61 protein-coding genes and 1 pseudogene (1 of these 62 running past the window's edge) are annotated in these 55,003 nt (G+C 68.7%); 33 read left to right on the forward strand and 29 right to left on the reverse strand.

Going from position 1 to position 55,003, the window contains the following annotated elements:
- Positions 1 to 54 precede the first annotated feature (54 nt).
- Positions 55 to 1,296: an acyl-CoA dehydrogenase family protein gene (locus MT347_RS02430; protein WP_243497766.1), complete on the reverse strand. Its 1,242-nt coding sequence runs from the start codon at positions 1,294 to 1,296 to the stop codon at positions 55 to 57.
- Between the two features lie 293 nt (positions 1,297 to 1,589).
- Here MT347_RS02430 and MT347_RS02435 point away from each other — a divergent pair, with 293 nt between their 5' ends.
- The gene (locus tag MT347_RS02435; protein WP_243497768.1) at positions 1,590 to 2,132 is read left to right on the forward strand and encodes a YbaK/EbsC family protein; all 543 of its coding nucleotides are present in this window, start codon (positions 1,590 to 1,592) and stop codon (positions 2,130 to 2,132) included.
- 292 nt (positions 2,133 to 2,424) lie between these two features.
- On the opposite strand, the gene MT347_RS02440 is transcribed toward MT347_RS02435, so the two are convergent.
- Positions 2,425 to 3,105: a TetR/AcrR family transcriptional regulator gene (locus MT347_RS02440; protein ID WP_243497770.1), complete on the reverse strand. Its 681-nt coding sequence runs from the start codon at positions 3,103 to 3,105 to the stop codon at positions 2,425 to 2,427.
- A gap of 361 nt (positions 3,106 to 3,466) precedes the next feature.
- On the opposite strand from MT347_RS02440, the gene MT347_RS02445 reads away from it, so the two are divergent.
- Positions 3,467 to 4,942: an FAD-dependent oxidoreductase gene (locus MT347_RS02445; protein WP_243497772.1), complete on the forward strand. Its 1,476-nt coding sequence runs from the start codon at positions 3,467 to 3,469 to the stop codon at positions 4,940 to 4,942.
- A gap of 386 nt (positions 4,943 to 5,328) precedes the next feature.
- Here the strand turns inward: MT347_RS02445 and MT347_RS02450 are convergent, their stop codons facing one another.
- The 8 genes from MT347_RS02450 to MT347_RS02485 form a co-directional block, all read right to left on the reverse strand.
- Positions 5,329 to 5,961 (reverse strand): LysE family translocator, encoded by a 633-nt coding sequence (locus MT347_RS02450; RefSeq protein WP_243497780.1) that lies wholly within the window; start codon positions 5,959 to 5,961, stop codon positions 5,329 to 5,331.
- Between the two features lie 195 nt (positions 5,962 to 6,156).
- On the reverse strand, positions 6,157 to 7,737 hold the full coding sequence (locus MT347_RS02455; protein ID WP_243497782.1) for an FAD-dependent oxidoreductase: 1,581 nt from the start codon (positions 7,735 to 7,737) through the stop codon (positions 6,157 to 6,159).
- Complete coding sequence (locus tag MT347_RS02460; protein WP_374206484.1) at positions 7,730 to 9,964, reverse strand: molybdopterin oxidoreductase family protein; 2,235 nt, start codon at positions 9,962 to 9,964, stop codon at positions 7,730 to 7,732. The genes MT347_RS02455 and MT347_RS02460 overlap by 8 nt, the downstream gene beginning before the upstream one ends.
- Positions 9,965 to 9,969: 5 nt before the next feature.
- Entirely contained in the window at positions 9,970 to 11,370 is a 1,401-nt protein-coding gene (locus tag MT347_RS02465) for an MFS transporter (RefSeq protein WP_243497786.1), read from the reverse strand.
- 167 nt (positions 11,371 to 11,537) lie between these two features.
- Complete coding sequence (locus tag MT347_RS02470; RefSeq protein WP_243497788.1) at positions 11,538 to 12,530, reverse strand: 5'-nucleotidase; 993 nt, start codon at positions 12,528 to 12,530, stop codon at positions 11,538 to 11,540.
- A gap of 145 nt (positions 12,531 to 12,675) precedes the next feature.
- Positions 12,676 to 14,676: a hypothetical protein gene (locus MT347_RS02475; RefSeq protein WP_243497790.1), complete on the reverse strand. Its 2,001-nt coding sequence runs from the start codon at positions 14,674 to 14,676 to the stop codon at positions 12,676 to 12,678.
- Entirely contained in the window at positions 14,673 to 15,257 is a 585-nt protein-coding gene (locus MT347_RS02480; RefSeq protein WP_243497792.1) for a hypothetical protein, read from the reverse strand. Before MT347_RS02480 ends, MT347_RS02475 begins: the two co-directional genes overlap by 4 nt.
- A 280-nt stretch (positions 15,258 to 15,537) precedes the next feature.
- The gene (locus MT347_RS02485) at positions 15,538 to 16,359 is read right to left on the reverse strand and encodes a hypothetical protein (protein WP_243497793.1); all 822 of its coding nucleotides are present in this window, start codon (positions 16,357 to 16,359) and stop codon (positions 15,538 to 15,540) included.
- A gap of 660 nt (positions 16,360 to 17,019) precedes the next feature.
- Between MT347_RS02485 and MT347_RS02490 the strand changes: the two genes are divergently transcribed.
- The 4 genes from MT347_RS02490 to MT347_RS18060 all read left to right on the forward strand — a co-directional run bounded on the left by MT347_RS02490 (position 17,020) and on the right by MT347_RS18060 (position 18,688).
- On the forward strand, positions 17,020 to 17,577 hold the full coding sequence (locus MT347_RS02490) for a helix-turn-helix domain-containing protein (protein WP_243497795.1): 558 nt from the start codon (positions 17,020 to 17,022) through the stop codon (positions 17,575 to 17,577).
- A gap of 3 nt (positions 17,578 to 17,580) precedes the next feature.
- Positions 17,581 to 18,186 (forward strand): PIN domain-containing protein, encoded by a 606-nt coding sequence (locus MT347_RS02495; RefSeq protein ID WP_243497797.1) that lies wholly within the window; start codon positions 17,581 to 17,583, stop codon positions 18,184 to 18,186.
- 103 nt (positions 18,187 to 18,289) lie between these two features.
- Positions 18,290 to 18,547: a nuclease gene (locus MT347_RS02500; protein ID WP_243497799.1), complete on the forward strand. Its 258-nt coding sequence runs from the start codon at positions 18,290 to 18,292 to the stop codon at positions 18,545 to 18,547.
- A gap of 18 nt (positions 18,548 to 18,565) precedes the next feature.
- The gene (locus tag MT347_RS18060) at positions 18,566 to 18,688 is read left to right on the forward strand and encodes a hypothetical protein (RefSeq protein ID WP_279390911.1); all 123 of its coding nucleotides are present in this window, start codon (positions 18,566 to 18,568) and stop codon (positions 18,686 to 18,688) included.
- Position 18,689: 1 nt separating this feature from the next.
- Here MT347_RS18060 and MT347_RS02505 read toward each other — a convergent pair whose 3' ends face one another.
- From MT347_RS02505 to MT347_RS02515, 3 genes are all read right to left on the reverse strand, one after another.
- Positions 18,690 to 19,091 carry an aldehyde dehydrogenase gene (locus tag MT347_RS02505; RefSeq protein WP_243497800.1) on the reverse strand — a complete coding sequence of 134 codons (402 nt, stop codon included), beginning with the start codon at positions 19,089 to 19,091 and terminating at the stop codon, positions 18,690 to 18,692.
- Positions 19,092 to 19,244: 153 nt separating this feature from the next.
- Complete coding sequence (locus MT347_RS02510; RefSeq protein ID WP_243497801.1) at positions 19,245 to 19,955, reverse strand: GAF and ANTAR domain-containing protein; 711 nt, start codon at positions 19,953 to 19,955, stop codon at positions 19,245 to 19,247.
- Between the two features lie 29 nt (positions 19,956 to 19,984).
- Entirely contained in the window at positions 19,985 to 20,566 is a 582-nt protein-coding gene (locus MT347_RS02515; RefSeq protein WP_243497803.1) for an ANTAR domain-containing protein, read from the reverse strand.
- Positions 20,567 to 20,831: 265 nt separating this feature from the next.
- Here MT347_RS02515 and MT347_RS02520 point away from each other — a divergent pair, with 265 nt between their 5' ends.
- From MT347_RS02520 to MT347_RS02535, 4 genes are all read left to right on the forward strand, one after another.
- Positions 20,832 to 21,170 carry a hypothetical protein gene (locus tag MT347_RS02520; protein ID WP_374206474.1) on the forward strand — a complete coding sequence of 113 codons (339 nt, stop codon included), beginning with the start codon at positions 20,832 to 20,834 and terminating at the stop codon, positions 21,168 to 21,170.
- A 41-nt stretch (positions 21,171 to 21,211) separates the two neighbouring features.
- Positions 21,212 to 21,499: a hypothetical protein gene (locus MT347_RS02525; protein ID WP_243497807.1), complete on the forward strand. Its 288-nt coding sequence runs from the start codon at positions 21,212 to 21,214 to the stop codon at positions 21,497 to 21,499.
- Between the two features lie 255 nt (positions 21,500 to 21,754).
- Positions 21,755 to 22,867 carry an acyl-CoA desaturase gene (locus MT347_RS02530; RefSeq protein WP_243497808.1) on the forward strand — a complete coding sequence of 371 codons (1,113 nt, stop codon included), beginning with the start codon at positions 21,755 to 21,757 and terminating at the stop codon, positions 22,865 to 22,867.
- 291 nt (positions 22,868 to 23,158) lie between these two features.
- Positions 23,159 to 23,362 carry a hypothetical protein gene (locus MT347_RS02535; protein ID WP_243497810.1) on the forward strand — a complete coding sequence of 68 codons (204 nt, stop codon included), beginning with the start codon at positions 23,159 to 23,161 and terminating at the stop codon, positions 23,360 to 23,362.
- A 104-nt stretch (positions 23,363 to 23,466) separates the two neighbouring features.
- On the opposite strand, the gene MT347_RS02540 is transcribed toward MT347_RS02535, so the two are convergent.
- Entirely contained in the window at positions 23,467 to 23,676 is a 210-nt protein-coding gene (locus tag MT347_RS02540; protein ID WP_243497811.1) for a DUF1653 domain-containing protein, read from the reverse strand.
- Positions 23,677 to 23,826: 150 nt separating this feature from the next.
- Between MT347_RS02540 and MT347_RS02545 the strand changes: the two genes are divergently transcribed.
- A complete protein-coding gene (locus MT347_RS02545; RefSeq protein WP_243497812.1) occupies positions 23,827 to 24,279 on the forward strand; it encodes an AAA family ATPase in 453 nt (150 codons plus the stop codon).
- 248 nt (positions 24,280 to 24,527) lie between these two features.
- On the opposite strand, the gene MT347_RS02550 is transcribed toward MT347_RS02545, so the two are convergent.
- Positions 24,528 to 25,082 carry an ABATE domain-containing protein gene (locus MT347_RS02550; protein ID WP_243497814.1) on the reverse strand — a complete coding sequence of 185 codons (555 nt, stop codon included), beginning with the start codon at positions 25,080 to 25,082 and terminating at the stop codon, positions 24,528 to 24,530.
- An 83-nt stretch (positions 25,083 to 25,165) separates the two neighbouring features.
- Here MT347_RS02550 and MT347_RS02555 point away from each other — a divergent pair, with 83 nt between their 5' ends.
- Positions 25,166 to 26,332: an epoxide hydrolase family protein gene (locus tag MT347_RS02555; protein WP_243497816.1), complete on the forward strand. Its 1,167-nt coding sequence runs from the start codon at positions 25,166 to 25,168 to the stop codon at positions 26,330 to 26,332.
- A 55-nt stretch (positions 26,333 to 26,387) separates the two neighbouring features.
- Entirely contained in the window at positions 26,388 to 26,861 is a 474-nt protein-coding gene (locus tag MT347_RS02560) for a nucleoside deaminase (protein WP_243497817.1), read from the forward strand.
- A gap of 13 nt (positions 26,862 to 26,874) precedes the next feature.
- On the opposite strand, the gene MT347_RS02565 is transcribed toward MT347_RS02560, so the two are convergent.
- A complete protein-coding gene (locus tag MT347_RS02565) occupies positions 26,875 to 27,477 on the reverse strand; it encodes a hypothetical protein (RefSeq protein WP_243497818.1) in 603 nt (200 codons plus the stop codon).
- Positions 27,478 to 27,610: 133 nt separating this feature from the next.
- Here MT347_RS02565 and MT347_RS18330 point away from each other — a divergent pair, with 133 nt between their 5' ends.
- Both MT347_RS18330 and MT347_RS02575 read left to right on the forward strand, forming a co-directional pair.
- Positions 27,611 to 28,153, forward strand: a complete 543-nt coding sequence (locus MT347_RS18330) for an RNA polymerase sigma factor (protein WP_243497820.1) — start codon at positions 27,611 to 27,613, stop codon at positions 28,151 to 28,153.
- Complete coding sequence (locus tag MT347_RS02575; protein WP_243497821.1) at positions 28,150 to 28,740, forward strand: hypothetical protein; 591 nt, start codon at positions 28,150 to 28,152, stop codon at positions 28,738 to 28,740. Before MT347_RS18330 ends, MT347_RS02575 begins: the two co-directional genes overlap by 4 nt.
- 43 nt (positions 28,741 to 28,783) lie before the next feature.
- Here MT347_RS02575 and MT347_RS02580 read toward each other — a convergent pair whose 3' ends face one another.
- The 7 genes from MT347_RS02580 to MT347_RS02610 all read right to left on the reverse strand — a co-directional run bounded on the left by MT347_RS02580 (position 28,784) and on the right by MT347_RS02610 (position 35,453).
- On the reverse strand, positions 28,784 to 29,365 hold the full coding sequence (locus MT347_RS02580; RefSeq protein WP_243497822.1) for a hypothetical protein: 582 nt from the start codon (positions 29,363 to 29,365) through the stop codon (positions 28,784 to 28,786).
- A 30-nt stretch (positions 29,366 to 29,395) separates the two neighbouring features.
- Positions 29,396 to 29,977, reverse strand: a complete 582-nt coding sequence (locus MT347_RS02585) for a helix-turn-helix transcriptional regulator (protein ID WP_279390913.1) — start codon at positions 29,975 to 29,977, stop codon at positions 29,396 to 29,398.
- A gap of 106 nt (positions 29,978 to 30,083) precedes the next feature.
- Positions 30,084 to 31,673, reverse strand: coding sequence for a carbohydrate-binding domain-containing protein (locus MT347_RS02590; protein WP_243497826.1), 1,590 nt, complete (start codon positions 31,671 to 31,673; stop codon positions 30,084 to 30,086).
- Positions 31,661 to 32,482, reverse strand: a complete 822-nt coding sequence (locus MT347_RS02595; RefSeq protein WP_243497828.1) for a polyphosphate polymerase domain-containing protein — start codon at positions 32,480 to 32,482, stop codon at positions 31,661 to 31,663. The genes MT347_RS02590 and MT347_RS02595 overlap by 13 nt, the downstream gene beginning before the upstream one ends.
- Positions 32,479 to 33,138, reverse strand: a complete 660-nt coding sequence (locus MT347_RS02600) for a DUF4956 domain-containing protein (protein WP_243497830.1) — start codon at positions 33,136 to 33,138, stop codon at positions 32,479 to 32,481. Before MT347_RS02600 ends, MT347_RS02595 begins: the two co-directional genes overlap by 4 nt.
- Entirely contained in the window at positions 33,135 to 34,397 is a 1,263-nt protein-coding gene (locus MT347_RS02605; RefSeq protein WP_308194196.1) for a bifunctional glycosyltransferase family 2/GtrA family protein, read from the reverse strand. Before MT347_RS02605 ends, MT347_RS02600 begins: the two co-directional genes overlap by 4 nt.
- Positions 34,398 to 34,406: 9 nt before the next feature.
- A complete protein-coding gene (locus MT347_RS02610) occupies positions 34,407 to 35,453 on the reverse strand; it encodes a phosphodiester glycosidase family protein (protein WP_243497832.1) in 1,047 nt (348 codons plus the stop codon).
- Between the two features lie 167 nt (positions 35,454 to 35,620).
- On the opposite strand from MT347_RS02610, the gene MT347_RS02615 reads away from it, so the two are divergent.
- Positions 35,621 to 35,848, forward strand: coding sequence for a hypothetical protein (locus MT347_RS02615; protein WP_243497834.1), 228 nt, complete (start codon positions 35,621 to 35,623; stop codon positions 35,846 to 35,848).
- 48 nt (positions 35,849 to 35,896) lie between these two features.
- On the opposite strand, the gene MT347_RS02620 is transcribed toward MT347_RS02615, so the two are convergent.
- Positions 35,897 to 36,397 (reverse strand): small multidrug efflux protein, encoded by a 501-nt coding sequence (locus MT347_RS02620; RefSeq protein ID WP_243497835.1) that lies wholly within the window; start codon positions 36,395 to 36,397, stop codon positions 35,897 to 35,899.
- A 326-nt stretch (positions 36,398 to 36,723) separates the two neighbouring features.
- On the opposite strand from MT347_RS02620, the gene MT347_RS02625 reads away from it, so the two are divergent.
- Genes MT347_RS02625 through MT347_RS02655 form a run of 7 tightly spaced genes read left to right on the forward strand, consistent with a single transcriptional unit; the run spans position 36,724 to position 41,517 of the window.
- A complete protein-coding gene (locus MT347_RS02625; RefSeq protein WP_243497837.1) occupies positions 36,724 to 37,023 on the forward strand; it encodes a hypothetical protein in 300 nt (99 codons plus the stop codon).
- A 25-nt stretch (positions 37,024 to 37,048) separates the two neighbouring features.
- Positions 37,049 to 37,624, forward strand: coding sequence for a GNAT family N-acetyltransferase (locus MT347_RS02630; protein ID WP_243497839.1), 576 nt, complete (start codon positions 37,049 to 37,051; stop codon positions 37,622 to 37,624).
- 28 nt (positions 37,625 to 37,652) lie between these two features.
- Positions 37,653 to 38,816: a sensor histidine kinase gene (locus MT347_RS18335; RefSeq protein WP_243497841.1), complete on the forward strand. Its 1,164-nt coding sequence runs from the start codon at positions 37,653 to 37,655 to the stop codon at positions 38,814 to 38,816.
- Positions 38,813 to 39,415, forward strand: a complete 603-nt coding sequence (locus tag MT347_RS02640) for a DNA-binding response regulator (RefSeq protein ID WP_243497843.1) — start codon at positions 38,813 to 38,815, stop codon at positions 39,413 to 39,415. Before MT347_RS18335 ends, MT347_RS02640 begins: the two co-directional genes overlap by 4 nt.
- A complete protein-coding gene (locus tag MT347_RS02645; protein WP_243497844.1) occupies positions 39,415 to 39,822 on the forward strand; it encodes an ASCH domain-containing protein in 408 nt (135 codons plus the stop codon). Before MT347_RS02640 ends, MT347_RS02645 begins: the two co-directional genes overlap by 1 nt.
- 22 nt (positions 39,823 to 39,844) lie before the next feature.
- A complete protein-coding gene (locus tag MT347_RS18340) occupies positions 39,845 to 40,642 on the forward strand; it encodes an ATP-binding cassette domain-containing protein (protein WP_308194197.1) in 798 nt (265 codons plus the stop codon).
- A complete protein-coding gene (locus tag MT347_RS02655; protein ID WP_243497849.1) occupies positions 40,639 to 41,517 on the forward strand; it encodes an ABC transporter permease in 879 nt (292 codons plus the stop codon). The genes MT347_RS18340 and MT347_RS02655 overlap by 4 nt, the downstream gene beginning before the upstream one ends.
- 23 nt (positions 41,518 to 41,540) lie before the next feature.
- Here MT347_RS02655 and MT347_RS02660 read toward each other — a convergent pair whose 3' ends face one another.
- On the reverse strand, positions 41,541 to 41,951 hold the full coding sequence (locus MT347_RS02660; RefSeq protein WP_243497850.1) for a RidA family protein: 411 nt from the start codon (positions 41,949 to 41,951) through the stop codon (positions 41,541 to 41,543).
- A gap of 108 nt (positions 41,952 to 42,059) precedes the next feature.
- Here MT347_RS02660 and MT347_RS02665 point away from each other — a divergent pair, with 108 nt between their 5' ends.
- Positions 42,060 to 42,269: a hypothetical protein gene (locus MT347_RS02665; protein WP_243497851.1), complete on the forward strand. Its 210-nt coding sequence runs from the start codon at positions 42,060 to 42,062 to the stop codon at positions 42,267 to 42,269.
- A 240-nt stretch (positions 42,270 to 42,509) separates the two neighbouring features.
- Here MT347_RS02665 and MT347_RS18530 read toward each other — a convergent pair.
- Positions 42,510 to 42,719, reverse strand: a pseudogene (locus MT347_RS18530) (alcohol dehydrogenase catalytic domain-containing protein); the annotation flags it as partial.
- A 240-nt stretch (positions 42,720 to 42,959) separates the two neighbouring features.
- Between MT347_RS18530 and MT347_RS02670 the strand changes: the two are divergent.
- Genes MT347_RS02670 through MT347_RS02680 form a run of 3 tightly spaced genes read left to right on the forward strand, consistent with a single transcriptional unit; the run spans position 42,960 to position 44,405 of the window.
- A complete protein-coding gene (locus MT347_RS02670) occupies positions 42,960 to 43,931 on the forward strand; it encodes a hypothetical protein (RefSeq protein ID WP_243497852.1) in 972 nt (323 codons plus the stop codon).
- 15 nt (positions 43,932 to 43,946) lie between these two features.
- On the forward strand, positions 43,947 to 44,141 hold the full coding sequence (locus MT347_RS02675) for a hypothetical protein (protein ID WP_243497853.1): 195 nt from the start codon (positions 43,947 to 43,949) through the stop codon (positions 44,139 to 44,141).
- 45 nt (positions 44,142 to 44,186) lie between these two features.
- Positions 44,187 to 44,405, forward strand: a complete 219-nt coding sequence (locus MT347_RS02680; protein WP_243497854.1) for a hypothetical protein — start codon at positions 44,187 to 44,189, stop codon at positions 44,403 to 44,405.
- Here MT347_RS02680 and MT347_RS02685 read toward each other — a convergent pair.
- A complete protein-coding gene (locus MT347_RS02685) occupies positions 44,371 to 45,399 on the reverse strand; it encodes an alcohol dehydrogenase catalytic domain-containing protein (RefSeq protein WP_243497856.1) in 1,029 nt (342 codons plus the stop codon). The two genes, MT347_RS02680 and MT347_RS02685, sit on opposite strands and share 35 nt — an antisense overlap.
- A gap of 208 nt (positions 45,400 to 45,607) precedes the next feature.
- Here MT347_RS02685 and sucC point away from each other — a divergent pair, with 208 nt between their 5' ends.
- Both sucC and sucD read left to right on the forward strand, forming a co-directional pair.
- Complete coding sequence (gene sucC / locus MT347_RS02690) at positions 45,608 to 46,771, forward strand: ADP-forming succinate--CoA ligase subunit beta (protein WP_243497862.1); 1,164 nt, start codon at positions 45,608 to 45,610, stop codon at positions 46,769 to 46,771.
- A gap of 19 nt (positions 46,772 to 46,790) precedes the next feature.
- On the forward strand, positions 46,791 to 47,693 hold the full coding sequence (gene sucD / locus MT347_RS02695; RefSeq protein ID WP_243497864.1) for a succinate--CoA ligase subunit alpha: 903 nt from the start codon (positions 46,791 to 46,793) through the stop codon (positions 47,691 to 47,693).
- A gap of 401 nt (positions 47,694 to 48,094) precedes the next feature.
- On the opposite strand, the gene MT347_RS02700 is transcribed toward sucD, so the two are convergent.
- Both MT347_RS02700 and MT347_RS02705 read right to left on the reverse strand, forming a co-directional pair.
- Complete coding sequence (locus MT347_RS02700) at positions 48,095 to 48,694, reverse strand: hypothetical protein (protein ID WP_243497865.1); 600 nt, start codon at positions 48,692 to 48,694, stop codon at positions 48,095 to 48,097.
- Positions 48,695 to 49,106: 412 nt separating this feature from the next.
- Entirely contained in the window at positions 49,107 to 50,558 is a 1,452-nt protein-coding gene (locus MT347_RS02705; protein WP_243497866.1) for an NCS2 family permease, read from the reverse strand.
- Positions 50,559 to 50,624: 66 nt separating this feature from the next.
- On the opposite strand from MT347_RS02705, the gene MT347_RS02710 reads away from it, so the two are divergent.
- The 4 genes from MT347_RS02710 to cobA form a co-directional block, all read left to right on the forward strand.
- Positions 50,625 to 51,062 (forward strand): nitroreductase family deazaflavin-dependent oxidoreductase, encoded by a 438-nt coding sequence (locus tag MT347_RS02710; protein WP_243497867.1) that lies wholly within the window; start codon positions 50,625 to 50,627, stop codon positions 51,060 to 51,062.
- A 250-nt stretch (positions 51,063 to 51,312) separates the two neighbouring features.
- Positions 51,313 to 53,970: a nitrite reductase large subunit NirB gene (gene nirB, locus MT347_RS02715; protein WP_279390917.1), complete on the forward strand. Its 2,658-nt coding sequence runs from the start codon at positions 51,313 to 51,315 to the stop codon at positions 53,968 to 53,970.
- A complete protein-coding gene (gene nirD, locus MT347_RS02720) occupies positions 53,967 to 54,482 on the forward strand; it encodes a nitrite reductase small subunit NirD (protein WP_374206476.1) in 516 nt (171 codons plus the stop codon). Before nirB ends, nirD begins: the two co-directional genes overlap by 4 nt.
- Positions 54,479 to 55,003, forward strand: partial view of a uroporphyrinogen-III C-methyltransferase gene (gene cobA, locus MT347_RS02725; RefSeq protein ID WP_243497869.1) — the start only. The gene runs 708 nt beyond the window's last position; the window shows 525 of its 1,233 coding nt (coding positions 1-525); it begins with the start codon at positions 54,479 to 54,481; the stop codon falls past the right edge of the window. The genes nirD and cobA overlap by 4 nt, the downstream gene beginning before the upstream one ends.

Here is a 55,003-nt window from a genome sequence, read left to right on the forward strand (position 1 = left end):
CAGCTGCGTGCTCAGCGAGGGTTCCCGCCGGCATACGGCGCACGGCATCCGGGGTCAGACGAACGCACTCATCCCGGTGATGTCGCGGCCCAGGAGGAGCGCCTGGACGCTTTCGGTGCCCTCGTAGGTGTGGATGGCCTCGATGTCGGCCATGTGCTGCATGACGCCGTTCTCGAGCAGGATGCCGTTGCCGCCGAGCAGATCGCGGGCGATCGCCGCCACGCGTCGCGCGGCACGGGTGTTGTGGTACTTCGCGAGTGATGCCTGCGTGGGCCGGAGCCCGCCGCTGGTCTCGAGGTCCGCCAAGCGCCGGCAGTACAGCTGCATGGCGGTGAGCTCGTCGAGCATCTGAGCCAGTCGCTCCTGCACCATCTGGAACGCAGCGAGCGGCTTCCCGAACTGCATGCGCTCGGTGGCATACGTCCGCGCGATCTCATAGCAGGCGGTCGCGTGCCCGAGCGCCGACCACGCGACACCCGACCGCGTGGCGTACAGCACCCGCGAGGCATCCTTGAAGGTGTGCGATCCGGGCAGCACGGCATCCGCGGGAAGACGCAGGTCGTCCAAGGCGATGTGCGCTTGATGGATGCCGCGCAGCGACACCTTTCCAGTGATGACGGTGCCGACGTAGCCCGGGGTGTCCTGTTCGACGAGGAAGCAGCGGACCTTGCCGTGGTCGTCGCCGCCCTCGTTCTCGACGCGGGCCCAGACGAAGGTGATGCCGCCGGACGCGCCGTTGCCGATCCACTTCTTCGTGCCGCTGAGTGACCAGCCCGCGTCGGTGCGGGTCGCGGTCGTCTCGAGCGACACGGAGTCGGAGCCGTGGTCAGGCTCGGTGAGGGCGAAGGCGCCGAGCACCGTGCCGTCGGCCAGGGACCGCAGCCAGCGCTGCTGCTGCTCGGGGGAGCCGAACAGAGCGAGGGTGCGCAGGGCGAGGCCGCCCTGCACGGCGAGGGCAGTCGCGAGCGAGCCGTCGTGCCGCGACACCTCCATGTTGACGAGACCGGCCGCCAGCGGCGACGTGTGCGGGAGGTCGGGATGCTCGATGCCGTCGGTGAAGAGCTCGAGCTCGCCCATGCGTTCGACCAGCTCGACGGGGTAGGTCGCGGCATCCCATTCGCCCTGCATCCGCGTGCCGACCTCATCGACGAATGCCTTGGCGCGGTCCCAGACGGTGCGATCGGCGTCGGGGATGTCGGCGAACACCGCGTAGTAGTCGGTGTCGCGGCGGCCCAGCAGGTCGTAGTGGGCGACGCGCTCTCCGGGGAGCGTGCGGGCATCGGCGTCGATGGTCATGGTCCCCAGTATCGCGCATATTGGGACTGAGTGTCACTGGTGCGGCGAGTTCGGTGGGAGCCGTCGTCGTCGGGTCGGGTGTCCAGGACGCCCGGACGTCGTTGTGGGGTGGCGCGCGGCGTTGGGTGTCCGGGACGCCCGGAGGTTTTCGCGAGGTGGCGCGCGGCGTTGGGTGTCCAGGACACCCGGACGTCTTCGTGGGGCGTCCGGATGTTGTGGACGCTGGCGCAGGGAACGTGAACGGGGTCCGGGGCCGAGGACGACCCGGATGCCGGGCGGGTAGGGTCACGGGCGTGAGCGCGCTGACCTTCCTCCCCGCCGTCGACCATCCCGAGCTCCTCGCCGCGCCCGTCGCCGCCGCGATCGATCGCCTGCCTTCGGACATCGCCGCGCGCATAGAGGTCGCCGAGGTCGACCCAGCCCTGGCCGATACCGCGGCATTCTGCGCGGCCTACGGTCAGAGCCTCGACATCTCGGCCAACTGCCTCGTGGTGCAGGGCACGCGCGGCGCCGACGTCCGCACCGCCGCCTGCCTCGCCCTCGCCACGACCCGCCTCGACGTGAACGGAGCGGTGCGGAAGCTGCTCGACGCGCGGAAAGCCACGTTCGCGCCGATGGACGACGCCGTGTCGCAGACAGGCATGGAGTACGGCGGCATCACACCCTTCGGCATCCCGGACGACTGGCGACTGCTGCTGGACGCCCGCGTTGCTGCTCTGCCGCGGGTCATCGTGGGCGCCGGAATCCGCGGCGCGAAGCTCTTCCTCCCGGGCGAGGTGCTGGCATCCCTTCCCGGGGCCGAGATCGTGGAGGGTTTGGCCAAGCCCGCGGCGTGAGCAGCGCCGAGTGTCCACGACACCCGGACGATATTTCACAACGTCCGGGTGTTACGGACACTCAGCTGGCGAGGGTGACACCGACCGCGCCGGGGCTGCATCGGGCACGTGCCGGCCCGCGTCAGCCGTAGAGGTCCCGCGCGGCCGCGCCGCCGCGGCACGCGTCTGCCGCGCGCCAGTGCCGCCGCCGCACGCGTCAGCCGCGCGCCAGTGCCGCCGCATGCGTCCGCCGCGCGCCGATGCCGCCGCACGCGTCCGCCGCAGAGGTCCCGCGCTGCAGCGGCAGCCCGCGTCAGTCGGGCAGGCTCGCGCGCAGGCGCCGGGTGACTTCGGCCGCGGGCATGCGGCGCGGGAAGGCCGCGACGATCAGGTCGTCGCCCGCGGCGTCGTCGCCGTCGGGGTGCACGCCGTAGCGGCGGAGGGCGTCGTCGAGGGCGCGACGCAGGACGGATGCCGGCACCCGCGCTCCGCGCATCAGCCGGCGCAGCACGTGGTTGTGCACCGCGGTGACGAGGGCGGCGAAGCCGACGGCATCCAGTGGGTCGAGACCGGGGAGTGCGTCGCGCAGGTACTGGTCGAAGAGGCGTTCGTAACGGAAGACCGTGACGATCTCGCGGTCGCGCAGGCCGGGGATCTCGCGCACGATCTTGTATCGGCGTCGTGCGAGCTCAGGGTCGGCGGCGAAGTGGCGGAACACGCGCACCGATGCCTCGCACACGGCCACCCAGGGATCGTCGTGCGGCTGCGAGAGGTAGGCGCGGGTCTCGGCGAGCAGCACCTCGTGGTCGGCGAAGACGACGTCTTCCTTACCGCCGAACTGACGGAAGAACGTCGAGCGCGACACCCCCGCGGCCTGGGCGATCTGCTCCACGGAGGTCTGGTCGTAGCCGTGCGCGACGAAGAGGTCGATCGCCGCGGCCACCACAGCCGTGCGACTCGAGGGGGCGGCGCTGTCGGTCACGATGCCGAGCATATCCGCGGCCCGCGCACGGGGGCCGTGCGGGCGCGCGGTCCGGGTTCCGCGGTCGGGTGGGAGGGACCGGTGGGACGGAGGCGCGGTCGCCCGTCGACGTGGGCGTGGAGGCGGCGCGGCGGCTCGGCGGTGTCCCAGAAACGCTATTCGTGCGCATGAACGCGTTGCCGCGGCGTTTATCGCCACGAACGGCGTTTATCGGCGAGCACATGGCGGCCGGGGCACGACGCGAGGCACGACGCGGGGCGACCGTCCGTGGGTGAACCGCGCGCATCGACCTGCGCGAGACCCCCCGCTAGACGATCCCCCCGGAGGAGGCAACCGGATGCCGCGTCGCCGTCGCCCGCGGTGGGATGGACGCATGACCTCCCCCCTGTGGCACCGAGACCGGACCTCCGTCGCGACCCCGTTCGAGGCGGATGCGCGGCACGATGTCGTCATCGTCGGAGCGGGGATCACCGGCTTGTCGACCGCGGTGATGCTCGCCGAAGCGGGCGTCGATGTCGCCGTCGTCGACGCGGGCGACGTTGGCCAGGGGGCGACCGCGGCGTCGGTGGGAATGGCATCCCTTTTGCAGGGGACGACGCTGGCGGCACTGCGGCGGCATCATCCGGCGGGACTCGTCCGCGCGTACGTCGACGCGAATCGCGCCGGCCAGGAGTGGCTCGCCGCGCGGGCGGGCGGGGCGGCCGACCGCCGCACGGCGTTCACCTTCGGGCGGGGGCTCGCCACTGACGTCGCGCTCGACGCGGTGCGCGACGCGGCCCGTGAGGCCGGTCTGCCCGTTCGCGAAGACGCGCCCGGCGACCTCGGCGGGCACACCCCCGTGCGTGCCCTCGCCCTCGACGACCAGCTCGCACTCGATCCCGTGCTGCTCGCGACCACGCTCGCGCGCGCGGCGGTCGACGCCGGCGCAAAGATCCACACGGGCGTTCGCGTAAGGGATGTGCGGGCGCTGCCGAGCGGTCGCATCGACACCGACCACGGCACCCTCTTCGGCGACACCGTCGTGCTCGCCACCGGCACCCCCCTCACGCGACGCGGTCTCTACGACCTGAAGACGCGCGCCCTGCGCTCGTGGGCGATCGCCTTCGAGATGGAGGGGGATGCCGAGACCCCGGGCGGTATGTGGAGCGAGGTCGGCGCCGGCGGACGCAGCGTCGTGGCGGCGCCGTCGTCGTTCGGGCGTTCCGTGCTCATCGTCACGGGGGCGCGGCATCCGGTGGGCTCGGCTCGGTCGGAGGTCGCGCTCGCCGAGGAGTTGGCCGCGTGGGCGCGGCGGACGCTCCCCGTCGGCGCCGAGATCGCGCGGTGGTCTGGCCAGGACTATCAGTCGCACAACCTGGTGCCGTTCGTCGGAGGGATGCCGCGCGGCCTCGGCCGTCTGCGCTTCGCCACGGGATACGCGGGGTGGGGTCTGGCCAACGGCCCGGCGGCCGCGATGCGCCTCACGGACGAGATCCGCGGCGTTTCGCGCGGTGCTCGGCCGCGGTGGATGCGCACGATCGGAACGCGCATGACCGTGCCCGCCGACCTCGGCCGGGGGATCGGGGAAGCGAGCCGACGGGTCGGAGTGGCGGCGGGGGCGCTGTCCGCGGCCGTTCCGGCGCCGGCGAAGCGTCCGGCGGAGGGCGCGGGCGTCGTGGCTCGGCAGGGGCTGCGCACCGCCGCCGTGTCGACCATCGACGGCCGGACCCGCGTCGTCGTCGCCCCGGCTCCGCTCACCTGGAATGACGCCGAACGCTCCTGGGACAGCCCGGTCGACGGCTCGCGCTACGCACCCGACGGCTTGCGGCTCGAGGGCGCGGCCTCGGCGGATCTCCCGTCGGCGGGCTGAGGGACGGGATGCCGCGGCGTGCTGTGCAGCCGACGGAAGCATCGGGCTGAGGCACGGGATATCGCGGCGCGGTGCGGTGGCGTCGGCGGTGGCGGGTCGAGGGACGGTATGCCGCGGCGTGCTGCGGCGGCGTCGGTGGTGGCGGGTGGAGGGACGGGATCCGCGGCGTGTTGTCGGTCGTCGGAAGCGGCGGGCTGGATCGGTATGCCGCGGCGTGCTGCGTCGGATGGCTGAGGGTCGGGATGCCGCGGCGCGCTTGTGGCATCGTCGAGGGTGGCGGGCGCAGGCCGCGAGACGGCGTCTGACGAGACTGCTGCAGCCGGCAGCTGAAATGTCACCGAGACGCAGTCTCGGCCGGGTCCGCCGTCGGAGCGCCGCCGCCCGCCTCAGCTCTTCGCGCCGGTGAACGCGAGCGCGCCGCCGAGACCGATCATCATGACGCCGCCCGTCGCGGAGAGCGTCGAGATGCGCTTCGGCGAGCGGGCGAACCACGTGCGGGCCGTGCCCGCGGCGAGTGCCCACACGCTGTCGCAGGTCAGCGCGAGCACCTGGAAGATGAGGCCCAGCACGAGCAGCTGCATCCACACCGCCCCCGCGCGCGGGTCGACGAACTGCGGCAGCACGGCGACGAAGAAGGCGATGGTCTTGGGGTTCGTGACGCCCACGATGAAGCCCTGGCGAAGGAGCGTCCACGACGACGCGGGGGCGGTCGCGGCCCCGGCGACGTGCGCGTGGCGATGGCGGATCGCCTGGATGCCGAGCCACACGAGGTAGATCGCGCCGACGATCTTCAGCACGGTGAAGGCGACGACGGAGGATGCCACGATCGCGCCGACCCCGAACGCGACGGCGAGGACCGCGGGCACGGTGCCGAGGGCGTTGCCGACGACGCTGAGCACACCCGCGCGGCGGCCGAGGGCGATCGACCGACCGATGACGAACAGCACGCTGGGACCCGGGATGACGATGATGACGACCGACGCGGCGACGAAGGCTGCGAGGTGCTCGATCGGAGGCATGCGTGCAGCGTACTGCCCTCGCGTTTCACGAAGTTCCCGCGCCTCGAGCCCGCCCGCGCGGTGCGCTCCGGCGCGTACTCCGCGTGAGGGGTCAAAAATTGTCGCCTAGCGGCCTCGCTGAGCGACAAGAATTGACCTCTCACGCGCCTGCTCGACCCCCACGCGCATGGCTGACCTCGCGCGCCTGCCCGACCCTCAGGCCGGCACGGCCTCCCGCGCGAGCAGCTCGCTGATTCGCCCGACGCAGCCGCCGCAGCCGGTGCCGGCGCGGGTCGACGCCTTCACGCACGCCACGGTGGGTTCCCCGGCGGCGACAGCCTCGCGGATCGCGCCCGCGCTCACGCCGTTGCACCAGCACACCGTGGCATCCGCGGCGAACGGGTCGGCCACGACGGCCATCCCGGTGTCGGGGGCGTCGAGCCGCAGCAACGACGAGCGGTCGGCGGGCAGCTCGGAGCCCCGCTCGAACAGAAGGGTCAGCTCCGCGCCGGTGCGCGGCATCCCGACCGCGACGAAGCCGGTCAGCACCCCGTCGACCGTGACGAGCTTGACGTATGCCCCGCGGGCAGGGTCGGCCCAGAGCGTGACCTGGGGGCCGTGGCATCCGGGGGCGTGGGAGAAGGGGTCGGCGTCGACCGCGCCTCCGGCGACGACGTCGATGCCCTCGGCCTTCAGCATCACGACCCCGGGGCGTTCGACGGGCGCCGGCACGGCTGCCCCGGCAGAGGACACCCCCGACGACAGCAGCGCCGCCAGCCGGTCGGCCTGCCGCCAGCCCGGGCCGATGAGCCCGCTCGGGCCTCCCGGCACACGGCCGTCGGCGCCGGCGTCGGCCGGATCGGCGACGTGGGCGCAGTCGCCGATGGCGAAGACGTGCGGGTCGGTCCACGAGCGCGATGCCCCGTCGACCAGCACACCGCTCGAGATGGCGAGACCGGCGAGGGATGCCACCTCGGTGCGTGCCGCGACCCCGCACGACAGTACGAGCAGGTCGCCCGCGAGCACCTTGCCGTCGGCGCAGACGAGGCCGTCGAACCACGCCTGACCGTGGTCGTCGTAGCGCTGCACGATGCTCTCCGCGCGGGCGTGGTGCATCATCTCGACGCCGACGGTCGTGGCGGCGGCGGCGAGCACGCGTCCGCCGTTCTCGTCGAGCGTGCGGTTCATCGGGGCGGCGGAGTGGTACGCCACCATCACCTCGGCGCCGGCTTCGGCGGCGGCCAGCGCCAGCTCCATGCCGAGCACCCCCGCGCCGAGCACGACGATGCGCTGACCGGCCGACACCGCTGCGCGCACGTGCTCCGCGTCGGCGAGATCTCGGAGCGCCACGACCCCGCGGGGGAGCGGCGCCGAACCGTGGTCGAGCTGGTCGGGAACCCCCGGCCGCGCCGCGCGGTGCCGCTGCGCCCGCTCGAGACCGGCGAGGGTGGGAACGTTCGCGCGCGCCCCGGTCGCGAGTACGAGCCGGTCATAGGGGATCCGGATGCCGTCGTGCAGCCGCACGACCCGACGGTCGCGGTCGACGCCGACCACCGTCATCCCGAGCACGAACCGCACGCCGGCTTCTTCGGCGACGAGACGGTCGCCCATGTCGAGGCCGTCGCGGTCGGCCCGGCCGACGGCGTACTCGGCGAGCAGCACGCGGTTGTAGACGTCGTGCGTCTCGGCGCCGATGACCGTCAGGTCGATGCGCCCATCGCGCACCGCGGGCAGGAGTCCCTCGATCAGCCGTGCCCCGACGGGGCCGTAACCCACCAGCACCACACGCTCAGACATGGATCTCCTCTTCGGCGGTGCTCGGCTGGTCGAACGTTTCACTCGCTCGGACGGAACCTGCGGACGTGGATGCCGCGGGCGAGGCCCCCGGGAGCCCCGACGCGACGACGGGCCCGACCCCCGGATGCTCCGACACCACCACGGGCCCGTGTTCCGTGGCTGCGACGGCGGGCACAGCGGCATCCGGAGCCACCCGCACCCGCGTGCGCTTGAACTCCGGCATGGCCGACGTCGGGTCGACGATCGCCTCGGTGAGGCGGTTGGCGCACTCGTCGCCGGCGTAGTGGAACGGCAGGAACACGGTGTCGTGGCGGATGTCGGTCGTCACGCTCGCCCGCGCCCGCACGGTGCCGCGCTCGTTCGACACGGCGACGAGCGCACCTTCGCGGATGCCGAGGCGAGAGGCCGTCGCCGGGTGGATCTCGAGCCGCGCCTCGGGGCGGGCGCTGTTCAGCTCAGCGACGCGGCGGGTCTGGGTGCCCGACTGGTACTGCTGCAGATAGCGGCCGGTGACGAGGGTGAGGTCGCCGCCGCGGTCGGTGGGCGCCGGGGGAGTGGCATCGACCGGTACGAGCTTGGCGCGCCCATCGGCGTGGGCGAAACGTCGGGTGAACGGACGCGGGGTGCTTTCTGAGCGGTACGGCCAGTACGCCTCGATGCCGGTGTCGAGCAGGGCGTGCGACAGGCCAGAGTAATCGGCGATGCCGCCCTCCGACGCGCGGGCGAGCTCGTCGAACACTTCTGAAGGATCGATCGACCAGGTGGATGCCGCGCCCAGGCGCCGCGCGATCTCGGCCATGATCCACAGCTCGCTGCGGGTGCCGTCGGGCCCGGGCAGAGCCTGGCGGCGGCGGATGACCCGGCCCTCGAGCGAGGTCATGGTGCCCTCCTCCTCGGCCCACTGCAGCACGGGCAGCACGATGTCGGCCAGAGCGGCGGTCTCGGAGAGGAAGAAGTCGCAGACGATGAGGGTGTCGAGCGCCGCGAGGTTCGCGCGCACGGCTTCGACGTCCGGCGCCGAAACGACGACGTTGGAGCCGGCGACCAGCAGGGTCTTCACCGGGCCGCCGAGTTCTGCGAGGAGCGCGGTGGCCGGGATGCCGGCATCCGGAAGCTCGTCCGGGTTGACGCCCCAGACGCCCGCGACGTGCCGACGCGCCTCGGGGTCGCGGATCGAGCGGTAACCGGGCAGCTGGTCGGCCTTCTGGCCGTGCTCGCGTCCGCCCTGGCCGTTGCCCTGTCCGGTGAGGGTGCCGTAGCCCGAGCCCTCGCGGCCGACGAGGCCGAGCACGAGGGCGAGGTTGATCGCGGCGGTCGCGGTCGCGGTGCCGTCGACGTGTTGTTCGACGCCGCGTCCGGTGAGGATGTACGCGCGGCCCGCGGCGAGGCGGCGGGCGGTGGCCTTGAGGTCGGCAACCGGGACGCCGGTCGTCGCGGAGGTCCGCTCCGGCCACCACTGCGCGACGCTGCGCCGTAGGGCATCGAAGCCGTTCGTCCGGTCCTCTATATAGGCGCGGTCCGCGAGGCCTTCGGAGAGGGCGATGTGCGTGAGGCCGAGCAGCAGCGGAAGATCGGTGCCGGGGGCCGCCTGCAGGTGGGTGCCGGCGCTGTCTTCGGTGAGGCGCGCGGTGGCCGAGCGACGCGGGTCGACGACGATCAGGCCGCCGGCGGCGCGGGCTCCGGCGAGGTGCGCGAGGAACGGCGGCATGGTCGCGGCGACGTTCGAGCCGAGCAGCAGGATGGTCTCGGCGTCATCGAGGTCGGTGACGGGGAAGGGCAGGCCTCGGTCCATGCCGAACGCCCGATTGGATGCCGCGGCCGCCGACGACATGCAGAACCGGCCGTTGTAGTCGATGCGCGAGGTGCCGAGGGCGACGCGGGCGAACTTGCCGAGCTGGTAGGCCTTCTCGTTGGTGAGTCCGCCGCCGCCGAAGATGGCGTTGGCGTCGGGTCCGTGCGCGGCCTTCGTGTTGCGGAACGCCGCGGCGACGGCATCCAGAGCGTCGTTCCAGGTGGTCTCGGCGAGGGTGCCGTCGGAGCGCCGCATCAGCGGCATCCGGAGTCGGTGGGGGGATGCCAGGAGCTCCGCCGACGTCCAGCCCTTGGCACAGAGCCCTCCCCGGTTGGTGGGGAAGTCGCGGCCGGCGACCGTGGTCTCACCCTCGTGGGTGACGGTCATGGCGCACTGCAGCGCGCAGTAGGGGCAGTGGGTGTCGGCGGAGCTCATGGTCATCAGATCCGGGTGCCGGTCTTCTTCGCCATCCGCAGGTAGACGCCGGCGGTGAGGGCGAGGAAGGCGACGTAGGCCAGGGCGAACCAGCCGAGGGCCGGGGTGTACGAGCCGAACGTCGTCTTCGAGAAGCCGAGCAGCTGCGGGATGAAGAACCCGCCGTACGCTCCGATCGCCGAGACGAGGCCGAGGGCGGCGGCGGCCTTGCGCTGCGCGCCGATGCCGTTGTTGGAGCGGAGGGCGAAGATCGTCGGAATCATGCGGTACGTCGCACCGTTGCCCATGCCGGCGGCGGCGAACAGCACCAGGAAGCAGAGCAGGAAGACCGCGAAGTTCTGCATCGGCAGGGTCAGGATGACGCCCAGGATGCCGAGACCCATCACCGTGAACGCGCCCATCGTGATGACGGTACCGCCGAAGCGGTCGGCGAGCTTGCCGCCGTAGGGGCGGGCGAGCGACCCGACGAGGGCACCCAGGAAGGCGAGGGTGACGGTGGCGGTGCCGATCGCGATCCCCTTGAAGTCGGGGAACGTGTCGGCGAGCAGCTTCGGGAAGACGCCGGCGAAGCCGATGAACGAGCCGAAGGTGCCGATGTAGAGGACGGCCATGATCCACAGGTGCGGCTCTTTCAGAGCGGCGAGGGATGCCGTGATGTCGGCCTTCGCGCTGGAGAGGTTGTCCATGCGGAAGTACGCGCCGACCATGGCGACGATGATGAGCGGCACCCAGATGAGACCCGCGAGCGGCAGGTTGAGGGTGGCGGCGGCGCCGACGGTGATGACGATCGGCACGACGAACTGCGCGACCGAGGCGCCGAGGTTGCCGCCGGCGGCGTTGAGTCCGAGCGCGTACCCCTTCTGGGCCGCGGGGTAGAAGAACGTGATGTTCGCCATCGAGCTGGCGAAGTTGCCGCCACCGAAGCCGGCGAACGCGGCGATCAGGAGCAGGATGCCGAACGGAGTTGCGGGGTTCGATACCGCGATGGCGAGGCCGATGCTCGGGATGAGCAGGAGTCCTGCGGAGACGATCGTCCAGTTGCGGCCGCCGAAGCGCGGAACCATGAACGTATAGGGAATGCGCAGCGTCGCGCCGACGAGGCTCGGCATCGAGATCAGCCAGAAGATCTCACCGGTCGAGAGCTGGAAGCCCGCCGCGGGCAGCGACACGACGACGACCGACCACAGCTGCCAGACGACGAACCCGAGGAACTCGGCGAAGATCGACCACCGCAGGTTGCGGGAGGCGATGGCCTTGCCCTCTTTCGCCCACTGAGTGGCGTTCTCGGGGTTCCAGTTGTCGATCCAACGGCCGGGGCGGTGGACGAGCTCGGCGCTCTGTGTGCCTGCAGTCGTTGCGGCGGGCGGCGCCGCTGCGGCTTCGGGGCGCGGGTCGGTGACGGTCACGGGTTCCTCCGGAAGGCGATGTGGGGAGGTGCAGCGCCCCGCATGGGTGGGGCGTGGTCGCCAGCGTAGGGAGGAGGGGTTTCCCGGGACCGCGTGCCCGGGGGCGGGGAGGTAACGGTTGTTTCACCCGCGGCGGGGGAGGGGGAGAGGGGGAGTTTACGTGGGCGTTACATGTCGTGGTTCGGGGCTACGTCCTCCGCATCATTCTCATCTGGGGAAGCTACCGACTGATTCAGCAGGCCAAAGGGGACGTGAACGCTTGGTACATCGTTCTGGGCAGCGTCCAGATGAGTGCGCTGATCCTCGAAGAAAATGTGCGGGCGTAGCACACGGAGAACTTTGGCCTTCTCGATGCCTCCAAGGAAGAACGCATCATTCACGCGTAGCCCGTGCGCTCGCAGCGACCGGATCACTCGCTCGTGAGAAGGCGCGTTTCGGGCTGTGACGATCGCGACGTGCACGCGCCTGTTGTAGGTGCGATCGGCGATTACAAGTGACTCCTCAATATCTTGAATTCGGTTGATGTCCCGAAGAAGCTTTGCGAGGCGGCCCTCTCCGATCGGGACCTCGACGTTATCCACCTCGTGGGAATGGAAGGCGGCCAACCCTAACGCCTGCATCACCTGCTCTGATGAATCGTCCGCGATGACGCCGTCGAAGTCGAAGGCGATGCGAAGGTCGCCAGACCCCGTCGCACCGGCTGTCGCACTCGCCGCAGGGGTCCCGATCACCTGGCCAGCGGCGAACCCCAATTCGAGCGCCTCGCGCACGTCTTGCTCATTCGCCGACAGGAACAAGGACATGTCGAGTGCTTCCATGAACCTGTGCGGAGAGCGGCCCTGCATGAATATAGCTCGCGTGATCGGGAGCCGATGCGCTTCTATCGACTTCATCACCCTAAGGCCAGTCTCCGGGTCGTTCCTTGACAGAACGATGACTTCAACAAGCGGCTTCTCTGCATCCAGATCATTTAACGATAAAAGTCGCTGGATGAACGGAAACGCTACACCCGGCCGAAGTGTGTCGTTCAGATGTTCTTCTTGGTACTCTCTGTACCCATCCTCGCCGAGGTCCACGAACACGGCGTGCGACTCTTCGAGGTTGAATAGCGCACTGGAAGCGACGCCGATGACCAGCATCTTCTTGAGGTCGTATGGCACGGCGGATCCTCTCAGATCAATCATATTTGCGAAGCTTGCCGGAGCAGCCTCGATCTGCATACTAGATCACAACGAGAATCGGGTCACCCAAGCGGTGAGGACGGATCCCCTGCTGCCAGCAAGACGGGCCTGCTGAATGGCTTTGCTAATCGTTCTGCAGCAAGCCAGATGCGGTCTGTGGCTCGAAGGAGGGAGAATCTCCGGCAGTAGTGCCCGAGTTGCGTCGACGACGATTGGGATAACCCGCCCACATCTTGGCAAATTCGCCGGCAAAGCGACGGGTAAACCTCAACACCTCATTCGGGTCACCGAAGCTGGCGGAGGTCATAAGGTGCTGCGGATGCTTCAGTCCGGGCAGTCCCATCCAGTCCAAAGTTGTCGGGCGGGTGAACGTGTGTTCGTAGCTCCTGGGTCCGACGAAGTCATGGCGAGACTGACCCCACTCGTCCCTACGAACCGCGGAGGGGATGTACAGCAGCCTGGCGAACCCAAGATTCTCGATTCGAGTCACGCTGGAACGAGTAGCTTCGAGTGCCTTCTCAACCCGCGAGATGTCGCGAGCTGTGCGTCGATAGTGCGCGTAATCGTTTCGCACCGCATGAACTTCGGCATTAGACATCGCGGACGAGATTGCGCGCAATCCGTCGATAATCCGGTCTTGGCTAGGACGCGATAGGTCTAGGAATGGGAGAGTCGACCTCAGAGCGAATCTCTTGAGTTCGGTCTTCCCGTCGTACAGGGGCATCTCAGATTGTTTGCGGGAATAGGGCGTTGGATCCTGCCTACATTCGTCGAGTCGACGTGCGAGGGCATTGAATCCGTCAATAAGGTTTCGGAGCTCAACCTTCTCGCTTGGGAAATCGGGAGCGAATGACGATGCCGCCGGCCCTTTCGCGTAGGCGCTCTGCAAGAGGGTTAGCCCGTCTCTGCGATCGTCCTCGTCGTCGTAGGGGAAAGGAAACGAACTTTGTACATGGTCTGACAAAAGCGCCCACGATGTGAAGGCTAAAGAGTTGATGAGTATCCCCTCCAGCTCTGCGAAGTATGGTGCGGCAGCCTCAATGAATCGCTCCGAGCTGCCGAATGCAGAGGATTGTGTCAGAGCCCACAGTCTCTCGTGTCTTCTCCAGAAATCTGCGTGCGGATCGTCATCCGGGTGAGGCGGGAAGCCAAGCTTCCACAAGAGGGCATCAACTAGCTGGGCGTCCGTGAGGTCATCCCCGCTCTCTACCCCGACTTCATGACAGGCCGTGATCATGTTGGTCTTGCGAGCTAGGACGAGACGCTCCAACGATTCTTTTGGTGACCTCGTATGAAAGAAGTGCTCGAGACGCTCGTCCAGATCGTCGATGTCAATGCCCCGAAGTTGCCACTCCAGCTCCTGAACGTCGGCGCCGGCTTCTCGAACATAAAGCTGATTAAGCAGGCGCCGTTGACGCAGCAACGCCAACCCGAGGTCGTCGGCAACGAAACGCACCCCGTAGTGCCCGAGTTCCGCTCGCAGTGAAAAGGCTCCCGACCTGCTGTTGGCTACAACTGTCTTCCTGACGTCCCCCAGGGGCACCTTGATAACCCCGTGATGCACCAATCGGTCGATGGCGGCCGCCACGGCGTCCTCTTCTGCCAGAAGGGTCACCTGAAGTAGCTGCGCTCGGGAAAGTCCCGCGACCATGTCCCGTGCGGGACCAACGGCGACCAGTCCCGCAACGGCCGTGCGCAGCGTGCCCCTGGTGGTGTCCAACAGCTCGCAGACAAGATCGGCCAGCTCCGGGTCGGTAAGCACATCCCCAAGTAGGGGGAGTAGAACGCCTGCTCGTTTGTCTCCGTAGAAGGAAGCTGTGAGACCACTCAAGTCGTCCGCAAGCTCCCACCAATCGCTGACCTCCGAGCCAGAAGATTGCAAGACGGAGTGCAGCTTTCCGCGATCGCGGTTGATCGGTGCGTCCTGCGAGGTTTGGAGAACGACAGGATGGAGAGTCGGACAGCTGGCAACGGCGCAGTGGTACGCGGCCACTCTCTTCGAGGCAGTGATCTTGCGCGAGGTGTGGCTTTCTCGAAGGCCAAACGGGCCTACAGTATATCGCCCGTATTGAAACACCCCTGATGGGAGAGCGCTGAGGAGCTTTTGAGTTTCGTCGACGGTCAAGAAATCTTTTCACTGTCGTGCTGTGCAGCGAAAGCGTCGTAAAGCGAGCGACCCAAGATGAATGGAAATTTCAGCGCACCGTCGACTAGTTCGCCATTTATAGCTGCAGCTATTTCATTGAGATCCGTTGCATTGAGGTCGACGAGGAGGTCCGAGTGGCCGAGGGTCAGGGCGCACATGAGGCGTCCGTCCTTTGCGTTCACCTTCTCCTTGCGAGTCAACTTGTCCAGAACAACTTGACCCGCTTCGGAGAGTTTTATTGCGTCGTTCAGACGATCAGGAACGACGTAGCTGTCATCGATAATGCAGTCGCCGAGCAAATCCATAAGGTCGGCAAAGTCGACGAAAGTTCGCCTCCATTCAGTATCAACGTATTCGGTCTTTAGTTGTTCAACAGTGCGCGCGTTCATGGTTCCCCCCAGGGTGTTCGACCGCATGCTCATGGTAGTCATTCCCACCGCGAGCAGCACGCACATTATCCGCGGCAACTCCTGCTCGACCTTGCCCCCGTCGGGTGAGCGTGTCGGCGGCCGCGAGTGAAGCGTACTCGGGAAGACATCGAGGCCATCATTGGCTCGCACTTCATGACCATGTCGTCGTAGGCCATCGCGCAGTAGCGGCACATCTCGTCCGTGTCGATGTGCGCGCTGCGTTTGGCGGCGCGGGCCTTGCCTATGGTCACGCAGGCGGTCGCCACACCGCGCTTCGCGTCCTTGTTTATCCCGGCTGAACGCATTGTCAGTGCATTGTCGCCTGATCCTTCGACACCTTCATCGACATCAGAGCGTCGCCTGCCGCCATCTAGCTCCGTGCATCACGTCGTCGCTGGCGCACATCGCCGCTAGGGAACCGAACGATTGCTCATTGAGTCCGCGTAGATAGTGCCTGAACGTGTGTGGGAGCGAGGAACCACTCGGGGGAAAGCTCCGGTGCTCGTGCAGCTTGCACCGTGACCTGCGCTGCAGTGGGCGACCCCTTGATCTTCAACCACGCTGCGGCGATGTGCCCCTCCCGCTCCAGGTGCTGGATGGTCGGGAGGTAGTGGGGGCTCGTCGTGGCCGTGAGCGAACCTACGGAGCGGCCGTCGACGCGCACTTCCACCGTTTGCTTGACGACTCCCCGGGTGCTCGTCGTTTCGACACGATGAAGGGTCCCGATCGCAATGCTTTCGGAGCCGGGGTTGACGTGCGGGGCGATCGCCTCGAGGTGATTCTCTTCGCCCGTCACCTGCACGGCGTTCCCCCACGGGAGCAGAGAGTAGGAGATGGTCGGCGGCTCGTTGACCGGGTATAACAGGTGAGGCTCGTTCAGAGCCAAAGACACTCGGGCGTGCACTTTGGTGGGTCCGTCCCAACCGCGACGCTCGACCGCCCAGAGCCGAGCTCGGGTCGTGGGGATGTACCCGGCTGCCTCTACTTTGCTGATCGCGGAGTGATATCGGTCAGCGTCGTCTCGCGCGAGATAGCCGACGTGCGAACCGTCGATGACGACCATGATGGCCCGACGGTGGTAGCGGTTCTGTGGTTCCGTTCGCAGGCTGGCGGAGACATCGGGGATCTCGACCTCCTGATCCACGCGAAGGGCCCGACCGGTTATCGACTTCACCACGGCAGCGATCTCCGACGTCCGTGCGAATTCCCCTTCGACCTCAGTCGACTTGTACTTGTCGCTGCCGAGCAGCACGTACGGCGAGAGGCTTGTCCGATGTGGAGCCGCGGGCGGAGGGGGAGCCTGAGATGCGGGCGCGGGGGTGTGGACCGCTGTCCGGCTGGTGGCATCCGCCTCGGATGCTGCGGCCGCCCGAGCCTCGGCGCGGGTCGCATACTCGCCCCGCCCGGGGCTGCTGGCCTCCGGGCGAGACGCAGGTTGGCGGTCGGGGCGCGTGGACTCGACGGGAGCCGGAGAGATGACCGGGGCGACAGCTGTCCGAGGATCAATCTTGCCGCCCGGGTGGGGTGACGAGGTGCGCGAACGGCGACGAAGGATCACCGACCACACAATGGCGCCAATAGTGATGATCGGAGCGAGGAGTATGCCAGCCAGCAACCACCCTGCAGCGGGAGTGAAGCGAGCCGGTGTCTCCGTCGTCTGGCTAGCGTCCACGCCCACCAGAATCAGGAGCACGACGATCGCTACGGCATGAATCGCCGCCATGATGAGGAGCGGTGTTCGTGGTCGCATCGATGTTCTCGCCATTGGGATGGTCACCCTTCAACTTCTGGATACTTGAGGCCTCAATCGTCGGCGCCGTACCGCAGGCGCTCGGGTGATAGTACAAGCGAGATGGTGTCGCCTCCATCGCCGTCGAGGCGGAAGCCCTGTGAAACAGGTATCAACTCACGCATGAGCGAATTGAACGATTTGGGCGGTTTGTGCGTTTTGGGTGATAATGGCGTCATGACCCCCCACGCACGATCGTCCCGTCAGACGCAGGTCGTCGAACCACCGCACGATCTCGACGAGATGATGCAGCTGGCGAATTTTTTGGAGCACCATTCCGCTCCGGCCGTGCTGCTGGGCCCGGATGGTGAGCAGGTTCCTCTGCCCCTGCCGGCATACGAGGCGCTCAAGCAAGTTGTTGCGGCAATGGAGCGGGGCGCGTCTATCAGTCTCGAACCGATCGATCGCCAGCTCACTACCCAACAGGCGGCAGCACTTCTGGGAATCAGCCGAAACACTCTCGTGAGACTCCTGGACGAACACGAACTTCCGTTCGAGCGTCTCGGCGAGTCTCGGCATCGCCGGCTCAGGCTCCACGACGTTCTCGCATACCGCGATCGCAAGCGAGAAGAGCGGCGGAGCCGTCTTGACGAGATGACCCGTCAGGCGAACGACGACGGCCTGTACGACGCCGACGCATCGACCTACGCAGAGGCGTTGCGTCGCGCGCGGAGTCAGTGACTCGTGAGCAGCTTCACGGCGTTCCTCGATGCGTGCGTGCTCGTACCCATCGCGCCCTGTGACACCCTTCTGCGCATGGCCGATTGCGGTGCATTCCGGCCGCTCTGGTCGGAGAGGGTGGAAGAGGAGGCTCTGCGAGCGCTGTGCGAGATTCATCCGGACATTGATCCCAGTCGGTTCCACAGCCGATTCCGAAGCATGAACGAGGCGTTCGAAGACGCGCGTGTCACGGGGTGGGAAACGCTCGTCGAAGGACTCGAGCTGCCCGACCCGAACGACCGTCATGTTCTTGCTGCCGCGATCCGCGGGAGGGCGGATGTCATTGTGACCGAGAACGTGCGCGACTTTCCCGCGTCCGCGCTCTCGCCACTCGGACTTGAAGCCGTGCGCCTCGACGAGTTCCTCCTGACGCAGTTCGATCTGGGCGTTCCGGCTACGGTTCAGATCGTCCACGACCAGGCACGGGCAATGGGGCGACCACCGGTGACGGCAGAACAGTTGCTGGGGCGGCTTGCGCGCAGTGGGGCACCTCGGTTCGCTCACGCGGTCGAGGCCGCGCTGTCTTCTCCACAAGTCTCGGATCAAGACCTGGAGGACTCCGGGCGCTAGGGATCGAAACGTCTGGTGTTACGCCCCACTACGCCCGAGATCGCCCGCCCCCGCGGCATCCCGTAGCTTCATCTCACCAACCCCTCCGAAGGCAGGTGAAGCCATGTCCCGCACGATCTCGTCGACAGTCCACCCGATCCAGCGCTGCATGGCAGCCTCGAACCCTTCCGCGTGGTGGGACGGCCTCGTGATCGCCGCCGACGGCGCGTCGGTGACCGTCGCTCTGCTGAACGGCGCGACAACGGAACTGCGGATCGTCGGCCCGGCCGTCGACATCGCGTTGGGGGAGCCGGTGGCTTTTCACCCGGTCGCAGAACTGCTCAGCGCGTCAGCGATTCTGACCACCGCACGCGCGGCCTGATTTCGGGGCAGAGGCGGAATGACTCAGGACGAGCGAGAGCGTTCTCCCGCCGTCCTGGTCGTCATCCTCGTTGTGGTGGTTCTCGCAGTGATCGTCGTGGTGACGTCCGGAGTGCTTGCGACGGTCTTTGATCCGGCGTGAGTCAGGCGCTCATCGAGGCCATCATGGCCTCGCACTTCATGACCATGTCGTCGCAGGCCATCGCGCAGTAGCGGCACATCTCATCCATGTCGGCGTGCGCGCGACATTCGGCGGCGCAGGCCTTGCCCATGGTCATGCAGGCGGTCATCATGGCGCTCATCACGTCCATGTTCATCCCCGCCGGACGCATCATCATGTGCATCGTCGCCTGAGCCATCTCGACCATGTTCGAGCACATCGCGCAGCAGGTCGCCATCTCGGGACCGTGCATCATGTCGCTGCCGGCGCACATCGCCGCGGCCATCGCGCAGGCGTTGAGCGACTGCATGCATTCCTGCATGGCATCCATGTCCATGGTCGTCTCGCCCATGTCCATCGACTTCATCATTGCCATCGTGTCCATTGCTTCTCCCGTGTTCTCGTCGTGACGGAGGGACCGGATGCCGCGGAGGGACTCCGGCGTACCGGCGATGCTACGCCCGCGGGTGCCGCCGGTGACAGAGCTCGCAGGAGGTTGATCAGGTGATCGGGGACGTGCGATTGTGCCCGGGCCCCGTCAGCGGATGGCGTCGGCGATGACGTCGCGGGCGACGTCGGCGAGCTTTCGCTGAGTGCTGCGAGCCTGTTCGCGAAGAAGGCGGAAGGCCTCCTCCATGTCGACGCCGTGCGAGTGAGACAGGACGCCTTTCGCCTGCTCGATCACGACACGGCTGTCGAGAGCGTGCTGCAACTGCGTGCGAGCGATGTCTGATTCTCGGAACGCTCGTTCGTGAAGGATGCCGATCGTGGCGATATCTGCGAGACCTCGCGCCGCGAGGGCGTCTTGCGCGGAGAGTGGGTCGGGGGTGTCGCCGAAGAGGTTCAGCGAACCGATGACCTCTTCGCGGAGGCGAAGGGGGATCGCGTGCATCCACTGATACCCCAACTCACCGACGGCGTCCGCGAACCGCGGCCATCGATCGTGAATCGCGGCGAAGTCGTCGACGGTGACCGGTTGGCCGGAGTGGTACGCATCCAGGCACGGGCCCTGGTCCGCGTTGAGCTGAAGCAGGGAGATGAGCTGGCTGCGTTCGCTCGTCGACGCGACCACCTCCAGGGATCCCTGGGCGTCGGGAAGAAGGATGCCGGCGTCGGCCGCACCGAAGGTCTTCGCGCACCGGCTGACCAACCGGTAGAGAAGGTCGACGACGTCGTAACCGCTGACCAGGGTGTCGGCGAGATCGACGAAAGTGTCGACCAGCTCTTTCTCCCGCGATGTGCTCGTCATGGGTGCAACCTACTTCCGTTCGTTCGCGATCACGTCGAAAAATCGATGTCGCGCGAGATAATCGCCTCCGCCACCTCACGGACCGGCCGGCCCGACGCGAAGGCGTGTGCGCGGATGATGAGCAATGCGTCGTCGGGGGCCACGCGCAACTGGGCGACCACCATCCCGGTCGCTTGATGGACGAATCGTCGGGGGGAAGCGTTCGCGGAAATGTCCTCGTCGAGGGAGTCGAGAGCGGACCTCAGTATCCTCCGACCCGCGGAGTTCGCCAAGACGGCAGCCTCATCGACCTGCTCGACCGACAATGCGTGGGCGCGGGTGGCGTAGAGATTCACGACGCCCACCTCCACCAGGCCCACCACCATCGGAAACGCGTACACCGACGAGATGCTGTGTCGTGTGGCTGTCGCGAGGAACATGGGCCACGCGGCGTCCGCGTCACGTCGCAGGTCGGGAAGCAGCACGGGTGCGGCGGTTGCTCGAGCTCGCCAACACGGCCCCACACCGGAATCGAGCTGCGTCTCGTCGAGCTCAGCGGCGACAGCGTCGCTCGCGCAGATCGTCTCGACTTCGAACGGTGCACCCAGCGATGAAACGGCGACATGTTGCACCGGGAGCGACTTTATGAACCCCGGGCATAAAGACGAGGAAACCGCGCGATCGGGTGGCATGAAACTCCTGACCTAGTCGAACACAGCGGCCTAGGTCCAGGGGACGCCTGCCCCCACTCTACGTCCACAGTGCCGCGGGATGCAGTCGCTTGGTCGGGCGTCCGAACGTTGCTTTCCGTGGGGGCCGCCCTTATCGTATTCATAGTTGCCCCGGACCCCGGTGACCTGTTTTATCTGCGTGACAAACGGGGTAAAGATGGGCAGCTTGTTCTACGGCTCCACGGCGGAGCCGATTCGTCTTCCCGACGTCGTTCTCGCGCATCTGCAAGCGGTGACGACCGCGAGATTGCGCCGCGGTGAGAGCTTCATCGTGTCGTGCCGGCTGCCTGACGCAGCTGCGGGCCACCGAACCACGCTCTGGATGCACGCCGCCATTCCGTTGCGATTCGTCTTCGATGTCGACGCCGAAATCACCCTGAATGGGGAAACCCTGCGTCACTTCGCGCAGGCCGCGCAATCGACGGCCGGCATCTTCATCGACGTCACCGAGCCCGACAGGCGAGACAGCCCGGCGCTGCCTGCAGCGGCTCGATCAGTCACATGACCACTCGAGGATTGCACGCCACGCCCAGTCGAGTTCACGCCGTGTGGACTCTGCAGGAGGAGGGGCACCTCACCGCGAAGGTCGGGGACTCGACACTCGGACACGTCGTGATGGTCGCCGATGGATCCTTCATCGCCTTCGACGGACAGTCGACGCCCCTGGGGCGCCACCAGACCCTCCGCGCCGCCCAGCTCTCGACGCTCCGCGCTGCCGACGGAAGCGGCGCGCCGACTCACAATCGATTGAGTCCCGTCCTGGCACTCGTCGCCGGTGCGGTCGCGGCAGGGCTTCTGACCGTGGGGGTCGTCGTCCTGTCCGTCGCACCGTGACGGCCGGACCCGTTCGCACATAACACTCGCACCGTGGGAGGCGCGCTGTTCATGGAGAATCTTCCTTCGTTCTCCTGAGACTGACAAACGCCCGTGTAAAAGCGTCCAGCGAATCAGGGAAATCGCGGATTCACGCTCTTCGGGGCGTCTGAATATGCAAATGCGCGAATACGCGGAGCGTAACTTGAAGAAAACAGTCCCTGGCATCCGCCTTCGGCTTCGGGCCCATCTGGTCACCCAACCGAGGAGCATGCAATGGCTGCACCCGTCATCGAGTCCCGGCTGGGACCGATCCGTCAGACCTACAAGGGGACGACCGACTTCCCGCCGATGGCGAAGGCCTATACCGAGCTGTCGCAGGTCGTGCGCGAGACGGGACTGCTCGCGCGAGCCCGCCGCTTCTACGCCGTCGTCGGCATCGTTCTCGCTCTCGGCTTCGGCGGAGCGATCACCGGTTTCGTGCTGCTGGGCGACAGCTGGTTCCAGCTGCTGATCGCCGCCGCACTCGGCATCCTGTTCACGCAGGTCGCGTTCCTCGCGCACGAAGCGGCGCACAAGCAGATCTTCGCGTCGGGCAAGGCCAACGAGCGTCTCGCCCTGTGGCTCGCCGCAGGCGTCGTGGGCATGAGCGTGTCGTGGTGGAGTGCGAAACACACCCGCCACCACGCCAACCCGAACCGCGTGGGCAAAGACCCCGACATCGAGATCGACACGATCTCGTTCCTGGACGAGGATGCCGTCAAGGCGCGTGGCATCCAGCGCTGGATCACCCAGCGCCAGGGGTGGGCGTTCTTCCCGCTGCTCACCCTCGAGGGTGCCAACCTGCACGTCATCGGCCTGCGCCACCTGCTCTCGCGCGAGCCCGTCAAGGGCCGCTGGACCGAGCTGTCGCTGATCGCGCTGCGCTTCGCGATCTTCGTCGCCCCGGTGTTCGTCTTCCTGCCGCTCGGTATGGCCTTCGCCTTCCTCGGCGTGCAGCTCGCCGTCTTCGGCGTCTACATGGGCGCGTCGTTCGCGCCGAACCACAAGGGCATGGCGGTCATCGCCCCGGACGCGAAACTCGACTTCTTCAGCAAGCAGGTGCGCACCTCGCGCAACATCACCGGCGGCTGGTGGGCCACCTGGCTGATGGGCGGCCTGAACTACCAGATCGAGCATCACCTGTTCCCGAACATGCCCCGCCCGCACCTCAGCAAGGCTCGCGCCATCGTCAAGGAGCAGAGCGCCTCACTGAACGTCCCCTACGTCGAGACGACGCTGTTGCAGTCGTACGGCATCGTGATCGCCTACCTGAACCGCGTGGGCCTGGCCGCCCGCGACCCGTTCGAGTGCCCGATGACGTCCACCGCGGCACGAAGCGTTCGGTAACAAGAGCGGGGTGGCGGACGCCGTCTCGTCGTCGACGACGGGACGCGTTTCACGGGCCGCCCCCTAGCCCGTCGCACCCTCCACCTCGGCAACCACCGAGAGCAGCCCAGGCGCTGTCAGAGCATCGGCTGGATCGCGCTCGTCACTGATCCGCGCGCGCGGTCGGCGGCGCGATCGTCGTTTTCCCGCAGCTTCACAATGGAGGTATCAGAGTTGGATCCCGACGAAACACTCGAAGTGCGACTGGCGAGCATCTTGACTCCGCACCTCCTTTCACAAGACCCCGCACCGGTGATCCTGCAGCTTCAGGAAGCCGCCGGCACGAACACGCGCATGCTCGCTCGATTCTGCGGGGTGACGGCCGGCTTCTTCATGAACGCTCAGACCTCGACCATGTGCACGGCACTGCTCACCGAGATCGAGGGCGCAGAGGAATGGGCGGACCTCGGACGCGAACGACGCAAGAGGGCCACCGCTCATTCCGACGGAGAGTAGCGGCGAAGTCGTCGGATGCTCGTTGCGGCGGCGGCCGGGGACTCAGGCTTCCGACGGTGGAGGCAGGTCGTTGCGGCGTCCACCCGCGGCCCCCGACGTGCGGTCTAGGCGATACGCCGGAACCGCGGCCCCGTGTATCCGTCGCGGTCGACGGTCTCGGTGAACATCCCCACCGGGCGCACCCAGAACGAGTAGTCGTCGTAGAGCTTGCGGTAGGAGACGAAGAGCTCCTCGGTCTCGGAGTGCCTCGCGGTTCCGAAGACTTCGTAGCGCTGGCCTTTGAAATGTTCGTAGATGCCGGGTTCGATGCTCACTCGGACCGTCCCTTCGTGCAGGAGTCGAATCGTCGCGCACCGCCTCGGTGCAATCAGGTGCCGAGTATGCCACGGGGTCTGGAGTCCGGACGGGTCGGGCGGCGTCGAGAAGACCCTGTCGGTCGTCCTCGCCGCGAGTACCGTGGCGGCATGGCGAGGGTTCTGATCACGGGTATGTCCGGCACGGGGAAGTCCACGGTGCTCGAGAAGCTCGCCGAGCGGGGGTATCGAACCGTCGACACGGACTACGGCGGGTGGACCGACGGCAGAGGTGGCCCGTGGGATGCCGCGAGGATGGCAGAACTGCTTGCGACGGCGTCGGCCGTGGTGGTGTCGGGGACGACCGAGGACCAAGGTCGCTTCTACGACCGCTTCGAGCACGTGGTGCTGTTGAGCGCCCCCGTCGACGTTCTGATCGATCGGGTGCGTCAACGGTCGAACAATCCGTACGGGCATTCCGCGGAGGAGCAACAACAGATCCGTCAGCACCTCGCCGATGTCGAGCCGCTCCTCAGACGGGGTGCGACCGTGGAGATGGATGCCCGGATGCCGGTGCACCGGCTCGCCGATGCGATTTCACGCCTCGCGGGCGAGCCCTCCTGACGGGGCGTCACCAGGCGCGACCTCGAAGATCGATCATTCCCCCGGGCTACGGCTCGACATCGTGGCCAACGGGAAGGATGAGCAGGGGCGGCCCGGGTGAATGTGTCGCGAGGGTGCCGTCACGTCCCACGGAACGCTCGGACGCGGTGATGCGCTTCCAACCGCACGACAGATAGAACGGAACGATCTCCTCGCGGCATCGGTGCTCGTTGGCGGGTCTGCTCGCCCAGTCCGAGCTGCGGTGGCAGTCAGGTGCGGCGGGCCCTCAGACGCGCCTTCTTCTCGTGATTGCCGCAGGTGTTCATGTCGCACCAGCGGCGCGTGCGACCGCGGCTCGTGTCGAAGAAAGCCGCTCGGCAGGTGGGGGAGGCGCAGAGGGCCAACGTGCCGGGGCGCACTCCCGCGAGGATCTCGATCGCGTCGGCGGCCACGACGCTGAGGGCTGCCGTCACGGCGGACGGTCCGCCGAGGAGCCATCGGCGATCGCCGTCGCGCGTGAGCGCCGCCGACGCCGTCGCACGCGCGCTGGCCGCGTTGATGACGTCGACAGCTCCGTGGGGGAGCGGTCGGTCGAGAGCTCGGGCGGTGGCAGCGGCATGGATCGCCTCGCGCAGATCGACTGCCGCGACAAGGTCGGCGGGGGAGCACGCGTCGATCGGGAGGCCCACCTCGCGCAGCCAGTCCGTCAGCCGTGCGGGCGTGGGAATGCGTTCGACGGGCATTCCGCATCGTTCCGTCCGCGTTCCCGTGAAGGTGGTCGCGAGCACGGAGCCGAGACGGAACTCCGGATCACGGTCAGGCATAGAACCACCGTAGCCGGTTCCCCACGGCGGGATCCTCTGGTAGAACCGTCATGGCCGGTTCACAGTGCGAGGGGGGGGCTTTCATGCTCGACAACCAGATCCGTCGCTTCGCGGCACGCGCCACCGACGAAGAGTTATCAGCCCTGCGCGCACGTCTGGCGGCGACGCGCTTCCCCGAGCGCGAGACCACGCGAGCGGACGCGCGCGGCGGCGAGCGATGGAGCCAAGGTGTCCCGCTCGCCGACATCAGCGAGCTGGTCGCGTACTGGCGAACCCGCTACGACTGGCGGGTGTTCGAGCGGCGTCTCGACGAGATCGGGCAGTTCCGAACGGTCATCGACGGTCTCGGCATCCATTTCCTCCACCGGCGGTCCCCGCGATCGGATGCCACTCCGCTCGTCATGACGCACGGATGGCCGGGGAGCGTCGCCGAATTCGTCGACATCATCGACGAACTCGCGGATCCTCCTGACTCGCTCGCGCCGGCCTTCCATGTCGTCGCGCCCTCGCTCCCGGGCTACGGCTACTCGGACAAGCCGGCGGAGGAGGGATGGGGCACCGAGCGGATCGCAGCCGCGTGGGCGCGCCTCATGAGCGGGCTGGGATACGACCGTTTCCTGGCCCACGGCGGTGACTGGGGCGGGCCGATCACGATCGCCCTCGGGGGTCGGTTCCCCGATCAGGTCATCGGCATCCATACGACGACGCCGGTGGCGCCGCCCGGACTCAGCCTCGACCGGCTCGATGCCACCGAACGGCAATGGGCCGACCAGACGCGCGCGTTCGAGGATGACCGCCTCGCGTACGCGAAGGTCATGGCGACCGCGCCGCAGACGATCGGGTACTCCCTCGTCGACTCACCGGTCGGGTTGCTCGCGTGGATCCTCGAGAAGTTCGCCGAGTGGAGTGACACGAACGACACCCCGTTCGAGACCATCTCGCGCGACCGGCTTCTCGACAACGTGACCTTGTACTGGCTGACGGCGACCGGGGCGTCGGCGGCGCGCATCTACTTCGAGAGCCATCAATCTCTCGACCCCGGTCTGGTGGTGTCGGTGCCGGCGGCGCTCACCACCTACCCGCGCGACATCGAGAAGCACCCGCGGCCCTGGGCAGAGGAGCGGTTCCGCGAGATCGTGCGGTGGCGGGCGCCAGACGTGGGTGGGCACTTCCCAGCGCTGGAGGTGCCGGACGCCTTCGTGCGCGACCTCCGGGAGGGGTTGGCGGCGGTCCTGGCTGCGTCGGTCTGAGGCGGTTCGCGAGTGAGGCGTCGCGTGCCGCGCCGAGTGGAGCATCATCGACGTCATGACCGACGCACTCGACGAGGCCGACTCCACCTATCTCCGTCGCGCCATCGCGCTGTCGCAGCTCGCGCGATGGCACGGCAATCACCCCTTCGGCGCGCTCCTCGTCACGGGCGGTGGGCGCGTGGTCGAGGCCGAGAACACGGTCATCACCGACCACGACGTCACCGCGCACGCGGAGACGAACTTCGTGCGCCTGGCCTGGAGAGAAGTGGATGCCGCCGAGCTGCCTGCATCCACTCTGTTCACCTCGTGCGAACCGTGCGCCATGTGCTGCGGCGCCATCTTCTGGGCGGGGGTCGGCCGCGTGGTCTATGCGCTGTCCGGCAAGGGCCTCATCGCGCTCGCGGGGCCGGAGGACGGTCTCGACCTGCCGTCCCGCGAGGTCTTCGCGCGCGGGGGTCGGTCGACGATCGTGTCGGGGCCACACCGGGAGGATGAGGCCGCGCGGGCGCACCTCGACTTCTGGAGTTGAGGCCGTTATCGGTCTACGGCACCCGAATCCCGACCGACCGCAGCTCCAACCTGGCGAGGCGCTTCATCACCGCGGGGTCACCGCGGCGCCAGGCGCCGAGGGCGTCGGGGTCGATCTTCGCGATCGCGGCGACTTTCTGATTGGTGAGGGCCCGGAGCGCGAGCAGGTCGGTGTCGAGCCCGGCGCGCAGTTGCGCACGGGCGTGCGTCGCGCGTGAGATGAAGCGGAGGCGAGGCAGGAGCCAGACCAGCAGAACGAGAAGGATCGGCAGGGCGGCGACACCGATGCCGAGCGCGATGGCCGCCTGCAGCACGAGGTCCTGCTGGGTCTGTCCGGCGGACGCGAGAGTGTCGCCCGCGGAGCTCGCCGTGTCGAACGGGGCGCTGATGCCCGAGCCGATGAGAGGCACGCCGCCCAGCCGGTCGCCGACGTCGGTCATCGACGTCCGGAAGTCGGCGCCCGCGGCCTGCATCTGGCGCCCGAACTGAGCGAGTTGATTGACGGTCGAGAAGACGATGACCCCCGTCGCCACGCTCACCGCGATGATCACGAGAGCGACGATGTCGGCCGTCATCTGGCGGGCACGTTGCGCGGCGAAGTCCGAATACAGTTTCACGTCGTCACTCTGCCACGCGGCGCGGGCGCGACCATCGGCGCCACACTCGCGGTACGGCTCGCCCGCGGATCCCCCGATTTCGGGCGGCGTGTAAGAGTCGCGTCGACGCCGGACATGGGTCAGCGTGGAAGATGTGTCATCCCTATCCGCCCGCGCACGCTTCGAGGAGACGGTGCGCCTCGTGGCCGACCCCGTGCGCCGCTACCTCTGGCGGCGCGCCGACCCTGCGACAGCGGAGGACGTGCTGGCGGAGACCCTGATCGTGCTCTGGCGACGTCACGACCACATGCCCGACGGTGCCGAGTCCGTCGCCTGGGCCATCGGCGTGGCTCGGCTGCAACTCGCCAACGCGAACCGCGCCCAGCGGCGTCGCGACAGGTTGGTCGCCAGGATCACCGTCCTCGACCCGCCCGGCGCATCTGTCGCCGAGCGCGGCGGACCCGTCGATGAGGAGGTCCGCGCCACCCTCGCGGACCTGCGGACGGCGGATGCGGAGGTGCTGCGGCTGTGGGCGTGGGACGAGCTCGCTCCCCGGGAGATCGCGATCGTCCTCGGCACCACGGTCAACGCCGCGACGGTGCGGCTGCACCGCGCGCGCCGACGATTTGAGAACGCCTGGCGTAAGAGCCACCCGGGCTCCGGACATATCGAGACAAGAGAAGGGAACGAACCGTGAACGACGCACCTCTGGACGAAACGCGCCGACTGCTCCGAGCGGGCGATCCCGCCTCTTCGTTGCCGCATCTGCGCAGCGACCAGATCATTCGTCTTTCGGAGGACACCATGAACGCCCAGAACACCTCGACCCGGAGCCGCATCAGCCGGAGAGGAGTGCTCTTCGGTGCCCTCGGCGCGGGTGCCGCTGCGGTAGCAGCCGTGGCATTCGCCGTCCCCGCGATCATCGGCACTTCGGTCGCTGCGACCGCGCTGACGCAGCCGGCTGCGGGTGGGCCGGCGGCGATGTGCGCCCAGGTGACTCCCGAGGCGGTCGAGGCCGCAGGAACCTCGTTCCGCGCGGACGTCCGCAGCATCGCGGACGGCACCGTGACGCTCTCCGTCACCGAGCGCTTCGACGGCGAGGTCAGTGATGCGGTGACGGTCACGCAGGGCGTCGGTGCGGGTATCGACGGCGAACCGATCGTCTTCGTCGAGGGCGAGAGCTACCTGCTCAGCGCCAGCGCCGATGGCGTGATCATCACGTGCGGCGTGAGCGGGATCGCCGATGCGGGGCTGACGGCCGTGTACGACGCGGCGTTCGGCTGAGCGGGAGCGCTCAGATTCGCCGCACGTGCGGTTAGTCGTCGGGCTACGAGAAGTCGGGGATCGAGGGGCGAGCTGGCAGATCGGGCGGTCCTGCATCCAGGATTTGCCGCACTCGTTCGAATGTTCGGGGGCTCAGATCCTCGGCGGGGAAGAATTCATTCAATAGGTCCTCGGCTTCATCCGCCGTCTGTATTTCCAGCACTGCCAGCAGCACGGCCACGTCGTCGGCGTCACGCAGCCCCCGCCTCTCGAACGCGCGCAGCTTCATCGCGAGAAGCATCGCAGGGGACGCCGCTTGGATCAGAATCCTGTCCTGGTCGTGGAGCGTCACCCATTCAGCGCCACGCCCCATCCCGTCAGGCAGAAAGATCTTCGCCTTGTCGTTGACCCAATCGGGGGGCCAGCCCTTCTTTCGAGCGATCTCGGCGGCGGCAACCGCAACGGCTTCGGGCGGCGTGATCGGCCCGTCAATATCCACGGTCGCGGGGCGATCGCCATCGATCGTGAGGGCTATGGCAGCCCCGCCGACAATCTGGATGGTGGCAGCGCTGCCAGCTTCTCTGAGGCGAAGGATGAGGTCGCGGATGCCGTCGATGATGTCATTGCGAGTCAGCGTGCCGGACATGGGAATCTCCAGATATGGCGCGGTTCGCCCCTACGCGCTGATCAACTCGCCGGACTCTATTGCGACGCCTCGCCGGAGGAATTCGGCGGGCACCTGCGTTCGATCCGCGCTCAGTGGCAGGGCGCGCGAGCTGCGCTGAGGCTCCCAGATGGCATCCGAATGTCCCGAATGTTCGGTGACCCATACGGGGATCGGCGCGGAGGCTTCTCGCAAGCGCACTTCGACGAGCGCGGCAACAGCGTCGACCCAGCGCGAGGGGGAGTCATCTGGTTCCTCTGCGGAGAGAAGCACCCTCGTCACGGGGTCGGAGGCGGCGAGATCGTCGGAGAGCTGGAGGAAGCGGCGGTAGGCCTGCGCGTGACGACCCTGCGCCTCGGCATGCGTAATCTCCTCTGCGGCAACCGCCGCGGGTGTGCGACCTCGCGCCGGGAAGGGAATCCATTCGACCCCGATTGTGGAGGCGAGTCGATCGAGAGTGGATGAGGTCGGGTCGCGGTGGCCGTTCTCGATGGCGCTGAGGTTGCCGGCGCCCACGCCTGACCGTGAGGCCACCTTCCGAAGGCTCTCACCGGAGCGTATGCGTGCCCGGCGGAGAGATTTCACGATGCTCATGTCGACCCCCTGTTATCTATAACGATAACACTGGAGCTTGCTTATCGGAGGAAGGGACCGGAGGGCCGGGCAAACCGCCTCGGCCCTCCGGTCTCACCCGCGAACGTCAGGGCCGACCGCCGCCCATGCCTCCTCCCATGCCCATCCCGCCGGCCACTGCGACACCGGCCGTGACCGACGTCGCGGCCCCGTCCACGGTCACCGTGTACGTCTGTCCGTCGGTGATCGCCGACGACGTGAACACCACCGACCCGAAGGTCTTTGTGGCGGTGTACTCCGCGATGACCGTGCCCGCGGCATCCATGATCTGAACGGTCGACCCGGCGGAACCCGACGCCGTCGCGGCGAGCCAGCCCTGCGCCGACGACTCATCGGGCGACTCGGCCATACCGGTGCTGCCGATGGCGACGAGCGTGCCGCCCGAGACGTCGATGCCGCCGTTCGAGTCCAGCGCGCCGTTGCCTTGCTGGGTGGGGCCGTAAACGGTGACGTCACCGCCGGTCATGGTGATGCTGCCGTTGGAGTCGAGGCCGTCGCCGGCGGCGTCGACCACGAGAGTGCCGCCCGAGATGGTGAGGCTCTCGCCGGTGTCCTGCATGCCACCGCCCATGCCGCCGCTCGACCCCGAGTCCGTGCTCGTGCCGCCCGAGGCGTTGATGCCGTCGTCCGACGAGGTGACGTGCGTGGTGCCTCCGGCGATGCGGATGTCGCCCGACTCGATGCCCTCGTTCGACCGGCTGATCGTCACGTCTCCGCCCGAGATGGCCAGCGCGATCTCGGAATGGATGCCGTCGTCCTCGGTCGCGAGCGACACGGTGCCGCCGGTGAGGAGGGCGTCGGTCCACGCATCGATGCCGTCGTCGACCGCCGTCGCCGTGATGGTGCCGCCGGCGATCCAGACGTAGCCCTGGGTCGCGTCATCGGTCTGGTCGCTCTTGAGGGCGTCGCCCCCGGCGGTGAGGGTGAGGGTGCCGTCCTCGACGACCAGCGAATCCTTGCCGCGGAGGGCGTCGTCGGCGGCATCCACCGTGATCGTGCCGCCGATGATCGCGAGGTCGTCGGTGGCCGAGATGCCGTCGTTGCCGGTGTCGGTGACGGTGAGCGCGCCCGAGCCCGAGACGGTGAGGTCACTGTCGGCGTAGATGGCAGCGCTTGCGTCGGCGTCGGCCGAACTCGCCGCGGTGACGGTGTTGGTGGAGCCGGCGGCGAGGTTGATCGCCACGTCGTCGGCCGTCACGACCTGGATCGCCGAGCCCGAGGTGCTCGCGATGGTCGCGTCGTCGAGCAGGAGGATCACCTGTGCGTCGTCGGGCGCGGCGACGACGACGTTTCCGTCGAGTGCGCCGCTCAGTTGGTAGACGCCGGCGGCGGTGATGGTGACGGTCGAGCCGTCGATGGTGACCCCCGCCGAGTCGCTCGACGCGGTGGAGCCGGAGAGCGTGATGGTCTCGGCATCCGCGATGCTCCATTCGTCGTCGTTCACGACGGTGCCGTCGGCGTTCGCCGCGAGCAGTTCGGCCGCGGCCGCGGGGATGGTGGAGTCGATGTCGGAGGTGGTCTGCACACTGGACTCGACGACAGATGTCGGCGCGGTGGAGGAGGTGGTCGACGAGACGGGCTGCGCGGTGACGGCGCATCCGGCGAGCACGAGGCCCGCGAGGGCGAGGGGAAGGGCGAGGGGGATCACGCGGCGCATGAGGTGTCCTTTCGGGTGGGGTGGGAGGAGGCGAAGGGCCCCGCGAGCACGCGGGTCCAGCGGTTTCGGGGGAGGTCGGAACGCAGCGCGGCCATGCCGGTGGCGTACTTGCTGATGCGCTGTGGGCGGTGCCCCGCGCGCCACAGCGCACGGTCGAAGGCGCCGGCCTGCCCGGGCGACTTGGTCTCGACGATCGCGAAACGGGGGAGGGCGAAGCCTCCGCCCTCGGCGTCGATCCAGCGGAGGTCGAGGTCGATCGTGGCGCGGGAGGGGATAGCCCCCGGCAGCAGCAGGGTCGTGCGGCGGTAGAGCGTCTGCAGACGCGCGTCGAGGTCGTCGGCGCGGGCGGGTTCCAGCCCGATCGCGTCGAGCGCTTCGGCCACCTCGTCGCGAGCCTCGGCGGTGAGCCGGTCGGCGGTGTCGAGATCGTAGGCATCCCGGTCTTTGCGGGTGAGACCGCGCGCTCCGCGGGTCTTCATCTCGAGGTACGCGGCCCCGGTGTCGACGTAGGTGCGGGTGCGCAGCTTGAACCGACGACGGCGCCCATGGGCGGCGAGGCGGAAGCTCAACAGGTCGGGGGTGTCGAAGTACACCGAGCGGTAGGCCAGCTCGCGCTCGCCGGCGATCTCGAGGGCGGCCGGAGCCTCGGCGGAGCGCTGGAGGTCGTCGAGGAGGGATGCCGCGGCATCCATCGGGACGACGTACTTGCGGTCGACGCGGGTGAGCAGGGCGGCGTCGGTGGTGAGGGCGTCGAGGCCGACGGAGGGGAGGGCCGCGATGGCGCTGGCGGCGCGGTCGCGGGCGCTCAACGGGTGCCGCCGATCAGGTCGGCGAAGGAGGCGTCGGCGTTCCGACGTGGGCCGGGGGCGGCGTCGGCGATGCCGAGAACGCCGCCGGGGGCCGCGGCGACCGGCCGCGCGCCGCGCACGCGGTACCGCACGTCGACCAGCGTCGTGTCATCGACCAGGTCGAGCTGCTGCACGGTGACGCCCGTCACCTCGCCGCCGAGCAGGCGCTCGAGCTCGGCGCGCAGTTCGGTCTCGTCGGCGATCGCACGGTCGAGGTGCACCGTCTGGTGACGGGCTCGCGACAGCACGCGCGGGTGGTCGGCGACCGCCAGGACGGCCACGATCAGTCCGACGAGCAGCAGGGGGACGGAGAGGTCGACGGGCGGCAGGCCACAGATCAGGCCGATCGCCAGGGCGGCGAAGTAGTAAGCCACCTCGCGCTGGGTGATCTCGCTCGAGCGCAGCCGGATGATCGACAGCACCCCGAACAGGCCGAGTCCGAGACCGAGGGCCACCTCGGCGGTGCCCAGGACGGTCGCGACGGCGAGCACCCCCACGTTCACGCCGAGGAAGGCGACCACGAGGTCGCGCCGGCGATGACGCTGGAAGTAGATGGCGCTGAGCAGGACGGCGGCGATCAGGTCGGTCGCGGCGAGGATCAGGGCGGTGGTGGTCATGAGGTGCTCCTTGCGGGGGTGAGGGGGGAGGTATCGGATGCCGGAGGGGCGGCGTCGGGCGGGCTGTGGGGGAGGAGGCTGAGCCTGTCGAAGCCTCCGGGTGCGGCGCGGGTGCCGGTCCCTTCGACGGGCTTAGGGGCCTGGGTGGTGGGCTGCGGGACCGGGGTGGCGGGGTGGAGGACGGCGGTGCCGGATGGGTCCGGCCGTGAGATCGGTACGCGCGCCGGGGCTCCGGCATCCGTTCGCGGGAAGACCAACGCGCGCTGGACGCCGTAGCTGAGGACGAACAGCACGCCCTCTGTCACGACCTTCGCGGGCAGCAGTGCGAGGCCGTTGTCGGTGAGGAACGACATCCACGCGATGTTCGAGGCGAGCAGCGCGAGGGCGAGCACGCCGTAGCGCAGGGCCTGCGGGAGGATCGAACCCCCGCGCGCGCGGAAGACCACACGGCGGTTGACGGCGAAGTTCGCGGTGGCCGACAGCACGCGAGCGGCGATGATCGAGGGCACCAGCCAGCCGGTCAGCGCCTGCAGGACGAGCAGGGCGACGGTGTCCACGACGAACGCCGCCAGCGACGACGACGCGAACAACAGCACCGGCGTCAGCACCCGCAACGAGTCGCGCACCGGGCGGAAGTGACTCGACGCGTTGCGATCGAGATAGACCGTGTCGATCGGCACCTCGTGCGCGGCGAGCTGGTCGGGACCGAGGCGCAGCAGCATCCGCTGCTCGTACTCGAAGCCTTCGCCCGGGATGCCGAGCGCCCAGGCGAGACGGTCGGAGGGGATGCCGCGGAGCCCCGTCTGCGTGTCGGAGACCCGCCGTCCGGTGGCGAGGCGGAAGAGCCCCCGCGATGCGGCGTTGCCGAGTCGGCTGCGCAGCGGCACCGCGCCGTCGAACCCGCGCACACCCAGGACGAGGGCGCTGCGGCCCCCGGCCGCGTCGGTGCGCAGGGCATCGGCGATGCGGCACACGTCGTCCGGTGTGTGCTGACCGTCGGCGTCGGCGGTGACCACGTCGGCATCCGGATCATGGGCGGCGATGTGGGCGAAGCCCGTCTTCAGCGCCGCTCCCTTGCCGCGGTTGGTCGCGTGCGTGACGACGTGCGCGCCCGCCTCACGGGCAACGGCGAACACCGCCGCGAACGCGGGACCGCTGCCGTCATCGACGATGAGCACGTCGAGGTCGGGATCGGCGTGGAGCAGGTCGGTGACGAGGGTCGGCATCCGCGGACCGGGCTCGAAGGCGGGGATGAGCACGAACACCGCTCAGCCCGCCACATAGAGGATGTCGCTGGTGCCGCGCTCGCCGCCGTTGGAGGGCGAGTTGATCACCTGCCCGTTGAAGTACATGGTCGACGAGCCGCCGCCGTCGAGGTTGTAGGCGGTCGTCGCGCCCAGCGAGAGCAGGATGTCGGCGAGCCCGGGCAGCGTCACGCCCTCGCTGTAGCCCTCCTGCCGGCCGTCGACGACGACGAAGACGAGGTGGTTGTCGTCGATCACGCCGACGGCGGTGCGCGGCTGGTCGCCCTGGATCGAGTGGTTGCCGACGTTCGTGTCGACCTCGACGCTGTCGATGCCGTCGACGACCTGGCCGCCCTCAACGATCGCGGGGCCGAAGCTGAGCGTGTTCCAGACCCCGGATGCCAGCAGCTCGGCGGCCGTGGTCGTCGTCTCGTCGTAGACCTCGACGTGACCGTCGGTGTAGAACGCGAGTCCCTGACGAGCGCCCTCGTCGCGGTACACGACGCCGTTGCGGATCTCGATGCCCGTCGAGCGGAAGCCGTAGTAGTCGCCGTTGATCGCGAACACCGCGTCGTTGGCCGCGGCGATCTCGCTGGTGGTCTGCGTGATGTTCTCGCCGAACTGGTTGTTGGCGAAGGCGGAGCGCAGGTCGGTGGCGTCTCCCAGAACGACGTCGGCCACGTAGTACGTGAGCGTGTCGGTGGTGACCGTCGACACGGTGACCGAGGTGGACCCGTCGCTGAAGCTCGTGTCGGTGAGGGTGGTCGCGGCCGTAGTCGCCGTGGCGGTGGCCTCCGCCGTGGGGGTGCTGGACGCCGCCGTGGAGTGCTCCGCCTCGTAGGCCGCGACGTCGGTGACCTCGACGTGGGGGATGAGGAAGCGGTTCGCCGCCCATGCGGCTGAGCCGCCCGCGGTGAGCAGGACGACGAGACCACCGGCGAGGAGGGCCCGGCGGGCGACGCGAGACGTCTTTCGCCGAGGAGCGGCGGACGGCGTCGCCCGACCGCGGCGGAAGGCCGGGGTCGGGGCACCGTCGGGGGCGGTGTCGGGGGTGAGATCTGCGGGGTCCATGGCACCAGGAAAGGTGCCGAGCCCTCCCCGCGGCCTAAGCCCGCCCTACCCGGAGCCAAGAGGAGCTATGAAAGCGCTATGCGTGGGAGCCCTCGAAGTCCGGCCCGGGTCCGGGGCTGCGACATGCTTCCCACAGCCAGCTGCAACGGTCCCGATACCCTCGAGGCATGGGAAAGAGGCTCGGACTCGCTGTCGGCGGCATCGTTCTCGTCGGTGTCTTCCTCGCCTGGATGCTGCTGAAGGGGACCAGCGCGGTTCAGGCATGGATCGATCCGAACCCGTTGCTCGGCTTCGTCGGCTGGGGGATCGCGTGGCTGTGTGCACTCGGCGGAGCCGCGCTGCTTGCGCGAGTCGTCTTCCGCCGGGACTCGGATTCGACAGCAGAGCCCGACTGAACAGTCGGCGGACCTGACCTCTGCGGGACCGTCTCGGGCGCCCGGCGGTCAGACCGCGAACCGGATGACGCCGACGATGATGAGCGTGATGACGGTCGTCCACAGTACGATCGCGGCGGCCTGCCACGCGATCACGCGCACCGGCGGCACGCCGGTCGAGGTGAGGGCGGCGGCGGTGAACTGGGTGGGCAGCAGCAGCGGGCCGAGCAGGCTCACACCGGGGGTGCCGTAACGGTGGTAGGCCTTCTCGAACTTCTGACGGCGCGAGGTCGTGGGCTTCTCCACGCTGCCGCGGCGCGTGGTCACGGCGGTGCGGACGCGGAAGGTCACGAGCACGACGATCGCGACGCAGATGAGGTTGCCGATCGCGCCGGCGATGGCGGCGACGACAGGGTTGATGCCGCCGATGATGCCGATGGCGGCGGCGCCCTCGCCTTCGATGAACGGCACGGCGCCGGCGAGGGCGACGATGACCGGCTGCACGAGGTCGGGCACGTCGGCCACGAGGCCCTGGAAGCCGAGGACGAGATCACTGAGGGGGTTCGACATGACTGCTCCTGGGGGGTGATGTGCGGCGTGTTCCGCGGTGATCCCATTCCACCGATTCCGGTCGCGCGCCGGCAGTGTCGCGGTGTCACGACCGCGCGGGAGGATACGACGGCGCACCCGTGACGAATGTCACGGCGGGGGCGGAGGGGAGGAGATCCGGCGACGGGAGGAACGCCGAGGGCGGATACGTCCTCCGCTCCCCGACCCTCCTCCCGCCATCACCGGAGCCAGGGGGCGTAGCCCGATCTGGAACGGTGCTTCCGCCCGAGTGACACGCCGGGTAGCGTCGGTCACCCGCAACGGTTGCGGCGCAAGGAGGACACGTCATGCCCCCTCTCTTCGCCGCGTTGCAGTACTTCTTCTTCGCCGTCCTCGCGATCGGCATCCTGGTCCGCCTGTCGATCGCGCTGTTCCGCCGCCGTGCTGGTCGTCGCGGGGACGCCGTGCGCTCCGCCCTCGGCCCGGTCATGGGCGCCGGCGCGGCGCAGTCCGCGGCCTACGGGTGGACGCCGCCGCGGTCGATGGATGCCGCGCCACTCGACCGCTCGACCGAGACGAGCGAGTTCTGGGACCGCGCGCCGATCGACCTGCCCGACGATCCCCGCGGCGTCGATCGGAGGGACTGACCCGCGGCGCGGGCAGGATGGACCCATGCCGCCGACGCCCCTCCCGCCCTGGCCCGTCGCCCCGCCCGCGCACGGCGGCATCCTGCTGCGGGAGGTGGTCGACAGCGACCTCGACATGGTGCGCGAGCTGGCGACCGACCCGTACATCGCGCAGACGGGCACCCTTCCCGCCGACGCCACCGAGCAGCACGCGCGCGGGTGGATCGCTCAGCAGCGCGGCCGTCACGGCGAGGGAGCCGGCTTCTCGTTCACGATGGCGGATGCCGCGACCGGGGCCGCCGTCGGACACTGCGGTCTGTGGACCGCCGAACTCGGTGCGGGCCGTGCCACGGCGGGGTACGTCGTCGCTCCGTCCGCTCGGGGCCGGGGGTTCGCGGCCGACGCGCTCATCGCGCTGACCGTCTTCGGCGCGACGGTGCCCGGCCTGTTCCGCATCGGGCTCTACATCGAGCCGTGGAACGCGCCGTCCATCCGCACCGCCGAACGCGCCGGATACGACCGCGAAGGGCTGCTGCGCAGCTATCACCGCATCGGCGACAGGCGCCGCGACATGCTCCTCTACGGCCGAGTTCTGCACGGCGGCTCGGGTGCCCGCCCATGACGAATGTCACGGCCGTACAGTGGCGGGCGTGAGCACCTCCACCGCGACCTATGCCCGCGATGTGCGCGTGACCTGGTGGTACACGGCATCGTCGATCGTGTTCCTCCACGTCTTCGCCGTCTTCATCTGGTCGTTCGTGGTCGTGCTCGAGGGCACGACGATCGAGATCGTCCTCAACCTCGTCGGCGCCGTCGGCTCGGTGGCATCCGCGGTCCTGCTGTTGGTGCACTACCGCCGGGAGCCCGTCGACGACGGAGAGGACACCGGCCGTCGGCCCGTTTGGCCGCTCGTCCTGCTGGGTGTGGTGTCGGCGGCGCTGATGGGCGTTTCGACGGCTTCGCTGCTGGTGGGCGTCGGGTTCGCCGCGCAGGCTCTGTGCCTCGTGCGGTGGCGGCACGGCATCCGGCTCCGGCTGGTCGCTCTGCTGTTCATCATGATCGTCGCGGTGTGGTCCGTGGATGCCGCTCGCCTCCAGCCCGACGGGTATGCCGTCAGCGGCTTCGCCCTGCCGCTGTTCGTCGCGATGCTCCCGCCCCTGTCGGCGACATCGTTGTGGTGGTGGGACATCGTGCGCGAGCTCGACCGCGCCCGCCGTGCCGAGGGGCGCCTCGCCGCCGCCCAGGAGCGCCTGCGTCTTGCGGGCGACCTGCACGACCTGCAGGGCCATCACCTGCAGGTCATCGCGCTGCAATTGGAGCTCGCCCAGAAGATGATGGCGCGCGACCCGGATGCCGCGGCCGAACAGGTGCGCGCGGCGCGGGCGAGCGTCGACGAAGCGCGCCGCGGCACCCGCGACCTCGCCGCGCGATTCCGCGGCGTGCCCCTGCCCGACGAACTCGCCAACGCCGCCGACCTGCTGCGCGCCGCCGGACTCACGGTCGACCTCCTCGTCGACATCGAGGCCTCTCACGCACCCGCCGACGTGCTCGGTCCCGTCGTGCGCGAGTCCACGACCAACGTGCTCAAGCACGGCGGCGGGGTCTCGGCATCCCTCTCACTCGCCCGACACGAAGGGGCATGGGTGCTCGTCGTCGAGAACGACTCGCGCCCCGCAGCCTCTCCGGTCGGCGACGGGGCCGGACTGTCGGGGATCGCCGAACGCGTCGGCGCCGTCGGAGGAACAGTGGATGCCACCCGGCTCGGCGACCGGTTCCGGGTCACCGTGCGCGTGCCCGAGGGGGTGACGGCGTGATTCGCGTGCTCATCGCCGACGACGAGGACATGATCCGCACGGCGCTCGCTGCTCTGCTGCGGCTGGAGGTCGACCTCGAGGTCGTCGCCGAGTGCCGCGACGGCGAGAGCGCCATCGCCGAGGCGGAGCGCCTGCGCCCCGACGTGTGCCTGCTCGATCTCGAGATGCCCGGCCTCGACGGCGTCGACACCGCCGCGCGGATCCTGCGGCGCGTCCCGTCGCGCTGCGTGATCGTCACGCGCCACGCGCGGCCCGGCGTCCTGCGGCGGGCGCTCGGCGCGGGTGTCGCCGGGTTCCTGCCCAAGTCGCGACCGGCGGATGACGTGGCCGCGGTGATCCGCGAAGTCGCGGCGGGCCGCCGCTACGTCGACCCCGAGGTCGCCGCTGACGCCCTGAGCGATGAACGGAGCCCCCTCACCGATCGGGAGCTGGACGTGCTGCGAGCGGGATCGCGCGGTGAGACGGTGGCCGAGATCGCGGCATCCCTCCACCTCTCCGCGGGCACGGTGCGCAACCACGTGTCGTCGGTGCTCGGCAAGCTGGGGCTCGCGAGTCGGCAGCAGGCGACGATCCACGCGCGGGAGCGGGGGTGGATCTGATGCGCGACGGTCTGCCGCTGGTCGAGTTCGCATTCCCGGGGCCGCTGCGCGATCGGCTCGTCGCCGCGATTCGATCAGGGGCGAAGACGACGACGAGCTCGCTCGTGCGCGAATACGAGGTCGCCGAGGATCCGCTTCCCTCGGTCGGTGACGCGGGCGCGGTCGTCGATTCGCAGGGTAAGCCGGTCGTTGTCATCGAGACCCTGGACGTCGACGTCGTCGCGCTGCGGGATGTGCCGCTCGCTCACGCCCTCGCCGAAGGGGAGGGGTACGAGTCCGTCGCGGACTGGCGTCGAGGCCACGTGCGGTTCTGGACGTCTGACGAGATGCGCGACGAACTGGGGGAGGACTTCGAGGTCAATGACGACACCCTCGTCGTGCTCGAGCGGTTCGTCGTGGTGCCCTGAAGTTCGCGTCGCGCGATGAACGGTGTCACTTTGCTCGATCCATGCGAAACGGGGCGACCCCGGCCCGACGACCCTGCGTCCCACGTCGGGAACGATTCGCGTGCAGGGGCTCGACGTGGTGGACGAGTCGGATGCGGTACGTCAGGTGATCGGGGTCGTCTTCCAGCAATCCCTGCTCGACCCCCTGCTCTCGGTTCGGGAGAACCTCGCTGTTCGCGACGGGTTCTACGGGTTCCGTCGACGCGACGCCGCCCACCGGATCGCGGAACTTTCCGAGCTGGTCGGATTCGGAGACGTTCTGGACCGTCGCTACGGGCTCCTCTCCGGCGGTCAGAAGCGCCGCGCCGACATCGCGCGTGCGATCATCCATCGTCCACGTGCCGTGTTCCTCGACGAACCGACGGTGGGGTTGGATCCGCAGTCGCGTGAGCAGATCCGGTCCGCCATCGCACAGCTGCAAGAAGATCACGCGATGACCGTCTTCCTGACGACGCACTACATGGAAGAGACCGAGAGAGCCGACCAGGTATGCATCATCGATCGGGGCGAGATCGTGGCCGAGGGCACCCCGGCTCACCTTCGATCGATTCACAGCAGCAGCGTTCTCACCGTCCGGGTTCCCGACGTGGCGGCTTTCCTCGCGGAGCGCCGTACGCGGGGACTCCCGGCGGAGCAGATCGGAGACGTCGTCCGGATTTCCGTCGAGAGCATCGAGCAAGCCAGGTCTGTCCTCGTCTCGCCTCAGATCACCGATTTCGAGTTCCGCCACGGAACCATGGACGACGTCTTCCTCAACGTGACAGGGGGTCGATCAGCGTGAGGTCCGTCTCTCTCCTCGTCGGACGGAATCTGCGCCTGCTCTTCCGGGATCGTGCGGGTGTCTTCTTCTCCCTGCTGTCGGCTCTCATCCTCATCGCGCTCTACGCACTCTTCCTCGGTGATCTTCAGGTCGAGAACCTCACCGACGCTTTCCCGGATGCCGTCTCGGGTGATATCCACGCGTTCGTGAACGCCTGGGTGTTCGCGGGCATCACGATGATGATGACGCTGACGACGGCGCTCGGGGCGATGACGGTGTTCGTGGACGATCGCGCGAGTGGACGCTCCGGTGACTTCATCGTGTCGCCCCTCCGCCGGCACGAGCTCATCCTTGGCTACCTGCTGTCGAGCTTCCTCATCTCCCTCGCCGTGATGCTGATCATCGTCGCGGTGGGTCAGGTGTACCTGCTTACGCAAGGCAACGCGGTGATGACGCTGTCTCACGCAGGGGTGACGCTCGGATACGTCATCCTGTCCAGCTTGGCGTTCGCGGCGATATCGAGCTTCATCGTCACCTTCCTCCGCAGCTCCGGGGCATTCGCAGAACTCTCCACCGTGGTGGGGAGCGTCATCGGCTTCCTGGCCGGCGCCTACATCCCGGTCGGAACGCTTCCGGAGGGGATCGTGAACGTGATGAACGCGCTGCCCTTCGCGCAATCGGCGATGTTGATGCGCCAGCCGATGACCGCTCAGGCGCTGGACGCCCTCGCCGGTAGCCAGGGGCAAGCCGCCGATGCCGTTCGCACCTTCTACGGCATCTCTGCGAAGGTCGGTGACTTCGCGGTCACGTCCGCCTTCGCCGTCGGGATTCTGGCGGCGGTGTCCGTCGTATTCGCTGCCCTCGGCGCCGTCCAACTCGCTCGTCGGATCCGCTGAGGCTCAGTCCACCCACGCCCGCGTCAAGGCTCCACGACCGCGGCGACCGCCTCGACCTCGACGAGCTGGTCGTCGTAGCCGAGCACGGTGACGCCGAGCAAGGTGCTCGGAACGTCGTGAGTGCCGAAGGCGTCGCGCACGGTGCCCCAGGCCGCGACGAGGTCGGCCTGCTTCGACGAGGCGACGAGCACGCGCGTGCTGAGCACATCGGTGATCTCGGCGCCCGCCTCGGCGAGCGCCGTGCGCATGTTCGCGATGCATTGCGCAGCCTGCGCGGCATAGTCACCAACCCCGACCGTGGACCCGTTGGCATCCAGCGGGCACGAACCGGCGAGGAAGATGAGGCGCGCGCCGGCCGGGGCGGTGGCGGCGTACGCGTACTCCGCGGCGTCGGCGAGGGCGGGGGAGCGGATGAGCCTGACGGCCGAGGGCATGCGCGCGCCTTTCGCGAGACAACGGTGCGATCGAGCGTACCGATGCGGGCCCCGGCCGTCCCCGTCAAGGTCTGGCACCTGACCGCACCCCCTCGCTACGGTCGCCGCATGGGCGAAAAAGCAGCGGGTGAAAACGCAGCAGCAGACGCGGGACTGACGCGCTACATCATCATCGGAGTGGTCGTCGGCATGATCGCGGGTCCGGTGCTCGGAATGCTCGTGCCCTCGATCGGGGTCGGCTTCGGCATCTCGATCGGGCTGTTCGTCGGCATCCTCGGCGCTGTCATCGCGTGGTTGGCGATGCGACCGAAGAAGTAGCGTCGGGCGCGCGCACGCGCACGCGCACGAGCACGAGCACGAGCACGAGCACGGGGCGACCTTGGCTACGGATGCCACGCCCTCTTGCACGAGCGCTCCGCCGGCCGCGCCCTTGGCGCCCACGACGACGAGCGTTTCGCCGGGCTGCACTCCCGCGCGCAGATGGAGCGCGGTGATGGCGGTGGTCGCCAGGTGCAGCGAGGTGACGAAGGAGACGGGGTCTGCGGCGTCTGGAAGCCCGTACAGCCGGTCGCGGTCAACGACGACGAGCTCGGCGGTCGCGCCGGGGCGTCCGCCGTAGCCCGCCGAACGCGTCCAGACGTGGTCGCCTTCATACAGTCCGCTTACGCCCGGGCCGATGGCGTCGACGATGCCGACGAGATCGCACCCCACCGCCATGGGAAACGTCAGCGGAGTGCTCCAGCGGCCCGAGCGCACAGGGGGTCTCATACAGGCCGAACGCCTTCGACCTGCGTCTGTTCCCGCCGTCGGTGTCTTCGGAATCGTGGACGTTACCGGTTGCCGTGACACCCGTCAAATAGCTGTCCCCCGAATGGCGGACAAAGATTAAACGATTGTGAGAACGGCCTGGGTATCGCCCGACAAGACTCGAACCTTCTCCTTCCGGCCGGCAAGAGTGAAAGGGCCATTCAGCAACGAACGAGAGGAAACTACATGCGAGATTCGAGGATGACAGAAGGTCGTCGCAGCTGGTCAATTGCAGCCGCAGTAGCCGCCGCCATCACGATCCCGCTGGCATCATTGACCGCGGCCTCGCCCGCGACAGCCGCCGAAACCGGAGCCGAAATGTCGGCCACGAGCGTCGCCGACGCGCTCTCGGGCGCCGCTGCTTCCAAGGTCGCAGTTCCAACGGCCGCAGCGGCCACTGCCGAAGACGCAGCTGTCAGCAGCGGCTCCGTGACCGTCTCCGTACCCCGCAACGCCGTCGACGGCGTTGACATCGGGTTGAACGACACGACGATCTCCGTGCAGCTGCCGCGTGCCGCCGACGCCGGCGGCGCGGTCGTGCTCGATACGGGAGCGATCACCTACCCCTCGGCGACCTCTGTCGCCAACACCGTCGTGCCGACGGACTCCGGAGCTCAGCTGCTGACGACGCTGTCGTCGACTGAGGCCCCCACGTCGTACGCGTACGACATCGCCAGCACCGACGGCTCCACCGTCGCGGTGGCAGACGACGGTTCGGCGCTGGTGATCGCAACGTCTGGCGAGGTACTCCTTCGCGCGGAGGCACCGTGGGCTGTGGACGCTCGAGGCACGGCTGTTCCGACCCACTATGAGCTGGACGGCAACAAGCTCGTCCAGGTCGTCGACCATACCCGCGGCGACTACGCGTATCCGATCGTTGCGGACCCGCGCCTGGACAGCGGCATCGGTTGGAAATCGATCCTGTTCAACCGTCACGAGACGGAGACCATCGCCAGCTCTGGGATCGTGGCTCTCGGCGGCGCCACCGCGGCATGTGGTGTCGGCGGACCCGTCGGCGTCGCCGCGTGCTCGATCGCTGCGGCGGCAATCGGTGCCACTGCGGTTTACGCCAAGGACAACGGCCCGTGCGTCGGACTGTCGTTCTGGGGCGCTCCGGGCACGGCGGTGTTCGGCTGGAACCCCTTCCTGCACAACGGTGCAGACTGCAACTAACGAGAGGAGAAGGTCATGCGCCGTGGGGATCCCTTCCGCACACACGTCGTCACCGTGACTGTGGTCGCCATTCTGAGCATCGGTCTCGGCCTGTTCATCGGAGGTCTGACCGGCCAGTATGTGACCGTGTTCTTCGTGCAGCTGCTCGTGGCCGCCCTGTTGGCTGCGTGGTACGTGAGCATCAAGAAGCGTGTCGCTGCCCAGAAGTAGCGGCGTTTTCGATATCAGGGCTCCGGGCGAGGGCACGGGGCCCTGATGCGTGCTCGCGGACCGGTAGCAGTCGAGTATGGCGGTGCAGCGGACGCGGGACTGACGCGCTACATCATCATCGGAGTCGTCGTCGGAATGATCGCGGGCCCCGTGCTCGGCCTGCTCGTACCGGCGATCGGCGTGGGCTTCGGCATCTCCATCGGCTTGATGCTCGGCATCCTGGGCGCCGTCATCGCGTGGTTCGTGGTGCGACCGAAGAAGTAGCGTCCGGCACGAGCACGAGGCGTCCGACGAAGCCGTCGTCGGTGCGAGGCAGGTCGCCCGCCTCCATGCGCCGGTGCGCATCAACGGCACCCGCGAATCCGAACACCTCCCCGACGTGCGCGGTCAGACGACGGCCCGCCTCCCACCGGGCGTTCACCCGGCCGGCCACCTCACGCAGCTCGCGGGCATCGAGCGCGCTCAGGATGAACCCCTCGACGCGAAGTTCGCGTACCTGCAGCGCCCACAGGTCGATTTCGGCTGTCGTGCGCCCGGCCAGCACGATCACGCGTCCTCGCGGGGCCAGATGCGCGACCGCGGACGCCGTGTCCGCGCGCCCGGTGGTGTCGATGAAGACCTGGATGCCATCCGGCCGGCGCCCCGCCACAGCCTCGGCCGCGGAGCCGGCGTCGGCGATCACGACCTCCGCACCCCACCCGCCGAGCGTCGCCGCCGCGCGGGGGTCGCGGACGACCGCGACCACATCGGCGCCGGATGCCGCACCCTCCTGCACCAGCGCTGCGCCGACCGCGCCGTTCGCTCCCACGACGACGAGCGTCTCACCGGGCTGCACTCCCGCGCGCAGGTGCAGCGCCGCGACGGCGGTGGTCGCCGGGTGCAGCGAGGCGACGAAGGCGACGGGGTCGGCGGCATCCGGAACGCCGTACAGCCGGTCGCGGTCGACGACGGCGAGCTCGGCGGTCGCGCCGGCGCGTCCGGCATAGCCCGCCGAACTCGTCCAGACACGGTCGCCGGGGGAGAGGTCGTCCACCCCCGGGCCGACCTCGTCGACCACGCCGACGAGATCACGGCCCACAGCCACGGGAAACGCCAGCGGAGTGGTCCAGCGGCCGGAGCGCACCAGCGTGTCCACGGCATCCACCGCCACCGCCTGCGGACGCACCCGCACCTGCCCGGGACCCGGTGCGGGATCGGGCAGCTCGCCCCATTCGATGACCGACGGGTCGCCCGTGCGCGAGAAAAAGGCAGCGTGCACGGTGGCTCCCATCGTCGGATGGGGAGAGGCTAGCTCCTACCCGGATGCGGCGCACGCGTGGGCGCGGAGACGTGGCATCCCTCCGTTCGCAGGGGGGAGGGTCCGGGGATTTCAGCCCGGTCGGGTAGGGTTGTCGATTGGTGAATATCTCTTGATATCGAGAGAGTTCGCCTCCTCCCACCACCGATCGCCCAGCGAAGGATTGTCCGTGGATCTCTACGAGTACCAGGCACGAGACCTGTTCGAAAAGTACGAGGTGCCGGTACTCGCCGGCATCATCGCCGACACCCCTGAGGAGGCGAAGGCGGCCGCCGAGAAGATCGGCGGCGTGGTCGTCGTCAAGGCTCAGGTCAAGACCGGAGGCCGCGGCAAGGCCGGCGGCGTGAAGGTCGCGAAGACGCCCGACGAGGCCTTCGAGGCGGCTCAGGCCATCCTCGGCCTCGACATCAAGGGCCACGTCGTCAAGCGCGTCATGGTCGCCGCCGGCGCCCGCATCGCCAAGGAGTTCTACTTCTCGGTGCTGCTCGACCGCGCCAACCGCTCCTACCTCTCGCTCTCGAGCGTCGAGGGCGGCATGGAGATCGAAGAGCTCGCCGTCGAGCGTCCCGAGGCGCTCGCGCGCATCGAGGTCGACCCGATCGAGGGCATCACGCCCGAGAAGGCGCTCGAGATCGCCAAGGCCGCGAAGTTCGACGATGAGACGGCCCCCAAGGTCGCCGACGTGTTCGTCAAGCTCTTCAACGTCTACAAGGGGGAAGACGCCACGCTCGTCGAGGTGAACCCCCTCATCCAGAGCGAAGACGGCGACATCATCGCCCTCGACGGCAAGGTCTCGATCGACGAGAACGCCGGCTTCCGTCACCCCGACCACGAGGCGCTGGAAGACAAGGACGCGGCCGACCCGCTCGAGGCCAAGGCCAAGCAGCACGACCTCAACTACGTCAAGCTCGACGGCCAGGTCGGCATCATCGGCAACGGCGCGGGCCTGGTCATGTCGACCCTCGACGTCGTCGCCTACGCGGGCGAGAAGCACAACGGCGTCAAGCCCGCCAACTTCCTCGACATCGGCGGCGGCGCCTCGGCCACCGTCATGGCCGCCGGTCTCGACGTCATCCTCGGTGACGAGCAGGTCAAGAGCGTCTTCGTCAACGTCTTCGGCGGCATCACCTCGTGCGTCGCCGTGGCCGAGGGCATCGTGAAGGCCCTCGAGATCCTCGGGGACACCGCGACGAAGCCCCTCGTCGTGCGCCTCGACGGCAACCAGGTCGAAGAGGGTCGCGAGATCCTCGCCGCCGCCAACCACCCGCTCGTCACCCTCGCCGCCGGTATGGACGAGGGCGCCGACAAGGCCGCCGAACTGGCCAACGCGTAAGGGATAGGGAAACAGAACCATGTCGATCTACCTCAACAAGGACTCCAAGGTCATCGTCCAGGGCATCACCGGCGGCGAGGGCACCAAGCACACCGCCCTCATGCTCAAGGCCGGCACCCAGGTCGTCGGCGGCGTGAACGCGCGCAAGGCCGGCACCACCGTCTCGCACAAGGACGCGTCGGGCAACGACGTCGAGCTGCCCGTCTACGCCTCGGTCGAAGAGGCCATCCGCGAGACCGGCGCCGACGTGTCGATCGCGTTCGTGCCCCCGGCCTTCACGAAGGACGCGATGGTCGAGGCCATCGACGCCGAGATCCCCCTCCTCGTCGTAATCACCGAGGGCGTGCCCGTCGGTGACACCGCCGAAGCGTGGGCGTACTCCAAGTCGAAGGGCGAGAAGACCCGGATCATCGGCCCCAACTGCCCCGGCATCATCACGCCCGGTGAGGCGCTCGTGGGCATCACGCCCGCCAACATCACCGGCAAGGGTCCGATCGGCCTCGTGTCGAAGTCGGGCACCCTGACCTACCAGATGATGTTCGAGCTGCGCGACCTCGGCTTCTCGACCGCCATCGGCATCGGCGGCGACCCGGTCATCGGCACCACGCACATCGACGCCCTCGCCTCGTTCGAGGCCGACCCCGAGACCAAGGCCATCGTCATGATCGGTGAGATCGGTGGAGACGCCGAAGAGCGCGCCGCCGACTTCATCAAGGCGAACGTCACCAAGCCGGTCGTCGGCTACGTCGCCGGCTTCACCGCTCCCGAGGGCAAGACCATGGGCCACGCCGGCGCCATCGTGTCCGGCTCGGCGGGCACGGCTCAGGCGAAGAAGGAGGCCCTCGAGGCCGCCGGCGTCAAGGTCGGCAAGACGCCGTCCGAGACCGCGTCGCTGATGCGCGAGATCATCGAAGCTCTCTGACGCTTCGTCACGAACGGGCCCGGATGCCATGGCATCCGGGCCCGTTCGCGTTCCCGCGGGCGGTGGACCCGGGCGGCGCTGGTCGAGCCGGCGGGTGGGGTCGGCCGCCGGACGGGACCCGGGACGCTGTCCGACTCCGCGAGGACGCAGTGGTTCGTCGAGGACGCACCTGATCGGCGCCGAACGGGTGCGTCCTCGACGAAACGGTGCGGCCTCGACGAGCGGACGCGGGTTCCGCAGCACCCGCGATGGCCCGTCTCCCGGGCATCGCGCCCTTTCGCGTGTCCGGTCGAGCGCGGTCGGCAGGTGTGCGGGCGGCTGCCGGAGGACACCTCCGGGCGAGACGCCGTCACGACGATGGGTGCCGGATGCCGTGGCATTCAGCCCCCATCGCTTCACCGTCACATGCCGTCGGCGACCATCGCCTCGACGAGGTTGACGTGGCGGTCGGCGTTGAGCTCCGACCACTCGTTGTCGTAGTTCAGGCCGTAGGGCCAGAAGTGCCCGCCACCGCACGAGATGGTGGCGTTCGGGCCGTCCCAACTCTTGATCAGCGCGTTCGCCTGGGGCCCGGTCCAGGTGCCGGAGCCGCACAGGTTGAAGAACCCGCCGCTTTGACCGACGCCGATCGTGTGCGAGATCTCGTGCAGCGCGGTGCGCTCGTTCATGAATGAGCGGTTCGCGCCGAAGCGCACGTCGCCGTTGATGTTCGCTTCCGCGGTGGGCACGCCGGGGGCGTAGTAGGCGTTGATGTTCTTGGTGAGGTCGGAGAGGTTGTTGTAGCGGCCGACAGCCGCGTTCATCGCTGCGGTGATGCGGCCGTACGCGTCTTGCTCATCGGCCGATGGCGTTGCGTTCTGATGCAGCGTGTAGGTGATCTCACCCTGAGCAGCGATGGCGGGTGGGGCGGCGAGTGCTCCCGTTCCGAGGATCCCCGCCACCGCGAGTGCGGCGGCCAGGACGGTGCGATGACGACGGGGGGACAGGTTCGTCTTCTGCATGGGTCTTCTCCTTCGAAGCGACGGATGCGGTCGTTGCATCGGTGTGACGACGGTAGGTCCGGATGGCCGCGTTAGCGCAAACATGAGAGACCTCTCACGGTGTTCTTATCCATCAGGCGCCGCGTCATCGGCGCTGCCCATCCCCGCGGGGCACTCGCCCGACTGCCGGCGCGGCGCCGCGCGGATGCCTCCCGGATGCCGCGGCATCCTGCCGTCTTCTCATCCTCCGGGGTGCGGCGCGGGCGGCCGGTGTCCGGGGCGGGTGGCAGGTCGCGTCGAGATGACGGGACGTTCGCGAGATGACCCGCGGTTCGCGGCGAACGCGGGTCATCTCGGCGATCGGAGGTGATCTCGACGGTGGCCGTGGGAGGGGCCGCGGCGCCGCGGCAGCGACCGGAAAGGGGCCCCGGGCTCAGCCGAGCAGCGCCTCGACGGGACCGCGGGCGAAGAAGACGACGAAGCCGGCGGCGACGATCCACAGCAGCGGGCTGATGCGGCGCGCCCGACCAGACAGAGCCTGGATGAGCACCCAGCTGACGAACCCCGCACCGATGCCGTTGGCGATCGAGTAGGTGAGGGGCATGACGGTCACGGTGAGGAAGACCGGGATCAGCACCGACAGGTCGCTGAGGTCGACGTGGCGGATCTGCCCCATCATCAGCGCTCCGACGATGACCAGGGCGGCGGCTGCGATCTCGGTGGGCACGATACTCGTCAGCGGCGTGAAGAACATCGCGAGCAAGAACAGGCCGCCGGTGACGACGTTCGCGAGGCCCGTGCGGGCTCCCTCGCCGATGCCGGAGCCCGACTCGATGAACACGGTGTTCGACGAGGACGAGGTGGCACCGCCGGCGACGGCGCCGATGCCCTCGATCACCAGCGCCGAGCGCAGGCGCGGGAACGTGCCGTCGGGGGCGGCGAGACCCGCCTCGCGAGAGAGGCCGGTCATCGTGCCCATCGCGTCGAAGAAGTTCGTGAACACCAGCGTGAAGACGAGCATGAGAGCGGCGAGGATGCCGATGCGGCCGAACGAGCCGACCAGGTCGACCTGGCCGACCAGCGACAGGTCGGGCAGGCTCACCAGCTGCGACGGCAGAGTGGGCACGCTCAGGCCCCAGCCGCCGGGGTTGCCGTCGGCGCGCGAACCGAGGTGCGCGACGGCCTCGACGATCACGGCGATCACGGTGCCCGACACGAGGCCGATCAGCAGTGCGGCCTTGACCTTGCGCACCATCAGCACGGCGGTGATGACGAGGGTCAGCACGAACAGGGCGGTCGGGATCGTCGTGATCGATCCGCCCACGCCGAGGCCGACCGGGGGAGAGTTGAGACCGGTCGCGGTCACCAGACCACTGTCGACGAAACCGATGAAGGCGATGAACAGGCCGATGCCGACGGTGATCGCCGTCTTCAGCGCGAGCGGTACCGCCTCGAAGATCATGCGGCGAAGTCCCGTGACCGCCAGCAGCACGATGATGAGGCCGTTGATGACGACGAGGCCCATCGCCTCGGGCCACGTGACCCCGCCGACGATGCCGACGGCCAGGAACGAGTTGATCCCCAGGCCCGCCGCGAAGGCGAACGGCAGGCGAGTGACGAGGCCGAACAGCATCGTCATGACGCCCGCGGTGAGAGCGGTGACGGCGGCGACCTGCGGGAAGCCGAGGGCGTTGCCCGCGACGTCGGGGGTTCCCGACAGGATGATCGGGTTCAGGATGACGATGTACGCCATCGTGACGAACGTCACAACGCCGCCGCGGACTTCGGCGCCGACGGTGGAGCCGCGGGCGGTGATCTCGAAGAACCGATCGAGGCGGTTCTTCGGTGCGGGGGCGGCGGTGGTCTCGGGAGCGGAAGCGCTCATGAAGGCTCCAGAAAAAGGGGGAGGGGACTAGACCGGAGGGGAAGACGCCGACGTATCGTGGGAGACATGTCGCTCTCAGGAGAGTATCTGCCCAGCACCAGCGAGTGGGCCAGCCAGCAGGCCGAGACGTTCGAGGCCTCGGGAGGCCAGGAGTCCGCCGACATGCGGGGGGTTCCCATCATCGTCCTCACCACCGTCGGCGCCAAAACGGGGGGTCTGCGAAAGACCGCCCTCATGCGCGTCGAGCACGACGGGCGCTACGCGGTCGTGGCATCCAAGGGTGGGGCTCCCGAGCACCCGGCCTGGTTCTACAACCTCGTGAAGACCCCTCGCGTCGCCCTGCAGGACGGCGATGTGAGAAAGGAATACGACGCGCACCAGGCCGAGGGCGCCGAGCGCGAGGAGTGGTGGGGCTACGCGACCGAGGTCTGGCCCGACTACGACGAGTACCAGAAGAAGACCGATCGTCGCATCGAGCTGTTCGTGCTGGAGCCGGTCGAGTAGGGCACGCTCGGCTCGCCGGCGTCACCTCCGCGGGTCGAGTGTCAACGACACCCGAAGGTTTCGCGGCCTCGTCCGGGTGTCGTGGACATCGAAGCCGACCAGGACCCCCGCCGGGCGGCGGCATCCGAAGTCGGGCATGGATGCCGAGACCCAAACCTCACACGAACCCCGCCGCCGCGTGAGAGAAACGTTCGCCGGGGGTAACGCCGTGGCGACGGCGGGGGAAACCTCCGTTGCTTAGCGTCGGGGCATGGCCCGCACGAATCCCGCAACCGGTACGAAACACGCCGCTGACCGCCGCGCAAAGTCCGCCGCGTACGGTGACGACGTGCTCCACCCCGCGTCATCCGGCTCCGTCGTCGTCGTCGGCGCGGGCATGGTTGCGCATCGCTTCGTCGAGAGCCTCACCAGCCGCGACGCCGACGGACGCTGGGCGGTCACGGTGCTCGGGGACGAGAAGCGAACCCCCTACGACCGGGTCGGCCTGACCGGATACTTCACCGGCAAGACTCCTGACGACCTCGCCCTCGATCCCGCCGTGCTCGACCACGAGCGGGTGCGCGTCGAGACCGACGCCCGCGTCACCAAGATCGACCGCGCAGCCCGCACCGTCACCACCGCCGGCGGCTCCACGCACTTCTACGACCGCCTCGTGCTTGCCACGGGCTCGTACGCCGCCCGCCTCGCCCTCGACGGGTTCGACCACCAGGGCTGCTTCGTCTACCGCACGCTCGACGACGTCGCCGGCATGCGCGACTGGGTCGCGAAGCGCACCGCGCAGCTGGGTCGTCCCCTGCGCGGCGCCGTCGTCGGTGGGGGCCTGCTCGGCCTCGAAGCCGCGGGGGCCCTGCAGGCCGAGGGCGTCTCGCCGTTCGTGCTGCAGTCGAACGAGCGGCTCATGTCGGCCCAGCTCGACCTGGGCGGCGCGAAGGCGTTGCAGCGCCTGATCGAATCCCGCGGCATCGAGGTGCGCACGTTGTCGGTGACGACCCGGGTGGATGCCGACATCTCCGGCGCCGTGTGCGGCATCGAACTGCGCGACGGCACGTGGGAGGCCGTCGACATCGTCGTGTTCACGGTCGGTGTGCGCCCGCGCGACGAACTGGCCCGCACCGCGGAGCTCGCCGTCGACGCCCGCGGCGGCGTCGTGATCGACGAGGGGTGCGACACCTCCGACCCCTCCATCCTCGCGATCGGCGAGGTCGCGAACTTCGACGGCCAGTGCATCGGTCTCGTCGCCCCGGGCTACGCGATGGCCGAGGTCGCCGCGACCCGCCTGCTGGGCGGCGAGGCGTCGTTCCCCGGCTTCGACACCTCGGCCAAGCTCAAGCTCTCGGGCGTCGAGGTCGCCAGCTTCGGCGACGCGTTCGCCGAGACGCCGAACGCGCTCGACGTCACCTACGCCGATCCGGTGTCGGGTGTCTATAAGAAGCTCGTGCTCAGCGACGACGCGCAGACCCTGCTGGGCGGCATCCTGGTCGGCGACGCGTCGGCGTACACCTCGCTCCGCCCCCTCGTCGGTCGCGCCCTCGGCGGCGATCCGGCTGCGTACCTCATGCCCTCCGACCTCGCGCCGGCCCCGCAGGGCGACCTGCCGGCCGACGCCATCATCTGCTCGTGCAACGGTGTGACCGCGGGCACCGTTCGGGACGCCGTCACCGAGCACAACTGTGCGGATGCCACCGAGGTCAAGGCGTGCACGAAGGCGGGAGCGGCGTGCGGCTCGTGCTTCACGCTCGTGAAGAAGCTCGTGGCGACCGAGCTGGCGGCATCCGGAAAGGAAGTGTCGAACGGCCTGTGCGAGCACTTCGCGTTCACCCGCGCGCAGCTCTTCGACGCCGTGCGCGTGTCGGAACTGAAGACGTTCACCTCGATCGTCGAGCGCTTCGGCACCGGCCGCGGCTGCGACATCTGCAAGCCGGCGCTCGCGAGCATCCTGGCGAGCCTGTACTCGGGGCACGTGCTCGACGGCGAGCTCGCGACGATGCAGGACACCAACGACCACGTCATGGCCAACATCCAGCGCGACGGCAGCTACAGCGTGGTGCCGCGCATCGCGGGCGGCGAGATCACTCCCGAGGGGCTCGTCGTGATCGGCGAGGTCGCGCGCGACTTCGGGCTCTACACGAAGATCACCGGCGGCCAGCGCATCGACCTATTCGGTGCCCGCCTCGACCAGCTGCCCGATATCTGGAAGCGCCTGGTCGACGCCGGCTTCGAGTCGGGACACGCGTACGGCAAGTCGCTGCGCACGGTGAAGTCGTGCGTCGGCTCGACCTGGTGCCGCTATGGCGTGCAGGACTCGGTGGGCATGGCCGTGCAGCTCGAACTGCGCTACCGCGGCCTGCGCTCGCCGCACAAGATCAAGTTCGGCGTCTCGGGCTGCGCGCGCGAGTGCGCCGAGGCCCGCGGCAAGGACGTCGGGATCATCGCGACCGAGGCCGGCTGGAACATGTACGTCGGCGGCAACGGCGGCTTCACCCCGCGTCACGCGGTGCTGTTCGCCGAGGGGCTCGACGACGACGGGCTGTTGCGGGCGATCGACCGGTTCCTGATGTTCTACATCCGCACCGCCGACCGACTGCAGCGCACAGCTCCCTGGATGCAGGACTACGAGGGCGGCCTCGACGCGCTGAAGGGGGTCGTCTTCGACGACACGCTCGGCATCGCCGAGGACCTCGACCGCGCCATGGCCTCCCACATCGACGCGTACGAGGACGAGTGGGCGGCCACCCTCGCCGACCCCGACAAGCTCAAGCGTTTCGAGAGCTTCGTCAACGCCCCCGAGGTCGCCGACCCCTCGCTCGCGTACGTCGCCGAGCGCGGCCAGGCCCGCCCCGCCACCGCCGAGGAGCGCACCTCCGGTGCCGTGTTCATCGGCGGCACGACGCTGGCGGTGCGCTCATGACGATCGTGGATGCCACGAGGACGGATGCCATGACACCTGACTCCACCACCCTGTCTTCGCCGTCGGCCGCGACGGTGCCCACGTCCGGCGCCGAGTCGGCCCCCGCGTCCGCCGCCGGACCGGCCCCCGAAGCGAGCCCGGCGGCTTCGCCCACCCCCGCCGCGGGCTGGGTCCGCGTCTGCCGCGTCGACGACCTTCTCGTCGAGCGCGGGGCTGCCGCCCTTCTCGGCGACCGGCAGATCGCCCTGTTCCGCACGTTCGACGGGCGCCTGTACGCCACCGACCAGATCGACCCGTTCAGCGGAGCGGCCATCATGTCGCGGGGAATCGTCGGCGATCGTCAGGGCGTGCCCACCGTGGCATCCCCCATGTACAAGCAGGTGTTCGACCTGCGCACCGGCGCATGCCTCGACACGCAGGGCAAGGAGCCGCAGTCGCTCGGCGTCTATCCGGTGGCTGTCGACGACGGCATCGTCGTGGTCAAGATCGCCGCAGAAGGAGACCCCCGATGATCGCCCTCGCAGGACTCGACCTCACCGACCGCCTCGTCGTTTGCGTGGGCGCGGGCCGCGTCGCCGAACGCCGCATCGAGCGGCTCCGCGCCGCCGGCGCGCGCGTGCGCGTCATCGCGCCCGCGGCCACCGTCGCTCTCACGGCACTCGCCGCGGCCGGCGACATCGAATGGCTCGCCCGCCCGTTCGAGGCGTCCGATCTGGACGACGCCTGGTTCTGCCACACCGCGACGGGGTCGGCATCCATCGACGCCCTCGTGGTCGACGCCGCCGAGGCGCGGCGCGTGTGGTGCGTCAATGCCGGGCACGGCGGCAAGGGCACCGCCCGCCTGGCCGCTGAGACCACCAGCGGCGACGTCATGGTCGGCGTCGTCTCCACGGCCGGCGCCGACCCGCGCCGGAGCGTCGCCGTGCGCGACGCCATCGCCGCGCGCCTCGCCGAAGGCGCCCTTCCGCTCCGCCGCCGACGGCGCACACCCGTGGGGGGTGTCGCGCTCGTCGGCGGCGGCCCAGGTCCGGTC

Origin of the sequence: Microbacterium sp. VKM Ac-2923, assembly GCF_022815605.1 — a bacterium.
GTDB lineage: Bacteria > Actinomycetota > Actinomycetes > Actinomycetales > Microbacteriaceae > Microbacterium.

Bases quoted from the DNA above. Each gene is read 5' to 3' on its own strand.
- MT347_RS02430 (WP_243497766.1), bottom strand. From the start codon at position 1,296: ATGACCATCGACGCCGATGCCCGCACGCTCCCCGGAGAGCGCGTCGCC.
- MT347_RS02440 (WP_243497770.1), bottom strand. From the start codon at position 3,105: ATGCTCGGCATCGTGACCGACAGCGCCGCCCCCTCGAGTCGCACGGCT.
- MT347_RS02445 (WP_243497772.1), top strand. From the start codon at position 3,467: ATGACCTCCCCCCTGTGGCACCGAGACCGGACCTCCGTCGCGACCCCG.
- MT347_RS02450 (WP_243497780.1), bottom strand. From the start codon at position 5,961: ATGCCTCCGATCGAGCACCTCGCAGCCTTCGTCGCCGCGTCGGTCGTC.
- MT347_RS02455 (WP_243497782.1), bottom strand. From the start codon at position 7,737: ATGTCTGAGCGTGTGGTGCTGGTGGGTTACGGCCCCGTCGGGGCACGG.
- MT347_RS02460 (WP_374206484.1), bottom strand. From the start codon at position 9,964: ATGAGCTCCGCCGACACCCACTGCCCCTACTGCGCGCTGCAGTGCGCC.
- MT347_RS02490 (WP_243497795.1), top strand. From the start codon at position 17,020: ATGAGCGAATTGAACGATTTGGGCGGTTTGTGCGTTTTGGGTGATAAT.
- MT347_RS02500 (WP_243497799.1), top strand. From the start codon at position 18,290: ATGTCCCGCACGATCTCGTCGACAGTCCACCCGATCCAGCGCTGCATG.
- MT347_RS18060 (WP_279390911.1), top strand. From the start codon at position 18,566: ATGACTCAGGACGAGCGAGAGCGTTCTCCCGCCGTCCTGGTCGTCATC.
- MT347_RS02505 (WP_243497800.1), bottom strand. From the start codon at position 19,091: ATGGACACGATGGCAATGATGAAGTCGATGGACATGGGCGAGACGACC.
- MT347_RS02510 (WP_243497801.1), bottom strand. From the start codon at position 19,955: ATGACGAGCACATCGCGGGAGAAAGAGCTGGTCGACACTTTCGTCGAT.
- MT347_RS02530 (WP_243497808.1), top strand. From the start codon at position 21,755: ATGGCTGCACCCGTCATCGAGTCCCGGCTGGGACCGATCCGTCAGACC.
- MT347_RS02545 (WP_243497812.1), top strand. From the start codon at position 23,827: ATGGCGAGGGTTCTGATCACGGGTATGTCCGGCACGGGGAAGTCCACG.
- MT347_RS02550 (WP_243497814.1), bottom strand. From the start codon at position 25,082: ATGCCTGACCGTGATCCGGAGTTCCGTCTCGGCTCCGTGCTCGCGACC.
- MT347_RS02555 (WP_243497816.1), top strand. From the start codon at position 25,166: ATGCTCGACAACCAGATCCGTCGCTTCGCGGCACGCGCCACCGACGAA.
- MT347_RS02560 (WP_243497817.1), top strand. From the start codon at position 26,388: ATGACCGACGCACTCGACGAGGCCGACTCCACCTATCTCCGTCGCGCC.
- MT347_RS02580 (WP_243497822.1), bottom strand. From the start codon at position 29,365: ATGTCCGGCACGCTGACTCGCAATGACATCATCGACGGCATCCGCGAC.
- MT347_RS02585 (WP_279390913.1), bottom strand. From the start codon at position 29,977: ATGAGCATCGTGAAATCTCTCCGCCGGGCACGCATACGCTCCGGTGAG.
- MT347_RS02590 (WP_243497826.1), bottom strand. From the start codon at position 31,673: ATGCGCCGCGTGATCCCCCTCGCCCTTCCCCTCGCCCTCGCGGGCCTC.
- MT347_RS02600 (WP_243497830.1), bottom strand. From the start codon at position 33,138: ATGACCACCACCGCCCTGATCCTCGCCGCGACCGACCTGATCGCCGCC.
- MT347_RS02610 (WP_243497832.1), bottom strand. From the start codon at position 35,453: ATGGACCCCGCAGATCTCACCCCCGACACCGCCCCCGACGGTGCCCCG.
- MT347_RS02615 (WP_243497834.1), top strand. From the start codon at position 35,621: ATGGGAAAGAGGCTCGGACTCGCTGTCGGCGGCATCGTTCTCGTCGGT.
- MT347_RS02620 (WP_243497835.1), bottom strand. From the start codon at position 36,397: ATGTCGAACCCCCTCAGTGATCTCGTCCTCGGCTTCCAGGGCCTCGTG.
- MT347_RS02625 (WP_243497837.1), top strand. From the start codon at position 36,724: ATGCCCCCTCTCTTCGCCGCGTTGCAGTACTTCTTCTTCGCCGTCCTC.
- MT347_RS02630 (WP_243497839.1), top strand. From the start codon at position 37,049: ATGCCGCCGACGCCCCTCCCGCCCTGGCCCGTCGCCCCGCCCGCGCAC.
- MT347_RS02645 (WP_243497844.1), top strand. From the start codon at position 39,415: ATGCGCGACGGTCTGCCGCTGGTCGAGTTCGCATTCCCGGGGCCGCTG.
- MT347_RS02660 (WP_243497850.1), bottom strand. From the start codon at position 41,951: ATGCCCTCGGCCGTCAGGCTCATCCGCTCCCCCGCCCTCGCCGACGCC.
- MT347_RS02665 (WP_243497851.1), top strand. From the start codon at position 42,060: ATGGGCGAAAAAGCAGCGGGTGAAAACGCAGCAGCAGACGCGGGACTG.
- MT347_RS02670 (WP_243497852.1), top strand. From the start codon at position 42,960: ATGACAGAAGGTCGTCGCAGCTGGTCAATTGCAGCCGCAGTAGCCGCC.
- MT347_RS02675 (WP_243497853.1), top strand. From the start codon at position 43,947: ATGCGCCGTGGGGATCCCTTCCGCACACACGTCGTCACCGTGACTGTG.
- MT347_RS02680 (WP_243497854.1), top strand. From the start codon at position 44,187: ATGCGTGCTCGCGGACCGGTAGCAGTCGAGTATGGCGGTGCAGCGGAC.
- sucD (WP_243497864.1), top strand. From the start codon at position 46,791: ATGTCGATCTACCTCAACAAGGACTCCAAGGTCATCGTCCAGGGCATC.
- MT347_RS02700 (WP_243497865.1), bottom strand. From the start codon at position 48,694: ATGCAGAAGACGAACCTGTCCCCCCGTCGTCATCGCACCGTCCTGGCC.
- MT347_RS02705 (WP_243497866.1), bottom strand. From the start codon at position 50,558: ATGAGCGCTTCCGCTCCCGAGACCACCGCCGCCCCCGCACCGAAGAAC.
- MT347_RS02710 (WP_243497867.1), top strand. From the start codon at position 50,625: ATGTCGCTCTCAGGAGAGTATCTGCCCAGCACCAGCGAGTGGGCCAGC.
- nirB (WP_279390917.1), top strand. From the start codon at position 51,313: ATGGCCCGCACGAATCCCGCAACCGGTACGAAACACGCCGCTGACCGC.
- nirD (WP_374206476.1), top strand. From the start codon at position 53,967: ATGACGATCGTGGATGCCACGAGGACGGATGCCATGACACCTGACTCC.